We start from the raw sequence: 41,582 nt of genomic DNA, 5'->3' as shown, positions 1-41,582 counted from the left end.
GCCCGATCGCGGCTGGCTCGGCGTCCTGCCTCGCCACCCCCATAACAGCACCTGCGTTCAGCCTCCTGTGAGGGGCCCCAGTGTCGCTACCACTGTTTCGGTGGCAGCAGTGACATCGTTCTAAAAGCTAAAAGCTAAAAGCTAAAAGCTTTTAGCTCGCTGCTACGTTCGTCTCATTCAACCAGTGGAGCCTTCATGGATCGATTCAACGCGATGTTGGTGTTCGCCCGTATCGTGGAGTTGGGCGGCTTTGCCAAAGCCGCCGACAGCCTGCAAATACCCCGTGCATCAGCCACCGTGCTAATTAAACAACTGGAAGCGCATTTAGGCGTGCAATTACTGCACCGCACCACGCGCCAAGTGAGTCCTACACTGGATGGCACAGCCTACTACCAACGGTGTGTCCTCCTGCTGGCCGATCTGGAAGAAGCCGAAGGACTGTTCCGCAGCCACCAGCCCAAGGGCACCTTACGAGTCGAAATGCCCGCGGCAATTGGGCGGCTGGTGGTGTTCCCGGCTTTGCCCGAATTTACCGGGCGCTACCCGTTGATCGAGCTCGAAATCGGCCTCAACGACCGCCCCGTGGACCTGATCCGCGAAGGGATTGATTGCGTCATTCGCGCTGGGTTAACGGTGGATGACTCGCTGGTGGCACGGCCATTGGTGCAGATGGATCAGCTGACCTGTGCCAGCCCGGCTTATCTGCGCGCTCACGGCGTACCCCAATCCCCTGACGAGTTGAGCGGTCATCAAGTCGTGGAGTACTTTTCCAGCGTATCGGGAAAACGCTACGGGCTTGAATTTCAAATCGGCAATGAGGTGCGTTTGATCGATCTGCCCAAGCAGGTCTCGGTCAATAGCGCGGAAGGCTACTTGGCGGCCTGCGTGGCGGGTTATGGGCTGGTGCAAACACCGCATTATCATGCGGCTCAACTGGTGCGTGAAGGGCGTTTGCAAGAAGTCTTGAGCGAGCACACTCCGCCGCGTCTGGCGTTGACCGCCTTGTACCCCGCGCATCGACAGTTGTCACCGCGCGTTCGGGTGTTTGTGGACTGGTTGGTGGACCTCTGTTCACGTCCCGCCAGCGGCTTTCGTCGAGCGAAACCCAGCTAGAGGTGTAACATGGCCCACGGATTCAAAGCGGGCCATCCCGCGATCACGAAATGTTTGCTACATTTTTCAGCCTATTTTCAGCCTTACTTTCAGGAACAGGTAATGACCCCTTCGCAGCGTTTGAAATACTCGATTCTGATCTCACTGGTGGTTCTGGGGATCATGTTTGGTCTTTCGTATATGCAAAACCACGGCATGATCTCCGAGAAAATGTTCCAGTACATCGCCATCGGTGTGGCCGTTGTGGTTGTCGTGATCAACGGCGTGATGCGCCGTAAAACCAAGATTTAAGCCTCGATTTTACCCATGAGCACAGCCTCGGCCTGCGGATGCAGGCTGTAGCTTTTATCGCTGTTGAGCACCACCACACCCTCGCTGCACAAGCGCTTCAACACTTCGCGCACACTCAGAAAAGACAGCGGAATATCCAGCGCCTGCAAGTGGCTGTGCATCCCCCTGACCCCCAAACGTCGATCGTTGCCAGCGGCTGTCAGCAGTGCATCAATGACCTTGAGCCGCACCAGACTGGTACGTAGCCCGAAATATTTGAGCAGGTGACGTATGCGTTCGTTGCCCTGCAAAGGTGTGAGCGTTTTCAGCAACCCGGTGTTCGGCTGAAACACGGTTTCACGATGCGGTTGACTACCATCCGTTGGTATTTGCGAGTTGTGCATGCAAAAAACTCCTTTTCAGAGCCTGATCAGGAAAATAAAAACTGCTCTCAGTTAACTAGACGTATGAGCGATGAAAATCATCAACGCTTACCAGCAGAAACTCTGTTATGGAGAACGCAATATCCGTCACCGGCCCTGTCTGAGCGGGCGTTTGTGCCTCGATTAAATTTTTTTCACCGGCTTCGTCTTAAGGGTGCCGGGGGGTGGGTTTCAATTCGATCACGCTGCCTGGCTTATTTCTCGATCTACAGGAGCGCGCGTGATTATTTCCCGGCCATTAAGCAAAGTGTGTCTTGGCGCCGTGTGTCTGGCGCTGAGTGTTTCAGCCCTGGCTCACACGCCTGCCAGCGATGTGAGTGCAGAGATTCGGCGCACCACCTTTGGCGTGCCGCATATTCGCGCCGCCGATGAACGCGGTCTGGGTTACGGCATAGGGTATGCCTATGCGCAGGACAACCTGTGCCTGCTGGCCAATGAAGTGGTCACGGTCAATGGTGAACGTTCAAAATACTTTGGCCCTCAGGCGTTAACCCTTGAGCAGCGAGACAATCTGGCCAGCGATGTGTTTTTCAATTGGCTGAACACGCCCGAGGCGGTCGCAGCTTTTTGGCAGGCGCAAACCCCTGAAGTGCGTGATCTGATCGAAGGTTATGTGGCCGGGTATAACCGCCAGCTCAGTGAGCGTAAACACCCGCCCGCAGAGTGCGATAACGCTTCCGTGCGGTCTATCACGCCAGAGGATCTGGTCAAGCTGACCCGTCGTCTGCTGGTCGAAGGTGGCGTCGGGCAGTTTGCCGAAGCCTTGGTTGCTGCTGCGCCACCCCAAACCACCGCACAGGTCGAGACCCGGGCTGGGCAATTCAAAATCGCCGCCGAACGCATGCAGCGCTTTGCACTGGACCGGGGCAGTAACGCGGTGGCCATTGGCAGCGAACGCTCGCAAACAGGTCGCGCAATGCTACTGGCCAACCCGCATTTTCCGTGGGTGGGCGGTATGCGTTTCTATGAAATGCAGCTCACCATACCCGGCAAGCTGAATGTGATGGGGGCGGCGCTGCCGGGGTTGCCGGTGATCAACATCGGGTTCAACCAGCACATGGCCTGGACCCACACGGTCGATACGTCGAAGCATTTCACCCTGTATCGCCTGCAACTCGACCCCAAGGACTCGACGCGTTACCTGCTGGACGGCCAGTCAAAACCCCTGACCAAGCAGACGGTCACGGTTAACGTGAAACAAGCAGACGGCAGCGTTCAGCCTGTGTCGCGGGTGATTTACAGCTCTGTATTCGGGCCGATTGTGCAATGGCCGGGCAAACTCGACTGGAACGACCATACAGCCTTCAGCCTGCGTGATGCCAATGTGCAAAACGACCGCGTGCTGCAGCAGTGGTATTCGATGAATCAGGCGAACAGCCTCGATGCTTTGCAAGCTTCGGTGAGCCAGATTCAAGGTATCCCGTGGGTCAATACGCTGGCTGTGGATGATAAGGGGCAAGCGCTGTACATGAATGCGTCGGTGGTGCCGTATGTGGACGCGGCCAAGCTGGCGGCGTGTAGCGATCCGCGTGCAGGGCTTGAGATGATTTTGCTGGATGGCAGTCGCAGCGCGTGCGCGTGGACGATCGACCCGAGCGCGGCACAAGCGGGCATCTACCCGGCCAGCAAGCTGCCGCACATGCGCCGCAATGATTACGTGCAGCATGCCAATGACTCGGCCTGGATGGCCAATCCCGCCGCACCGCAGACCGGGTTTTCGCCGTTGATCAGTCAGGACAGCCAGCCCTTGGGACTGCGTGCCCGCTTCGCCCTGCAACGGCTCGGACAGCCGGGGCGGCTCAGTGTTGAGGACTTACAAGGCATGGTGATGGATAACCAGGTGTATCTGGCCGGGCAAGTTATGCCTGACCTGTTCAAGGTCTGCGAGGGCGCCTCTGCGGCCGATAAGGCCACGCTGACTCAAGTGTGCACGAGCCTTAAGGCCTGGGACCAGCAGGCCAACCTGAACAGTGGCATCGGTCTGGTGCATTTCCAGAACATCATGCTGCCATTGCTTGAGGTCGAGAATGTGTGGCGTGTGCCGTTTGATCCGGCCGACCCGCAGCACACGCCGCGTGGTTTGGATCTGGAGCAACCCGCCGTGCTTGAAGCTGTGCGTACAGCATTGCTGGCTTCGGCAGCAGCGGTGACCGAAGCAGGCTTGAGCGCGGATGTCACGTGGGGTGATATTCAGCAAGTCAGCAGTGGGACACAGCACACTCCAATACATGGTGGTCCGGCGACGCTGGGCGTGTACAACGCGATGCAAAGCGTTGCGGGTGAGGGCGCGAAACGCGAAGTAGTCAGCGGCACCAGCTATTTGCAAACAGTCACGTTCGATGAGCACGGGCCGCAGGCGCAGGGCGTGTTGGCGTTTTCGATTTCCAGTGATCCGGCGTCCTCGCATTCACAGGATCAAACCCGGGCCTTTTCGAACAAGCAGTGGCAAACACTGCCGTTCACCGAGGCGCAAATCAAGGCGGACCCGAACTACCAGCGGGTGCAGATAACGTCCCAACATCCGTAGCAGCTGCCGCAGGCTGCGTCCGGCGACGCAGTCGTCGTAAACCCTTTACGATCGCTTCGCAATCGGACGTCGCCTTCGGCAACAGCTACGAAATGGGGGGCTTAACCCTGCGGGCGGCCGTTGATCACCGGGTTGCCGTTCTGGCTAACGCTCAGGTAGACCGGCAAGACTTTGGGCAATGAAGTCACCAGGCGATCAATGTCCTGAGTGTTAAACACGCCGCCAATGCGCAGCTTGCCGGTTGCACTGTCGGCTAGCACCAGCGGTGTATCCAGGTAACGATTGATCAAGGGCAGTGCGTCGCTCAGGGACAGATTGTCCAGCACCAGCTTGCCGTTGCGCCAGGCAAGGTCCTGGGCGTTGGCGTAGGTCTGGTTGATTTGCGGGGCATAGTCCCCCGCTTTATAGCGTGCCTGCATCCCCGGTTCGAGGCGCAAGCCTTCGCCACTCAGGCGTTTGTTACTGGTGACCAGTACTGAGCCTTCCAGCAGTGTCACTTTGACCTGATCTTCGTACGTCCAGACATTGAACTGGGTACCGGTGACGCGTACCTGACCTTCCCCCGCCCTGACGACAAAGGGGTGAGTGACATCGTGACTCACCTTGAAAAAGGCTTCACCCTTGTTCAGGGTCACTCGACGCTGGTCTTTGTAGTTGGCAAATGATAATTGCGTGCCAAGGTTGAGCTCGACTTCGCTGCCATCTGGAAGGGTTACAGTTTTCAGCTGATTGTCGGCTTGCAGGCGCTCATACGAGCTGGGCACCCAACCCAATTGCCAGCCGCTGTAAGCGCCCACAGGGACGGCGAGCAGAGTGATGGCTGCCGCCACCGCCCATTTTTGCCAGCCGCTGCGGCGAGCCGCCTGATGCAGTTGAATGACAGGTGCCCCAGCAGGCACGGAAGGCGGCAAGTGTTCGCTGACATCCCAGATGTCCAGCATGGCCTCATATTCAAACGCATGCAGCGGGTCGGCGTTCAACCACACAGCAAACGCTTCACGTTCCCGGTCGGTGCAATCAGGCTCGTGCACGCGCATGCACCACTGAGCCGCAGCTTCAGTGATGGCATCGTATTGGGCTTCGGTGAGGCGTGTTTCGCTCATTGGTTCTCCTTGGTGCGGTGCATTCTAACCTTGCGCTTGGGGATACGAGAACATGAGCCATGTCAAAAGCATGTCATTTAGCCTTCTGAGGTGATTTTTCTCTGCTAGGGTTATCTCGGCATTCAAGTACCAGACGCAACATCAATTAATGGAGTTAAGAACATGTTGAAGAAAACTTTTGCTGCTGTGATCACCGCTGCTGTTGTGCTGGCTTCCGGGGCTGCGATGGCTCAAGCCCCACAAGACCCGAACTGGGCGTTTTCCAAGGAGGCGATCGAAGTCTTCAAAAACAAGGCTGGCTATACAACCATCAAGAGCATCGAGCTGGAAAACCCGGCGACCGGTATCTGGAAAGCTGAAGGTGTGAAGAAAATCGACGGTGTGGAAGTTCAGGTAGAAACCACAATCGACCACACTGGCAAAGTGCTTTCCGAGAAGAAAGACTAATACGCGGCACCTGAAGCGCTCGTTGAGCGCTTCAAGCCCGACCTTGCCGGCGCAGGGTCGGGCTTTCTTTTAGTGGTTTTGCTGCGCCAGCCATTGCTCACGGGTGATCTCCCAAATCTCGCTGGTGAATGTGCCGCTGACAAACTCCCCCTCTGAACAGCTGATCATCGTCATCCCGCCCCGCTGCGATACCCTGCGTGAAGCCTCATTTGTTGCAGCCTTGGGCACCCGCATGCATTCGCGCTTCAGTGTCTGAAACCAGTACCCATCGACCACCTCACAGGCTTCCCCCATGAAGCCTTGGCCTTGCCATGGCGGCGATAGCCAGAAACCCCGATTGTCGTTGTCTTTGTCCATCAGGCTGATGCAGCCAATCAGGTTATCCGGGTCTGTGCGCAAACGAATGGTCCAGTGCCACTCCTTGCCGAGTGCCATGGCCGGTAATGCGTGATCTTGCAGGTAAGTCAGTGCGCCGTTGTCCGGGTACGGCCAAGGTACGAATACATTTAGATAGCGCACGACCTCCCAATGGGGGAAGCGCTGCTGAATAGCATTCGCGTCGCTAAGGCAGAGCGGCTCCAGCACGAGCCGTGACGTTTCGAGTGTCGGAGGAAGTTGCATGGACGCTGGCTCCTTGCCGTGAATGTGGCTTGAGCGTAACCCTTTCCAACCGCCATAAAAAAGCCCCCGTAAAAACGGAGGCTTGGAATTTTGCCTGCAAGGCTGCGCGGCCATTAGCCGTTCGAGCAGCCGTTACCCATGATGCGGTACTCCAGAATATGACGCTGACCTTGATGATCTTCGTAGGTCATTTGTGCCGGAACGACTTCACACACATCCTGGTTGGGCGACACGCTAATTACTTTAGCGATGTCGAGGTCAGTGGCGTAAGTGTAATGTTCGACAACAGGTTGTGCCTGTGCAACTTGAGCTTCTTCAGCCACTGCCAAGGTAGAAAAGCCTAATAAAGCAAAAGCGATCAAACGGTTCATTGTTCACACCTTAAAACAATCACGTATCACTGACTTCAGTTGCCCGGTGGGCGGTCGAAGTTGCGGCATTACTCTGGGGGTTATGCCGCACGAAGTACCGTGCCCTGTTTCAATGTTTCGGTAAGGGATGTCGCTATCATACGGTTTTAATATATTGATTGAAGTCAAAAGACTGACAAAAAGTCTTTCCGTATCGGTAACAATTAAGCGGTTTCAGCGCCCACTAAAAAAGCCCCCTCCGAAGAGAGGGCCTGGGGTCGCATCCTTGCGGGCAACCCGATGCTCAAAGCATGGCGTTAGTGAGTGCTGCAGCCGTCGCCCATTACTTGATACTCAACGGTGTGGCGCTGACCCTGATGGTCTTCATAGGTCATTTGCGCCGGTACGACTTTGCACACTTTGGGGATGTTGGACAGGCTGATAACTTTGGCAATGTCCAGCGTCGACCCATAAGCGTATTGTTCTACAGCCGGTTGTGGAGTGGCCGTAGTGGTTTCGCCGGCAAGGGCAATTGATGCACTGCCAGCCAGTAATAAAGCAATTAAAGTTTTCATGGTAGTGGCCTCTAAAGTAATCAAGCGTTAACACTGACTGACTTCATTTGCCAACGGCGGGAATAAGTTGCGGTGCCGGTTTGGAAGTTCAACTGACCGTATGAAGTTCCGAGTCAAGTGTTCGGTAAACCTTTGTTACATGCTGCCAAGTATACGCCTATGCCTAGATCGAAAAAGACCTGATGGCAAAATGCTCTGTTACTGTCCGGGTAACAATGTGGTGGCGGCAGCGAATTTTTCAAGGGTGCTGGCCGATTGCCTTGCTGGCATACTGCCAAAACCTTTCAGGAGTCAGTCAACAGCATGAATGTCGAGTCACCCCTCCATGCCTGGAAAGAGGCTATCGAACAGCGCGGCTTTGTCCAGGATCCGGCTCAGGGGCGAGCGGTGCAGGCGTTGCAGCGTTGTCATGAGCAGCTGCATCAAGGCCACAAGGCGGTCGATGGCGTGTATTTGTGGGGGCCGGTAGGGCGTGGCAAAACCTGGTTGATGGACCAGTTCTACAAGACCCTGCGGGTGCCCGCTAGGCGTCAGCATTTTCATCATTTTATGCAATGGGTTCACCAGCGACTTTTTCAACTGACCGGCACGTCTGACCCGCTTAAAACGGTGGCCAAGGAGCTGGGCAAAGAGGTGAGGGTGGTGTGTTTTGACGAGCTGTTCGTCAATGACATTGGAGACGCGATCATTCTCGGCCGATTGTTCAAGGTGATGTTTGACGAAGGGGTGGTGCTGGTGTGTACCTCGAACCAACCTCCTGAGCAGTTATACAGCCAAGGCCATAACAAGGAGCGTTTTGCGCCTGCGATCACCGCCATTGTGAAACATATGCAGGTGGTGTCGGTGGATGGGGTTGAAGATCACCGTCTGCACCCGGGCATTGCGCAGCAGCGTTTTTGGGTGACGCCGCCGGGACAGTCCAGTGTGTTCGGGGGTGTATTCGCGCAGATGACTCAAGGGCAGCTAGCTTCTCATGAGCCGATTGCGGTCGCGCACCGTTCATTGAGCGTGGCGCAGGCCAGTGAAACAGTGCTGTGGTGCACGTTTCATGAGCTATGCGAGCAGCCGTTGGGCGCCATCGAGTTTATGGACCTCTGTGGGCGCTATCAGTCGATATTACTCAGTGACGTGCCCTGTATGAGCGCTGAGCAACGTGAAGGCAAGATTGCGCGGGGGACTGAAGATGGTCCTGTGAAAGTCGACGCAGGGGATCGTGAATTGCCACAGCTGTCGCGTTTCGACGACAGCGTGCGGCGGTTTATTGCCCTGATCGATGAGTGTTACGACCGCAAGGTGCCCGTCTTGATTGAAGCGCATGTTCCGTTGGAACAGCTCTACACCCAAGGCTATCTGGAATTTCCCTTTCGCCGCACCCTGAGCCGCCTGCAAGAAATGCAGCTGCAGCGATTCGGGGGCTGACAGGCTCATTGAATGGTTTAACGACGGCTCTGCCGCCGATCGCAGCCTCGCGGAGCTCGTCAGCTGCTACGGGAATTTTGCGCACCCGCAACCATCAATCCCACTGAGGTGCAAGGCCTTTGGGGCTGGTCAGGCGATGGCCACGATCCAGGGCTGCGATCTGCGCCATGTCGTCTTCGCTCAACGTCAGTTCGCACGCCTTAAGGTTGCTTTCAAGGTTGGCGCGCTTGGTGGACGACGGAATCACCGAATAACCCAACTGCATGGCCCACGCCAATGTCACTTGTGCCGCTGTGGCGTTATGCCGATCAGCAATCTGATTGATCACCGGATCTTTCAACACTTCGCCGTAGGCTAACGTCATGTACGAAGTGATATGAATACCTTGGCTCTTGGCGAACTCCACCACTTTGCGGTTTTGCAGGTAGGGGTGCAGCTCAATCTGGTTGGTGGCGATGTTCTCGGCACCGACCGCAGCAATCGCTTCTTTCATCAGTGCGATGGTGAAATTCGACACGCCAATGGCACGGGTCAGGCCCTGCTTTTTTGCTTCCAGCAGTTGCTTCATGAACACCGCAACCGGCACCGCGTTGTCGGGCGATGGCCAGTGAATCAGTGTCAGGTCAAGATGGTCAGTGCGCAACTTGGCCAAGCTGTCCTTGAGGCTTGGAATCAATTGGCCTTCGGCAAAATGGTCGACCCAGATCTTGCTGGTGATATACAGCGCTTCACGGTCGACGCCACTTTCGGCAATCGCCTGCCCGACCTCTGCTTCATTCTGATAGATCTGCGCGGTGTCGATGACCCGGTAGCCCACGTCCAGCGCATTTTTTACCGAATCGATGACGACTTGGCCCTGTAAGCGAAATGTACCGAGACCGAATGCTGGAACTGTCATGGATAACTCCTGAAGTGCTGTAAGAATGAGGTCGAGTATCCTCGCCTTGAGCCGTACGAAACACCGTAGCTCACGCAAAGCAGTCTTGACTGCATGTCATGAATTCAACTGAGGCCGTCAGGCTAAATTTGCGCCCGCAACATACGTTCTAGCTTGGATAACGCCTGCATTCAGGCTGGGACAGGTAGGGCAATGACGATTTCTCGACGATGGTTCATCGCTGGTTTAGCGATCACCGGCGCAGCAGCGCCAGCAGCGTTCTATGGGCATCGCGAGTTGACGCGGGTGGCCGAGCCGATCACGCCGGGTGAGGCAACGGTCGAGCTGGCAGACACGGCGGGGCAACAACTGGCCGATCAATTGCGCGGGCTGTGGAGCATTCGATTCTCGGGTACGGATGGCGGGTTGGAGGGGTTGCCACAGGAGGATCTTGAGGTGTGGCTCGACATTGCCCCGCGTGGCCGGGGTGTGCGCGGTTATCTGGACAGTGCCGCGGTATTGAACAGCCCGCAAACGCCGCGTTACCGCATTCTGGGTGATCTGGTCGAGCCAGACCCTAAAAGCATGCATTGGCGAATCACCCGCAGTGATTCGTCCAGCGGTCAGGCGGATTACGAGTTCAGTTTTAGTCTGGACGAAGTCTGGGGCATGTACGGCAATGCTGGCAGTGGCACCCTCAGCGGTACAGTGCAGCGACTTGACCGGCCCCTTGCACTGCCTGAGCAGGACAACCGATTTGTCGCAATCAAACGCACGTTTCCGGAAGCGCGGGAGCGTGTCGGTTTAAATCCAGTGTTACTGGCATGGCTGGTGGCGCCGGAGCATCGTTTGTTCCATCAGTTGTGGCACGCTTCACGCGACACCTGGCATGAACTCTCTGATGACAAGCGCAACGCCTTGCGTGGACTCGGCTGGCAACCTGGCCAGAGAGACAGGGAGCGAGATGCGCGGGGCCCACGCAAGGACCGCAATGGTTCCGGGGTCGATTTTTTCTATATGCACCGTCATATGTTGCGAGCCGCCCGTTCGATGCAGGATCTGCCCTCATGGACGGCGTTCCCTTCGCCTCAGCCTGAACTTGAGCGCGACCGCGCAGGGTTTGCCCGCTACTTTGACAATCACGACGGCAGTGCTTTGCCGCCGACATGGCTGGCAGAAGGCGATGAGGTGTACACCCAGTGGCTGAGTGATATCAAACAGCCCGAAACCTTTCATTCCAACTTCGAGGTGTGGGAATCGCGCTATCGCGACCCGCGTTACCTGTCGACGCTGACGTTGGGCCAGTTCGGCTCCGAGGTAGAGCTGGGCCTGCATGACTGGTTGCATATGCGCTGGGCCTCGGTGCCGCGTGACCCTTCCAACGGCGCACCCGTGCCGATGGCGCGTGATCCAGCAGATTTCGCGGCGCGTTGGTACGCGGCGGACAATGATTTTTTGGGCGATCCGTTCTCCTCTCATGTCAATCCGGTGTTCTGGAGCTTTCATGGCTGGATCGATGATCGTTTGGAAGATTGGTTTCGTGCCCATGAGCGTTTTCATCCCGGCCAGCTCAAGCGCGAAGAGCTCAATGGTGTCCCCTGGTTTGCGGCGGGCCGTTGGGTGGAAGTGGATGATCCGTGGCTCGGCCCCGTCACCCACGGGTGTAGCACAACGCCGGGACTTGCGTCGGGGAAAACCGTTGAGATGGATCCCGAAACGATGAAACTCGCGCTGCGTATCACCTTTGGCGACGAGAAGAAGTTGGGCAACCTGTTTCAGCGTATCCCGCGCCGCCCGTGGTATGCGCGGCATCTGGTCCTGTAGTCGCTGACGAGGTACGAAGGCTGCGATCGAGGGCGCAGCCGTCGTAAAACCATTCAATCCGATACAACAGATAAAACTTTATTGCCGGGTTTAATCGCAGCCTTCGTACCTCGACAGCGACTACAGGGATTGAATATTCCAACCACCGCCCAGCGCTTTGTACAGCGCGATGCTGGCCTGCAAGCGCGCCATGCGCAGTTGTACATGCTGGTCTTGCGCCGCATACAACACCCTTTGGGTTTCCAATACGGTCAGCAACATCTCGGCCCCGGCCTTGTAGCGGCTCTCGGCAATGTCGAACGCTCGCTGTGCTTGCTCGAGTTCTTGGTCTTGCCATTGCCGTTGTTGATCCAGCCCTGAGGCGCTGTTCAGGGCTTTTTCGACGTCGCCAAAGGCACTGATGATGCTGGCACGGTAGGTTTGTAGCAGTTCCTGTTGCCGTGCCGTAGCTTTGTCACGCTCGGCACTGAGGCGGCCGTTGTTGAAGATCGGCCCGGCCAGTCCCGCTGTCAGGTTGTAAAACGGGCTGCGCAACACATCGCTGAGCCGGTCGGCTCCCGAGCCCAGGCTGGCGCTTAACGTCAGACTGGGCAACATGGCCGCCCGGGCGACGCTCACGTCCGCACGGGCCGCCGCCAGTTTGGCTTCGGCGCTGGCGATGTCAGGACGCCGGGTGAGCAGTTCGCTGGGCACGCCGCTGCCAATATCTGGCCAGCTCAACCGGGAGAAGGGCGTGTCACTCGCAGCGAGGGTGCTTACCGGCTTACCCAATAGCACAGCGAGGGTAATACGGGCGTCTTGTGCCTGTTGTGCCATAAGCGGCAATTGGCGTTGCTGTGCCGCCACCAGACTTTTCTGTTGGGCCAGTTCCAGCGCTGTGGCAGAACCTGCGTCATGACGGGTTTGCACGACATTTAACACGCGCTGTGCATTGTTCAGGTTGAGTCGGGCAATACGCAGCTGTTCGTTAAGTGCGAGGGTTTGCACATAGCTGTTGGCGACGCTACTGAGTAAGGTCAATTCAACCGTGTCGCGATCATACTCACTGGCTTTGAGCGCTTGTTCGGCGCTGTCCCGTGCGGCGGCTTTGCCTCCCCAAAAATCCACTTCATAGCTGGCGGTCAAGTTGGCCTCAACGTAATCCACCGCCTTGTCATCATCCGTCGCATCCAGTTGGCTATAGCCTTTGCCACGCAGCAGCTTCTGGCGGTTGCCGCTAGCGTCCCACTTGATTTCGGGCATCAATGGCGCCCCGGCAATCACGGCGCTGGCGTGTGCTTGTTGCACGCGTGCCACCGCTGCTGCCAGGTCGTAACTGCCGGTTTGGGCTTGGGCGATCAGTTGATCCAGCTCAGGGCTGCCAAATTGCTGCCACCATTGTTGGTTGCTTAGCGGGCGGCTGATCCCGTGAGCCGATTGCCAGGCGGGCGGTACGATCACCGGGTTGTTGTCATTGGGGACCCCGGTGCTGCAAGCGCCCAGCAGCATGCACAGAGACAACAGACTCAAAGACGGCTTCATCAATCGTTTATTCACTGGTTAGGGCCGTGACCGGATCAAGCCGGGCAGCTTTGCGGGCCGGCATAAAGCCGAAAATGACGCCGGTCACCAGAGCACAGGCAAAAGCGCCCAGCACGGCAACCAAGGAAAAGGCGACGGCTACATCACACAGATAGAGCACTGCGCCAACCACAAAGGCCAGGGCGATGCCGGCTGCGCCGCCCACCACAGAGAGCATCAGGGCTTCGGTCAGAAACTGGCGCAGGATGTCGCGCTGGCGGGCGCCAGTGGCCATGCGAATACCAATTTCTCGGGTACGCTCGCGTACGGTCATGAGCATGATATTCATCACGCCGATGCCGCCCACCAATAACGAGATCGCAGCAATTGAGCCCAGCATCATTGACAGGGTGTTGCGGGTTTTAGCTTCGGCTTGAATCATCGCGGCGTTGTTGGTGATTTCAAAATCGCGATTGCCGTGGTGCAGCTTAAGCATCAACTGCTCAATGGCTTTTTCGGTCTGATTGACCTTGCTGGCATCTGCTGCGGCAATCACCACGTATTCCGGGTTGTGGGTGCCGAACAGGCGCACGCTGGCGGCGGAGTAGGGCACCACGATGCGGGTGTCGCTGTCCGAGTCGCCGGAGCTGGCGCCTTTCTCGGCCAGAACCCCGACGACGCGAAACGGTACGTTCTCCAGCAGGATGTATTGGCCTATTGGGTCAGACACATCCTTGAGGACTTTGTCCCGCACCTTTTTACCAATGACCGCTACAGCCGCGGCAGCATTCTCGTCGGCCTGAGTAAAAAAGCTGCCTTGCACCACCGGCCAGTTGAAGATGGCCGAAAAATCGATGCCATTGCCGCCGGTGTACATCGTGTGATCGACATTGCCGTAGCGCACGCCAATTTCTGCGCCGTTGATGGGCATGATCATCTTCACTTGAGGCAGGGTGGACAAGGCGGCCACATCGTTCAGGGTGACGATGCCCAGCGGCGCCCGAGGTCGGGGCGACATGCCGCTGAGGTAAATGATATTTGAACCAAAGGCACCCATTTCGGCCATGACCTGGCGCTTGCTGCCTTCGCCCACGGCCAGCATCACTACTACCGAGGCGACGCCGATGACGATACCGAGCAACGTCAAAGCGGTGCGAAAGCGGTTGATCCACATGACTCGCCAGGCGGCATGCACGGCGTCCACCAATTCGCCTTTCCACGCGCCGCGGGCTTCGCTGCCCTCTTCGAGACGCGTGCGCAGGTCGATGGCTTGCAACGCCTGTGGGTTGTCAGTGGGGGCTGGGTCGCCATTGGCGCTGTCACTGATGACCTCGCCGTCGCGTACTTCGATGATACGTTTGGCCCGCGCTGCGACTTCACGGTCATGGGTAATCAGAATCACCACGTGGCCCTGGCTGGCCAGCTCATCCAACAGGGTCATGACCTCGGCGCCGCTGTGGCTGTCGAGGGCACCGGTGGGCTCGTCGGCGAGAATGATATGCCCACCGTTCATCAAGGCCCGGGCGATAGACACCCGTTGTTGCTGGCCTCCGGACAGCTGATGCGGACGGTTGGCTGTGCGTTCGGCCAGACCGAGCCGGTCAAGCAGGGCGGCGGCGCGGGCATGACGCTCGGCGGCGGGCATCCCGGCATAAATGGCGGGCATTTCGACGTTTTCCTGAGCAGAGGCCGAGGGGATCAGGTGATAACCCTGAAACACAAAGCCGAACGCCTCACGGCGTAACCAGGCCAACGCGTCGGAGTCGAGGTGCGCGACATCTTCGCCTGCGAACAAATAGCGGCCCGAAGTAGGCCGGTCCAGGCAGCCAAGAATATTCATCAACGTCGATTTGCCCGACCCCGAGGCGCCGACAATGGCCACAAACTCGCCGGCATGGATCGACAGGCTGACGCCTTTGAGTACATGAACTTCAGGCGTGTCGTGGCCGCCATAGATCTTGCGAATGTCCTGCAGGTCGATCAAGGGAGTACGCATTCAGCCTCCGTTGCCGGTGGCCGGGGCGATCAACAAGTGATCACCTTCATTCAAGCCTTCGAGTATTTGCACGCGCAGGCGATCACTGATGCCCGTGCGGATTTCCCGTGGTTCGATCTTGCCGTTTTTGCCGACGATATGTGTGGTCTGGCGATCCCCTGTGGCAGCGCCTTGCAGCGCCACGATGGGGGCCAACAGCACGTCTTTGGCCTGATCGGCGACGAAGAAGACTTGGGTGGTCATTTCGGCCATCAGTGCCTGATCGGTGTTGTCCACGTCCAGCAGTACGGTATACAGCACCACGCGGGCGCTGCCGCTTTTGCCTGAGCTGGCCGGGCTGCCACCGCCCTGACTGGCCTCGTTGAGCGGCTTGGGTGGCACGGGCAGGATTTGCCGTACGGTGCTGTTCCAGCGGCGGTTGCCGCCACTCAAGGTGGTGAAGTAAGCCGGCATGCCGGGTTTGACGTGGCCGATATCGGCTTCAGACACTTCAGCCCAGACGGTCATGGGTGAGAGTTTGGCAATACGCAAAATGAGTGGCGTTTGTTGTTGAGCGTTGAGGGTCTGACCTTCGCGGGCATCAATGGCCACAACGGTGCCTGACATCGGGGCAAAAATGCGGGTGTAGCCCAGCTCGGCTTCATCGCTGCGCAAACTGGCCTGTGCTTGACGGATCTGCGCCTGAAACATGTCGGTTCTGGCCTGTGTGGTGCGGACTTCGGCCAAGGCTATTTGCACATCTTCATCACGCGTGGCACCGCCTTTAACAAGATTTTGCTGGCGCTGATATTTCTGTTGGGCCAAATCGTGGAGGGCGCGTTGTTCCTGCAACTGTGCCTTGAGGTTATCGATGGCATTGCGGCTCGCATCGAGTTTGGCCGTTTGCGTTGAAGGGTCGATCTCTACCAGCAACTGGCCTTCCTTGACCTCGCTGCCGACCTCGACATGAATTTTATGGATTTGTCCCGACGCCTGTGCGCCCACGTCAACGTATTGCCGAGGTTGCAAGGTGCCAAGGGCCGTTACGCTGTTTTCAATGTCGCCACGGGTCACGGGAACCGTGTCGTACGCTTCGCGGCCGGGTGTAAGGAACAGCCATGCCACCAGGCTGGCAACCAACAGTAAAAACAGGCAAATCAGCAGCGCGCGGCGGGTCTGTCGGGGGCGTTTCATGCAGGGTTCCGGCCAAAAGGGATCGGCCCGTCGTTTAGCAGTTGGGCACTTATAGCCCAAGAGACAACGTTGTCGACGCAGCGACAGACACGGGGAGCTGCTGAGTAAACGAAGGTATGCGCGCGGAATTTACTGACAATCAGGTCGTGTTGTTACTTAAGAATTCGTAAGCTTTTTCTGATGAATTACGCTAGAAAGTTAAATCTATATGAGAATTACTATAAATTACATCGTCAAAAGTGCCATCATCATGCCGCTATGCCAATTGGCCATGTTTCAGCGCTCATGGAAAGTTGCCGCAGTTATTGCGGCCAGGAGTCATGTTGGAAAACTACTATCGCGAACTGGTCAGCGTGTTAAGCGCCAGGATGGGCAATGCTCATGCAGCCGAAGATGTGGTGCATGACGCGTATGTGCGAGTGCTTGAGCGCTGCGCCGATGACCCGATTGAGCAGCCTCGTGCTTTTCTGTACCGCACGGCCTTGAACCTGGTGATCGACGGGCACCGGCGCAATACGTTGCGCCAAGTGGAGCCTCTGGAGGTGCTGGATTCGGATGAGCGTTTTTTCAGCCCTTCGCCGCACGCTTCGATGGATCATGGTCAACGCCTTGAAATGGTTCAGCGGGCACTGGCTGAGCTGCCTGTGGTGTGTCGCGAAAGTTTTTTGCTGCGCAAGCTGGAAGGCTTATCCCATCCCGAAATTGCTGAGCGCCTTGGGGTTTCGCGCAGTGTGGTTGAGAAGCACATCGTTAATGCCATGAAGCATTGCCGAAATCGTATTCGGCTGTGGGACAACGCCTAAATTTCATTTCTGTAGCCTCGTTCCTACTCAACAGGTGATCGGCTGCTCTGCTATAGCGCGGTCGTGTCATGGGCTTTTTCTTCCCTCTGTTGAGGGGCAATCCAGAGGACACTGAAAATGACACAGGCAATCGCGTCGGGCGTCGTCCATGATCTGATCGGCATTGGTTTTGGGCCTTCCAATCTGGCTTTGGCCATCGCCCTGGAAGAGCGCGGACAAATCGAAGGGCCGTTGGATGTGCTGTTTTTGGACAAGCAGGCTGACTACCGCTGGCACGGCAATACATTGGTCACGCAAAGTGAATTACAGATCTCCTTTCTCAAGGATCTGGTCACGCTGCGCAATCCGACCAGTCCGTATTCATTCGTCAATTACCTGAAAGCCCACGGGCGTCTGGTTGATTTCATCAACTTGGGGACGTTTTATCCGTGCCGTATGGAGTTCAACGACTACCTGCGCTGGGTGGCCTCGCACTTTGAAGCGCAGAGCCGTTACGGCGAAGAAGTGCTGGCCATTGAACCGGTGCTGCATCAGCAACAGGTTGAAGCTCTGCGGGTGATTTCCCGCGACACCCAAGGGGTGCAGCACGTTCGTACTACACGCTCCGTGGTCGTCAGTGCCGGTGGCACGCCGCGTATTCCTGCGCCGTTCAAAGCGTTCAAAGATGACAGCCGAGTGTTCCATCACTCGCAATACCTGGAGCGCATGGCCCAGCAACCGTGTGTGAGCGGTAAGCCCATGCGTATCGCTATCATTGGCGGCGGGCAGAGTGCTGCGGAAGCGTTCATTGATTTGAATGACAGCTTTCCATCCGCTCAGGTGGATTTGATCCTGCGTGGCTCGGCGCTTAAACCCGCTGATGACAGCCCGTTTGTGAATGAAGTGTTCTCACCGGAGTTCACCGACCTGGTCTTCGCACAGGACACGCTAGAACGTGAACGTCTGATCAATGAGTATCAGAGCACCAACTATTCGGTGGTCGACATTGATCTGATTGAGCGTATTTACGGCATTCTCTACCGTCAGAAAGTGTCGGGAATAGCCCGCCATACGTTCCGTAGCCTGACCCGCATTGACAATGCAGTGGCAGACGGGCAGGGCATCAAGTTGATGTTGCGCAATACCGCTAATGGCGAGCTGGCCGAGCAGCACTATGACGCGGTGATTCTGGCTACGGGCTACGAACGGCAAATGCACCGTCATCTGTTGGCCCCGCTGGCTGAATACCTGGGTGACTTTGAGGTGGATCGCGATTACCGCGTTGTGACCGATCCGCGCTGCAAGGCCGGTATTTACATGCAAGGTTTCAGTCAGGCAAGCCATGGCCTGAGTGACACACTGCTGTCCGTGTTGCCGATTCGTGCCGAGGAAATTTCTGCATCGTTGTATGCCTGTGAGAAAAGTCGCAGCAAGCTTCTGGAAATGGCTGATCGTGCCCTGGCCAATGTTGGCTGAACCAGCCCGCGCCCCCATGAATGCCGCGTTTCTTGGTATTCATGGGGTGAAACTGAACCTTTCCTGAAGCCATTTCTGAATCCTCAAGCCTGCGTCATTCTACGGTTTACTCCCTGTAATCCCGGGCGTAAGCTGCTGACGTTTTCATCAATAGCGGAGTCCCTCAGTGGGTACCAGTTCGAGTGACAGTAGTGGGCCGGTTCTGACAACCGGCATCATCTCGGCAAGCTAACGCGCAGATTCCCCTGTCGTTTTCTTGCTGAACAGCGAGAAGCGGCATCCTGATCGGGTCACTGATGGCCCGACCTACGAAGTCCTCTCATCAATACTCAGACTGTGTGATTGCACCTTTTAAAGGGCGTGATCGCAACAGAGCGCAGACCTGTGCCTTGCCTCAATGGCATTTGGGCCAGTGCTCGACTGTACCTGCCGTGGAACATCGCTGACGCAAATCGTCAGGGGAATGACTATGGTCCACACTTTTAAGCTGATTCGCCGCCGCCTACATCGGCCTGCCTTGCCGGGTTGCGTGCGATTGCCCCATTGACCGCGGCCTGCCGGCTCGCACACGAGACTGATCACCATGAATGACGGCACAAGATTAAGGCCGCCTGCGTAGCTCCCGCAAGGGTGAGCGCGGGCGGCGCAGGAGAAGCATCATGAAACTCACCCTGAAAGAATTTTTCGCAGGCTTTCTGCGTAACCGCCATATCGCCCGGCACTTCCGACGCCTCGCCTTGCTGGACAGCCTGACGGATACCACCGTCAGCCGAGAAGTACCGCCTTCCTTGGCCCACACGCTGGTGGCCGCCGCCAACAGCGACAGTGCGGTGTTGATCGACACACTGGGCACTCATACCGATGGTTTGAGTGAGGCCGAAGCGGATGCATTGCGCCAACAGCATGGGTTTAACGAGGTGGAGCACGAACAGCCCCTCAGCCGTTGGGTCCATCTGTGGCACTGCTATAAAAACCCGTTCAACTTGTTGCTGACGTTGCTGGCCGCCGTATCACTGGCCACCGATGATGTTCAGGCAGCGGTCGTTATCGGCACGATGGTGGTGTTGTCCACCGTGTTGCGATTCTGGCAAGAGGCCAAGTCAAACAAGGCCGCCGATGCGCTCAAGGCGATGGTGAGCAACACTGCGACGGCGATGCGACGAGACTTCAGTGCCGATGCAGCACCCATTTTTGGCAAATTTTATGGGGCTTCGCTGAGCATCAAAGGTGCGCAGCGCATTGAACTGCCAATCAAGCAACTGGTGCCGGGCGATCTTATCGTGCTGTCGGCGGGGGATATGATTCCTGCCGATTGCAGAGTGCTGAGCGCAAAAGACCTGTTTGTCAGCCAGGCCGCCATGACCGGTGAGTCAATGCCGGTAGAGAAGTTTGCGCACCAGAGCAACGCTCAAGCCACCAGCGCGCTGGAGTTGGACAATATTCTTTTTATGGGCACCAACGTGGTGTCCGGTGCCGCAACAGCGGTGGTGCTGACCACCGGCAACAGCACCTATTTCGGCGCGTTGGCACAGCGGGTGGGGGCGACAGACCGTGGGCCTACCTCGTTCCAGACCGGGGTCAATAAAGTCAGCTGGCTGCTGATTCGCTTCATGTTTGTAATGGCGCCGCTGGTGTTGTTTATCAATGGTTTTACCAAGGGTGACTGGACTGAAGCACTGCTGTTTGCCTTGTCGGTGGCGGTGGGCCTGACCCCGGAAATGCTGCCGATGATTGTGACCTCGACCCTGGCCAAGGGGGCGGTGTTTCTGTCGCGTAAAAAAGTCATTGTCAAACGCCTGGATGCCATTCAGAACTTCGGTGCGATGGATGTGTTGTGCACGGATAAGACCGGCACGCTGACGCAGGACAAGATTTTTCTCGCCCGTCATGTGGACGTTTGGGGGCAAGAGTCTGATGACGTGCTGGAAATGGCCTATCTCAATAGTTACTACCAGACCGGCTTGAAGAATTTGCTGGACGTAGCCGTGCTGGAGCACGTTGAAGTCCATCGCGAATTGAAGGTGGGGACGGCGTTCCAGAAGGTGGATGAAATCCCGTTCGACTTCACTCGTCGGCGGATGTCGGTGGTAGTGGCCCAGAACGATCAGCCGCACCTGTTGATCTGCAAAGGCGCAGTCGAAGAAGTGTTGTCAGTGTGCCAACACGTTCGTCATGGTGAGTCGCAAGAAGTCCTGACCGACGAATTGCTCGCCCGTATTCGCCAGGTCACAGCGGCTTTCAACGAAGAAGGTTTGCGCGTGGTCGGCGTCGCTGCACGGACGATGGCGGCCGGGCGTGATACCTACAGCCTGGCGGATGAGCAGGAGCTGACATTGATTGGCTATGTGGCGTTTCTGGACCCGCCAAAGGAAAGTACTGCCCCGGCGTTAAAGGCATTAGCGGAGCACGGTGTGGCGGTCAAGGTATTGACGGGCGATAACGAGCTGGTCACTGCAAAAATCTGCCGCGAGGTGGGGCTGGCGCAACAGGGTTTGTTAATGGGTAACGACATTGAGCGCATGAGCGATGGCGAATTGGCGCTGGCGGTGGAAACCACCAACGTGTTTGCCAAACTCACGCCGACCCATAAGGAACGCATTGTGCGGCTGCTCAAAGCCAATGGTCATGTAGTCGGGTTTATGGGCGACGGTATTAACGATGCGCCAGCGTTACGTACCGCAGATATCGGAATTTCAGTCGACAGTGCGGTGGATATTGCCAAAGAGGCTGCTGATATTATCCTCCTGGAAAAAAGCTTGATGGTGCTGGAGGAGGGCGTGCTGGAGGGGCGGCGTACCTTTGCCAACATGCTCAAGTACATCAAAATGACCGCCAGTTCGAACTTCGGTAACGTGTTCTCGGTGTTGGTAGCCAGTGCGTTTATTCCATTTTTGCCGATGCTGCCGATGCACCTGTTGGTGCAGAACCTGCTGTATGACGTGTCTCAAATCGCCATTCCGTTTGATAACGTCGATGAGGAAATGCTGAAAAAGCCGCAGCGCTGGCAGCCTGCGGAAGTGGGACGGTTTATGTTGTTTTTTGGACCAATCAGTTCGATCTTCGATATTTTGACCTTTGGCCTGATGTGGTACGTATTTCACGCTAACACACCGGAACACCAAACCTTGTTCCAGTCAGGCTGGTTCGTTGTGGGTTTGCTCACTCAGACGCTGATCGTACATATGATCAGGACCCCCAAAGTTCCATTCCTGCAAAGTCGCGCTGCCATGCCGCTGATGATCATGACAGGCGTGATCATGGCTGTCGGTATCTTTCTGCCGATGGGGCCGTTGGCTTCCTACTTCAAATTGCAGGCACTACCGCCGTTGTACTTTGTGTTTTTACCAATGATTTTGTTGGCCTACATGGCGCTGACCCAAGCCGTAAAAGGATTCTATATCCGCAGGTTTGGCTGGCAATGATGAGTCTCCATGTATCGGCCGTAGAAGCCTGAGAGTGGTTCTTTGTTCCTAAATAAACAGGCGTTGATGCTGGCGTCTGTTTATTTAGGAATTTCCCTACATCCTCTGTAGATAATTCCCTACTTGCGTGCAGCAGTCATATGGCGATTATTCGCGGCTAAATTTCAGCGGGACTTCAGCAGGCTGCCATTGGTCGGTAGGGAGTGTAAAAGGGCTGAGTGTAGGAAATATCCTATAATTATGTTGGCACTCCTGAGATATCTATTTGCAGTTTTTTGTTGGAAAAACCTATTCAAAAAGATATGTCTACGCCTGGCGCGCACTGTGGTTCAGGTTTATTGCAGAGGCTCAAATGTTTAACGTACTGATTGCTGATGACCATTCCCTTATCCGGTCTGCTGTGAAATTGCTTCTGCAAAATCAGGGCTACAGGGTCGTGGCTGAAGCGGTTAACGGCATTGATACCATTCAATTGGCACGACAGCATGCACCTGATCTGATTGTGCTGGACATCACCATGCCCGGACTGGACGGACTTCAAGTTATCGGTCGGCTCAAAGCGAGCGGGATCACCAGTCGTGTGTTGGTACTGACTTCTCAATCGCCGTTGTTTTATTCACAACGATGCATGAAAGCCGGGGCCGCCGGGTTTGTCACCAAGGGGCAGGATCTCAGCGAGTTGATCAGAGCCGTGAAATTGATCATGGATGGCTATACCTTCTTCCCCAATCTGGCTATCAGTTCAGTGCGTAACAGCGACATCACCTTGACCGACATGGAAATGATTGAGGGGTTATCCGCTCGCGAGCTGAGTATTCTGCAACAGTTGGCCCGAGGCTCAAGCAATAAACAGATTGCGCAGGACATGACGTTGAGCAGCAAAACCATTAGCACCTACAAAGCCAGGTTGATCGAAAAGCTGAATATGAAGTCTGTGGTTTATTTGGCAGATTTTGCCAAACGCAACGACTTGATTTAATTGAACACCCTCGCACGACAAGCAGTACTCGGGCTGTTGTTCTTGTTGGGGCAGCAAAACGCATTCGCTGAGACATGGGTGCAGAACCTGCAACTGTTGGGGCGTTCCACTGTTGAAGCCTATGGTGTGGTACTTGAACCGGCGGACAAGCAGTGGCTGAGGCAAAAGGGTGTGTTGTATCTGGGGATATCCGCACCCGACTACGCACCCTTCGACATGACTGCGAACGGGCACGATTTTGAAGGATTGACCGCTGATTACGCCCGGCTTTTATCTGAGTTGCTACAGGTCAAAATCGAGGTCAGACGCTACGGTTCCAGACCACTGGCAATGGACGCGCTTAAGCGTGGCGAGCTTGATTTGCTCAGTAGCGCCAATGCGTTTGAGGCGCAAGACCCCAAATTGATACTGTCGCTCGCCTATGCGGATGATTCGCCCACGTTGGTGACACGCAGTAATAATCGGGAGATGTTGCCGATTGATCTGGCAGGTAAGCGATTGGCAATGCTTGACCACTATTTACCGCCTAAAACGGTCAGGGCTTTTTACCCAAAAGCCACTTTGAAACTGTATTCCTCAACATTAAGTGCAATTGGCGCGGTAGCGTTCGGTCAGGCTGATGCCTATTTAGGGGATTTTTTCAGCGCCAATTATCTGATTACCAAGAACTACCTCAATAACGTGCAATTGGCTGACTTTTCACGCATTGAGGTCAGTCACTTCTCCTTTGCCTTGACCCGCACCAACAAGCAGTTGTTGCGCATAGTCAATGACGCTCTGGCGGCGATCCCCGCCAGTGAACGGATGACGATTGTGCGTCGCTGGAGCTCAGAAGGACCGCCCATCAGTACTCATGCACAACTGAACCTTAGCGCCGATGAACGCCGCTGGATCGAAGCGCACCCGCGTTTGAACGTGGTAATTAATGATCAGTATTTGCCGTTATCGTTTTTTGACGAGCAAGGTACTTATAAGGGGCTCAGTGCCGATGTGCTGGAAAAAGTCAGCGTCCTGACAGGTATCACATTTGATGCGGTGAAAGCTGGCACCGTTGAGGACTTGATTGAACAGGTAGGCAGCACCGAAGCCGATCTGGTAGGTGCCTTTACCCCCAGTAGTCATCGCGAAATCCGTCTGCACTTTACCCGGCCCTATCTCACCACCCCTTTTGTCCTGGTCACGCGCCAACACCCGGGCAGTCCAGCGACCCTGGACGACATGCCCGGTCAGCGACTGGTAGTGGTCAAAGGTAATGTGTTGCAGGAATTTATCCGCCAGCACTATCCGAATATTCAAGTGCTGGAGGCGGATAATGCGGCCCAAGCCATGAGTATGGTGGCGCAGGGTGAGGCTGACGCCGCAGTCAATGCGCTGATCAGCGCGCGGTACATGATTTCTCGTCGCTTTAACGGGCAATTGCACATCACCAGTACCGTGGGTACACAGCCCGCGCAGATTGGTTTTGCCACCTCGCGCGATGCCCCGCAGTTGAACTCGATTCTGGACAAGGCATTGCTCAGTATTACGCCAGAAGAAATGAGCTTGCTGACCAACCGATGGCGCGATGACACACAAGAGCAGAGTTATTGGCTGCGTAACCGTAGCGCCATTCTTCAGGGCTTCGCCATTGCCGCAGCGCTGCTGCTATTGGCCTTGGGATGGATCGCCTACTTGCGGCAAACGATTGCAAAGCGTCAGCAATTGCTGGATCAATTACAAGTCGCCAAACAAAGCGCCGATGAGGCCAATCGGGCTAAAACAACCTTCCTGGCGACCATGAGCCATGAGATCCGTACGCCGATGAATGCGGTGATTGGCATGCTTGAGTTGGCCATGAAAAAAGCCGAGGAAGGCGTTGTTGATCGTTTTGCAATTGAAGTGGCATCAAGCTCAGCCCGCGAGCTGCTGGATTTGATTGGCGATATTTTAGACATTGCGCGCATTGAATCCGGGCATTTGTCATTAAGTCCCAAGCGCGCCAATGTTCAAACGCTTGTTGAGTCTGTGGTACGGATGTTTGATGGGCTGGCACGTCAAAAGCGTCTGAGTCTGGAGTGTGATCTGCGTTCGACATTGACAGCGCCTGATGTGTTGATTGATCCCATGCGCTTCAAGCAAATCGTTTCAAACTTATTGAGCAATGCCATCAAGTTCACAGACACGGGTGAAGTGCGCCTCAGCGTAGACATGGCGTGCGCCCCCGATGAGCCGAATGTGTCGATCTGTTTGCGCGTTGAAGACACCGGCATGGGCATTTCTCAAGACGATCAACAGCGGTTGTTCAGCCCGTTTGTTCAGGCCAGTAACAATACACAGTCGGCGCGCAGTGGTTCGGGGTTGGGGTTGGTCATCAGTCGCACTCTCTGCGAAATGATGGGCGGCCGGTTGAGCCTTGGCAGCACGCTGGGCGTTGGTACTCAGGTCGAGGTCATGCTTGAGGTACCACGGCTGGCGCCTGAAGAGTCCGACGATGTTGATGAACAAAACTCATTGGGAAGCCCGCGGGCGTTGTCGATTTTGGTCGTGGACGATTATCCGGCCAATCGGCTCTTATTGGCCCAGCAGTTAAGTTATCTGGGCCACCGTGTGACAGACGCCGAAAATGGTGCGGTTGGTTTGAGTAGATGGCGCGCGGATGAATTCGATGTGGTTATCACCGATTGCAACATGCCGGTCATGAACGGTTATGAGCTGGCACGGAAAATACGCACCGAAGAGCGCACGTTCGGCCTTAAACCGGCGCTTATTTTTGGTTTTACGGCTAATGCCCAACCTGAAGAAGTCGAACGCTGTCGCGACGCAGGCATGGATCAGTGCTTGTTCAAGCCCATCAGCCTTAAGGATTTAGGCGTTTCTCTGGCGTGCGCGATACCTGAGTATTCAACCGACGAAGTTGATGAAGCGTCAATACCAGACCCTGCCGGTGAAATAGACCTGAGTTACCTAAAGCAACTGAGCCTAGGAAGTGATGCCGTCGTGAAAAAACTGCTGGCTGAATTGACTGCCAGTAATCGACGGGACTTAACCCGACTGATTGAACTTTACGTAAGCGACGACTTTGAGGGGTTGATGACGTTAGCCCACAGCGTCAAAGGGATGGCCGGGATGATTCGATCCAAGACGCTGTCCGCCTGTTGTGAACAGCTTGAAGCCGCTTGCAGGCTGGGAGATCCATCCCTTATTACAGCGTGCGTCGACTCATTGCATCGCGCGATGGAACAATTGGGGGAAATATTGGAGCGCTACGCTGACGAAAGTGGTCTGAGTGATTGATCTCGGGTGCGTGTCAAAACGGCTACTTGTTTCTGCAGCTTTGCTCGCGCTAATGTCTGGCGTTGTCAGAAAGGGACTCTAATGACCCGTGTGGTTGAGGAATACGTGCAATGTCCAATGTCGTGGTAGTGCAAGCAGACTATACAAATCCAACGCATGCCCAAGCCCTGAGAGAGGTTCTGAATCACTACGCCACAGATCCGATGGGTGGTGGGCAAGCCTTGTCCCTGGAGGTACTGGAGCATTTGCCGGAGGAGTTGGCCAAGCGTCCGCATGCATTCAGCGTATTGGCGTTTGTCGATGGCAAAGCCGCGGGACTAGTGAATTGTTTTGAAGGCTTCTCGACCTTTGCCGGCAAGCCTTTGGTCAACGTGCACGATGTGTCGGTTGTGAACACGTATCGTGGCTTGGGGTTGAGTCAGAACATGCTGCGCAAGGTTGAAGAAATTGCACGACAGCGCGGATGTTGCAAGATCACCCTTGAAGTGCTGGAAGGCAATCCGGTGGCTCAGGGCTCTTATCGTAAATTCGGCTTTAGTGAGGGGCAGCTCGATCCCGCACACGGGCGCATGTTGTTCTGGAACAAGTATTTGTAAGTTTGCCTCTGCTTCTTGCTGAACTGAGCGTGCGGGTGCTGTGTTTACAGCATCCACTTAACAGCCACGCTCAGTCTTCGCGGATCGCCCCAGATCACCCCCTTATAAAATCCCACTTCTTCGTAGTACTTCTGATCCATTGCGGATAGTGGGCACTGACATGGCTGCCGACTCCCGGGTCATTGTTATGAAGTTATAGTTTCTTCACATGAATGACAAAGGAGCCGGTCAAGCTAAACAGGACTAATTCCTGTTACTGAGCGGACACAGCGGTACCGCCTTACTGCTTGGCCACGTCCGTGGGAGCCGGGTGCTTGGGTTTGATCAGGCTGAAGTCTATCAAGGCCTTTTGCGGACGCTGGTAAGGGTTGCCAATCAATTGCGGGCGGGCGACAAATTGATCGCTGACCAGACTCCTTTTGTCGTCCAGCTCATCAGCCGTCAGGCCCGCCAGATCAGCCCAGGTGTGAATGAACTGCGAGCTGCTGTAAGGGCGGCCAAGATCGCTGGCGAAGTTCCACGCGTGATCCTCACGCCATTTTGGCGAGGCCCAAACCATAAAGGGAATGGTGTACATCGGTGCTGTCGGCTTGGCCTCATTACGGCCCAGCGTTTTGTGGCCCACTGAGTCAAATACGTCTTCGCCGTGGTCGGACAGGTACAACAAAAAGCCATTTGGATCAGTTTTGGCAAAGTCATTGATCAAGCTAGAGACCACAAAGTCGTTATACAAAACGGCATTGTCGTAACTGTTATAGGTCGGAACCTGATCATCGGTCAGCCCGGCAGGGACGCCCTTGCGATCAGTGAATGTGTCAAAGGTCGGCGGGTAGCGGTACTGGTAGCTCATGTGAGTTCCCAGCAAGTGGATCACGATCAATTTGCGTGGGGCGGAGTCGGCCAGAATCTTGTTGAACGGGGCAATCACATCACCGTCATATTGACGTGCGTTCTGGTTACGGTTGTTGTTCAGGTAAACCTGTTCATCAGCCTGCTCCGAGAACGTGGTGAGCATGGTGTTGCGCTTGGTCATGGTTTGTTGGTTGGTCACCCAGAAGGTTTTGTAACCCGCTTGCTTCATGACGCTGACCAGTGACGGCGTGCTGAGGTAAAGGTCAGGGTTATCTTCGTCTGCAAAGGTGAGCACTTGTTGCAGCGCTTCGATGGTGTAGGGGCGGGGCGTTACTACGTTATCGAAAATAGCCAGCTGGTCTCGCAATTTGTCTAGGTTGGGCGTGGTTTTTCGAGGGTAGCCGTAGAGGCTCATACGCTGGCGATTAGTGGATTCGCCAATCACCAGCACCAGTGTGGCGGGCTTGCCGGCTTCGTTGTCCTTGAGGTTGGTCAGGGGCGGGATCTTGCTGGCCTTGGTCAGCATGCCTTGCATGTTGTCCAGTTGCTCAAGATAACGGCGATAGGCGACAACCATTTGCCAGGGAACGGCCGGCTCGACGCGGCTTTCGAAGCTTTCCATGGCCGCGGCCATCGTGTCGTGCTTGATCGTCTGTTTGATGATCGGGTAACCCACAACCGCGACCAGTAGGGCGATGGCTGCGGCCCAGGCTTGCGGGCGGGGCATATAAACCGGGCGCAGGCGGGTCCACAAGAAGATTGCAAAAGCGGTATGCGCAAGAAATGCCAGAACCATCCACCACGCGAAGTACTGCGTCATGTACTCGCCCGCTTCAGAGATGTTCGATTCGAACATGATGAAGATGACGCTCTGCGAGAACTCTTGCTGATAAATGAAGAAGTAACCGAGGCTGGCCATGGAGCATGCCCACAGCACGACGCCAATAACGGCGGCCATTATGCGGGTGTACTTGGGGAACATCAGCATCGGAGCCAGCCAGACGGCACTTATGACGAACGCTTGGCGAAAGCCGGAAAACCCTGAAGTGCCTGTCAGCTGGATAAGCAGTTGGGTGATGCCTGAAAAATACCAGAAGAACAGAAACAGCCAGCCTAACCCGGCCCAATCGAAACCTTTCGCAGAGGTGTGACTGCGTTTGAACATCCCCATACAGCGCTCCAGCTGATAACAACTTGAATTGTTAATGCCGAATAGCCCGGCACAACACATGAGGGCTGCTTCGATAGTGAGCAGCCGCAAAGTGTTTCAGTATTGCCAAAATGATGTGAAAACTTTGTAGAGGGCGACGGCAAATGCGGCGAAGGGCGCGCGCAGTGCCGTTCAGGCGGCTTTAGCGCAGAGGGGTTAACCCGCTCTGGGCGATATGTAGCTGTTGGCGTAGCTGTTCGACCTGGTGTTGTAACTGTGCACGCTCATCCTTGAGTTGGCGCAGTTCGTCGCGGCGGATCGACACATAAAGTGTTTGGGCAGGTCGAGCAGACATTACGGTGTTCATGATGGGTGTGGCCTCTGGCATCTATCATCGAGTACCCGAACGCCCCATTCAGGAGCGTGGATCACTGTCAGCGCCAATTCTGATTTCTTTTTCGTCGGAAGGGAACTTTTATATTTTTTGCTGTCTGTGCACGTTCGTTCGTCTTTTGGACGCATTGAATCGCGAATCTGAGTGGCTGCTTGTGCGAAACTACGCACCATGCGCTAGGACTAATCCAAGCCGGGCACCTTAACCACTGCTGCAGACTGCTGCAGTAAGGTGCTGCACACCTATTTATTTGTCGTTGGGAGCAACAGTACATGCAGTTGGGAATTATTGGATTGGGCCGTATGGGCGGTAACATCGCGCGGCGTCTGATGCTCAATGGGCATACAACCGTGGTTTTTGACCGCAATACCGACTTCGTCAACACGCTGGAAAAGGAAGGCGCAACCGCTGTTGCCGACCTGCAGGCGATGGTCGACGGCCTGTCCAAGCCGCGTGCAGTGTGGGTGATGCTACCTTCAGGTGCACCGACCGAAGACACCATTGAGGCGTTGAGCAATATGCTCGACGCGGATGACATCATCATCGATGGCGGTAACACGTTTTACAAAGACGACATTCGTCGTGCGCAGGCGTTGTCTGCAAAAGGTATCCAGTACGTCGACGTTGGAACATCCGGTGGCGTGTGGGGGCTGGAGCGCGGCTATTGCATGATGATCGGCGGTGACACCGAGGTGGTTAAGCACCTGGATCCGTTGTTCGCAGCGCTGGCGCCGGGCATGGGCGATATTCCTCGCACCAAGGACCGCAAGTCCGATGACGACCGTGCTGAACGTGGCTACATCCATGCGGGGCCTGCAGGCGCTGGGCACTTCGTAAAAATGGTTCACAACGGTATTGAATACGGCTTGATGCAAGCGTATGCCGAAGGCTTCAACCTGATGAAAATGAAAGGCGGTGAAAACCTGCCTGAAGATCAGCGTTTTGACCTCAACCTGGGTGATATCGCTGAGGTATGGCGTCGCGGCAGCGTTGTGTCGTCCTGGTTGCTCGATTTGACCGCCGATGCTCTGGCCACTGACGAAGCATTGGATGGCTACTCGGGTGCTGTAGCAGACAGCGGTGAAGGCCGTTGGACTATTGAAGCTGCGATGGAACAATCGACACCAGTGCCTGTGCTGTCGCAAGCCTTGTTTGCCCGCTACAGTTCACGTCAGCAAAGCCTCTATGGCGACAAAATGCTGTCAGCCATGCGCTTTGGTTTCGGTGGCCACGTGGAGACGTCTAAAAAATGATTGATCAGTCCAGTAAATCCGATTCCCACCCTGCGCCGCCCACCACACTGTTTCTGTTTGGTGCCCACGGCGATCTGGTAAAGCGCCTGCTGATGCCGGCGCTGTACAACTTGAGTAGGGACGGTTTGCTGGACGACGGTCTGCGCATTGTCGGCGTTGACCACAATGCAATCAGTGATGAAGGCTTCGCCAAAAAACTGGAGGATTTCATTCGCAATGAAGCCTCCAGTAAAGTGGATCATCCTGACGGCCAAGGGTTGAACCCCGAGTTATGGGCTTCGCTGGCGAAAAACATCAGCTATGTGCAGGGCGATTTTCTGGATGACAGCACCTACGCGGCGCTGGAACAGAAAATCAACGCCAGTGGCACCGGCAATGCGGTGTTTTATCTGGCCACTGCACCACGTTTTTTTAGCGAGGTGATACAGCGGCTGGGCGCCAGCGGTTTGCTCAAGGAAACCCCGGAAGCGTTTCGCCGGGTAGTCATTGAAAAACCTTTTGGCTCGGATCTTGAGTCGGCGCAAGCTTTGAATGCTTGCTTGCTGACCGTGATGAGCGAGAAGCAGATTTATCGAATTGACCACTATCTGGGCAAGGAAACCGTTCAGAACATTCTGGTCAGTCGTTTTTCCAACGGGCTTTTCGAAGCTTTCTGGAATAATCATTACATTGACCATGTGCAGATCACGGCGGCAGAAACCGTCGGGGTCGAGACGCGTGGTAGTTTTTACGAACATACCGGCGCTTTGCGCGACATGCTGCCCAACCATCTATTTCAGTTACTGGCGATGGTGGCGATGGAGCCGCCAGCCGCCTTTGGCGCGGATGCAGTGCGCGGTGAAAAAGCCAAAGTGATTGGCGCGATTCGTCCGTGGTCAAAAGAAGACGCACTGAAAAATTCGGTGCGTGGGCAGTACACTGCGGGTGAGTTGGGTGGCAAGCCGGTTGCGGGTTATCGCGAAGAAAATAACGTGGCTCCCGACAGTACGACCGAGACCTATGTTGCACTCAAGGTGATGATCGATAACTGGCGCTGGGTTGGCGTGCCGTTTTACCTGCGCACCGGCAAACGCATGAGTGCCCGCGATACCGAAATCGCGATCTGCTTTAAACCTGCGCCTTATGCCCAGTTCCGTGACACCGAAGTCGAGCGAATAAAGCCCAACTATTTGCGTATCCAGATTCAACCCAACGAAGGGATGTGGTTTGACCTGCAAGCCAAACGTCCGGGGCCAGGTCTGAAGATGGCCGATATCGAACTGGGTTTTGCTTACAAAGACTTCTTTGAAGCACAGCCGTCCACAGGTTACGAGACATTGATTTACGACTGCCTGACTGGCGATCAGACCTTGTTCCAGCGCGCCGACAATATCGAAAATGGCTGGCGCGGCGTTCAGCCTTTTCTGGATGCCTGGCGTGAACACACCGAGGTACACCCGTACAAGGCGGGTGAGGATGGCCCGCAGGCGGCCAAGGATCTGCTTGCCCGTGATGGCCGGGTGTGGCTGAAAATAGGATGAATGACGTGAACAAAGACGCTATCGAGTTGGTGTTGTGTGACATGGATGGCACGCTGCTTATGCCAGACCACACGCTCAGCCCGCGAAATATTGAGGCGGTCAAATCACTTCAAGCCGCCGGTATTTACTTCACGCTGGCGTCGGGACGACCTCCCAGGGCGATGCGCGAAATCATCAGGCAGTTGGACATTAAACTGCCCGTCGCGGGGTTCAATGGTGGTTTGTTGGTCAGCCCGCAAGGCGAGTATTTGCAATCCCATCATGTCCACCCGGATGCCGTCCGTATAACCCTGGATTTTCTGGCTGAGTTCAAGGTTGAAGTCTGGCTGTTTGTGGATGACCAGTGGCTGTTGCGTGACCCACACGGCGAAATGGTCGCGCATGAGCAACAGGGGTTGGGCTACGCGCCGCAAGTGGTAGAGAGCTTCGAACCTTATCTGGATCAGGTGCACAAAATTGTTGCGACCTGCAGTGACGCCCCTTTATTGATGGACCTTGATCAGCGCTTGCAGCCTTTGTTGAATGGATTGGCAGTGGCTAGCCGCTCTCAAGCGCGCTATCTCGATATCACCGCACTTGAGGCCAACAAGGGCAACGCCCTCGTGACGCTTGCCAAGTTTTTGGATGTGCCGTTGTCGCGTACGGCGGCGATTGGTGATGGCGGCAATGATCCTGCCATGTTTCATCGTGCCGGACTCTCGATAGCTATGGGTCAGGCGCCTGAGGAGGTTCGGGCGCAAGCGCAAGTGGTGACCGGCACTAATCTGGAGGATGGTGTAGCGCAGGCCATTGACCGATTTATTCTCTAGTTTTGGCGTAATCACGGCCTGCTTGAGCCCGGCTGTGCTTGTTATAGTCCGCGTCTAATTGACCGGCAGCAGCACTCCATAAAGGATTCAGGTTATGTCCGACTACCAGGCTTTTCAGGTTGAGTTAAAAGGTAATATCGCCCACGTGCAGATCAACCGTCCTGAAAAAATCAATGCGATGAATGCGGCGTTCTGGACCGAGATCATTGAGATTTTCCAGTGGATCGATGAGACAGATGCAGTACGTGTAGTAGTGCTAAGCGGCGCGGGCAAGCACTTTTCGGCCGGTATAGACCTGATGTTGCTGGCTTCTGTTGCCAATGAAATGGGCAAGGACGTGGGGCGTAACGCGCGCCTGCTGCGCCGCAAGATTTTGCACATGCAAGCCTCATTCAATGCTGTCGATCACTGCCAAAAGCCGGTGCTGGCGGCTATTCAAGGGTACTGTCTGGGCGGTGCCATCGATTTGATCGCTGCGTGCGATATGCGCTATGCCGCAGAAGATGCGCAGTTCTCGATCAAGGAAATTGATATGGGCATGGCGGCGGATGTCGGCACGCTGCAACGCCTTCCGCGAATTATCGGTGATGGTATGTTGCGTGAGCTGGCGTATACCGGGCGCATGGTCGCTGCGGATGAAGCGCGTGCCATAGGCTTGGTCAACCGGGTTTTCGAGGATCATCAGACCTTGATCGACGGGGTTATGGCAATTGCGCAAGATATTGCCGCAAAATCACCGATTGCCATTGCCGGGACCAAGCAGATGATCAGCTATATGCGCGATCACCGGGTTGACGATGGTCTGGACTATGTGGCGACGTGGAACGCGGCCATGCTCCAGTCCAGCGACCTGCGTTTGGCAATGACGGCGCACATGACTAAGCAAAAGCCTGAATTTCTGGATTGATGTTTTTTCACCCTGACCAAGGATCCTTTAATGACACCGCGTTGGACCACAGCAGTATTGGATACACAACAACCTGGCGGCCTGGCAGTGGTGCGCGGCCCCGATGGGTTTTTGCTGGACGATAACGGGCCGCTGTTTGCGCGCGAGTGGATCAAGGGTCAGGCGTTGCCCGTGTTGGCTGAGCACGGCATCGGGTATCTGGATGGCGAACCGGTGTACCTGTTGGAGCTTGAGAGTCACACGCACATACAAGGGTGTCGCTGGCAGGGTTTGCGGGCCTTTATGCTCGAAGGTGATCACACCCTTTACAAGGTACTGGGCTACGCGGCGCAGATTGGCACATGGTCGCGCGAACACCGGTTTTGTGGCAGTTGCGGCCTGGCCATGACTCAAGTTCCGCTGGAACGAGCCATGTACTGTGCGGCTTGCGACTTACGCAGTTATCCGCGCATTTCGCCGAGCATGATTGTGTTGATCACACGGGGTGATGAGGTGTTACTGGCGCGCTCGCCACGCTTTGTACCGGGCGTGTACAGCACGCTGGCAGGGTTCGCCGAGCCGGGGGAATCTGCCGAAGAATGTCTTGTTCGCGAAGTTCGCGAGGAAGTGCAGTTGGAGGTCAAAAATATCCAGTATGTCGGCAGTCAGTGCTGGCCATTCCCGCACTCAATGATGCTGGGGTTTCATGCTGAATATGCAGGCGGTGAAATCGTGCCTCAAGCCGACGAGATAGAAGATGCGCAGTGGTTCAATGTGCACAACTTGCCACCGTTGCCCGCGTCGCGCTCAATCGCGCGCTACCTCATCGACTTGTACGTGGCGCGCCGTTTAGGCCATGCCGAACCAGTGCTGCCAAGCTAGACGTACAGTCAAACCCAGAACGACGGTGATAAACACCGGCCGAATGAATTTGGCGCCGCCGCTGATCGCGCTGCGGGCGCCAAAAAAAGCACCGACCATGACCGCAAATCCCATGGTCAGGCCGATTACCCAGTCCACATGCCCGGCGATGACAAACACCGTCAGCGCTGCAATGTTACTGACGAAGTTCATGCTGCGGGCGACACCGCTGGCCTTCACCAGATCAATCGGGTACATCAGCATGCTGCTGACGGTCCAGAATGCACCGGTGCCCGGGCCTGCCACGCCATCATAAAATCCCAGGGTCAAGCCTTGCGGTAATTGCCATTTCTTTTTGATTGGCGCGTCGTTGTCGATCGGGGTTTTAGGTGTGCCCCCAAACAGCAGATACAATCCGCAGCCAAAGACAATGACTGGCAGCATTTTGTTGAGCCACTCGGCCGGCATGTAGTGGGCGACAACGGCTCCGATCAATGCGCCTGCCAAGGTTCCAAAAATAGCCAGTTTCCATTCTCTGGGGTGGAATAATTTGCGTCGGTAAAATGTCAGGCTGGCGGTGGCGGCACCGAATGTCGAGCTGAGCTTGTTCGTACCCAGTACCAGATGGGGCGGCAGGCCGGCAGTGAGCAGGGCAGGCGTGGTGAGTAAGCCCCCACCCCCGGCAATGGCATCGATAAAGCCGGCTACGAAAGCAACGGCGGCCAGAATGGCGAGGGTGGTCACATCTACGCTGAGTTCAAATGGCATGGGGTCGACTTAATTCGGCGGGACGTACAGCGCTGACGCGCAGGAAGGACGTCATCTTACCGATAACTCAGAGCAGCGGCGATAGACCTATGGCTCGTTTTACTATCTGGCGCTGTGAATGTTATCCAGCTAAACCGCCGTGCATGCTTGCGCCTCGCCCCGGCGCGTGTTGACTGAAAGAGCACCAAGCTTGATCAGGCGTGTGCGTGTGACGTTCCGGCTCAAGCCCAGCAGTTTTGCCGTGTGTACTTGATTGAAATGGCAGAACTCATAGGCGGCCCTCAGCAGGCTGTCTTCAACGGTCTCATGCAGGGCCCCGGGCTCCTCTTCAAAGAGCTTGTGGAAGGCGCGTTGCAGTAAGTGCTGAGTGGTATCCGGGCTATGTTGCGGCACTAGTGCAGGCTCTGATCGTCTGCCGCGTGACTGCGACAAACGCAGATCCTGCGCGGTGATGGTCTGATTGCGGCACAGAAGCAAGCTGTGGTGTATAACGTTTTCCAGCTCACGGATGTTGCCTTGCCAAGGGTGTTCCATGAGCACATCTTCAGCGCATCGGCTCAGCGTCCTGGGGCCATGTTGTAAACGCTGCCGATAAGTCTGCAGAAAGTGCTTGGCTAGCGGCAGGATATCCCCGGGCCGTTCACGCAATGGCCGTAATACCAGGCTGACCACATTCAATCGGTAATACAGGTCTTCACGAAAGTGCCCCGCATCAATGGCCTGCTCCAGATTGACGTTGGTAGCGGCCAGTACGCGAACATTGATCGGGGTGCTTTTACGTGAACCCAATCTCACCACTTCCTGTTCTTGCAGGACGCGCAACAGTTTCACTTGGATGGGCAGGGGTAAGTCGCCAATTTCATCCAGAAACAGCGTTCCGCCATTGGCCTCTTCAAACCATCCGGCTTTGGCTGCCAACGCCCCAGTAAAAGCGCCTTTTTCATGGCCAAACAGCTCGGCTTCGACGAGCGATTCAGAAAAGGCGCCGCAGTTGACGGCCACAAATGGTTGTTGATGCCTGTTGCTGAGCTGATGGATGTGCCGTGCAACCAACTCTTTGCCCGTGCCTGTTTCACCAATGATCAACACGCTCGCATCACTGGGGGCTATTTGCTGCAAATGGGTGAGTAATGCTTTCGAAGACGGATCTTCAAACACTTGGGCGGTGGCCCTGATGGACGTTGCGAGGGCTGGCGTTGCAGGTAAAGTCAAAAGCTGCATTGACAGCTCCTTTTTGCAGGGGCTCTGCCCACAAAAGGAAAGCCGGAGACAGCTTTATAAAGTTATTTGGATATTCCGTAAACTAACCTAATTCCATATTTATATATCCTTATGTTATATCCGACTTGCACACGAAGCGCTAAAGGCGCTTTATAAGGGAAGATTTTAAGGCCTGGAGTTTTGGGAATGCTCTTGCAGCTTTTCTCAAGTCAGTCTCTTTATTCCTCTCGCTCAATCGGTTATTCCTAATGGCCGCTTCAAAAGCGGCTTCATTTTTCTGATATCAAGCACTGCCTGATTCCGGAACGCGCTCAGTAGGTTTGTAAAATGAACAAACGACCTCTTTATTTCGATTACGCCGCCACCACACCTGTGGACGCCCGTGTCATTCAGGTGATGGTTGATTGTCTGGGTTTTGAAGGCAATTTCGGTAATCCAGCCTCAGGCTCCCATGTGTTTGGCCAGCAGGCCCGCCACACGGTAGAGCGCGCTCGAGAGCAGGTAGCTGAGCTGCTTAACGCGCAGCCTGAGCACATTGTCTGGACCTCGGGTGCCACAGAATCCAACAACCTGGCATTGAAAGGTGTTGCGCATGCGAGCGGTAAAGTGCGCGGCCACATCATTACCAGTCAAATTGAGCACAAGGCCGTACTGGATACCGCGCGTTTCCTTGAGCAATCCGGCTTTGAAGTGACGTACCTGGCGCCGGACTGCAATGGCCTTATCAGTGCCCAACAGGTCAGTGATGCCTTGCGCGAAGATACGTTGCTGGTGTCTCTAATGCTGGTCAATAACGAGTTGGGTACTGTTAATGACATCCCGGCCATCGGCCTGCGTGTGCGTGAGCACGGTGCGTTATTCCATGTGGATGCCGCCCAGGGTGCGGGCAAGACCGTTATCGATCTGGGGAACTGGGCCGTGGACTTGATGTCGTTTTCCGGCCACAAGGTATATGGGCCCAAAGGTATTGGGGCTTTATATGTGGGGCCGCGAGCGCAGGCTCGTTTGCAGGCGCAAATACATGGAGGAGGGCACGAGTTCGGCCTTCGCTCCGGTACGTTGGCAACCCACCAGATTGCCGGCATGGGGGCCGCCTTTGCGCTGGCCCGTGAGTCATTTTCTGAAGAACTGTCTCATATTGGTAGCTTGCGTGAGCGTTTGCTGGAGCAGTTAGCTGATGTTCCGGGAGTGCGGTGTAACGGTTGTCCGACACATAGAATCCCGCACACCTTGAGCCTGACGTTCAGTGAAGGGCATTTCAATAGTTCGGCATTGAGTACGGTTTTGGCCTACTCGGCGACTTCTGCGTGTAACTCGGCCAGTAAAGCACCGTCCCACGTCTTGCTTGCTCTAGGACTTGATGCTGAAAGTGCGGCTCGAACCATTCGCTTGAGCTTGGGGCGCTTTACTCGCGAGCAAGACATTGATGTCGCTGTTCAGGCCATCAAGTCGGCAGTGGCCACGCCTGTACCTTTTTGGGCGGTTGCTCAGTCATGACGGCTGATCCATTATCCGAAACGAATAATAAATAGCCGTGTTGAGCAGGAGACAGTATGAGTTCCCAGTCGTTGAATTCGGGATTGGTGTTGGAGCGTTTGGCTCGCACTCGTGAGTTGATGAGCCGCAATGCAATTCAGGCGCTCCTGGTGCCGTCGGCCGACCCCCATCTTTCGGAGTACTTGCCTGCTTATTGGCAGGGCCGCCAATGGTTATCAGGTTTTTTCGGTTCAGTGGGTACATTAATTGTAACCCCGACCTTTGCAGGGCTCTGGACAGACAGTCGTTACTGGGAGCAAGCGACCAAAGAACTTGCCGGTAGCACCATTGAGCTGGTCAAGCTACAACCGGGCCAGCCGGGCCCCCTGGAATGGCTCGCCGAGCAAGCGTCTGAAGGCTCGGTCGTTGCGGTTGATGGTGCAGTACTTGCTCTAGCCTCGGCACGGATCCTGGAAACCAAGCTTAAGGACCGTGGTGCTTTACTGCGAACTGACTTGGATCTGCTGAATGAGCTTTGGGAAGACCGTCCTGCGCTGCCAGTTAAACCGATCTATGAGCACTTGCCACCGCAGGCGACTGTAGGTCGTGAAGATAAACTGGCACAGCTACGCAAAACACTTGTTGAGCGCGAAGCTGACGCGCACTTTATCGCCACACTAGATGACATCGCATGGTTATTTAACCTGCGCGGATCAGATGTTTCATTCAATCCGGTATTTGTGTCGTTTGCATTAATTGAGGCTGAACAAGCCACGATCTTTGTAGATGGACGAAAAGTCAGCACTGCTTTGCAACAGCTGCTTGAGGCGCAGGGTGTATTGCTGCGCGAATACAGTGAAGTAGGTGCAGCGTTGGCAGCACTACACCCGTCTACTCGCCTGTTGATAGACCCCGCGCGCGTTACCTGCGGGTTGCTGAGTCATTTGCACAGTGATGTGAGGCTGGTAGAAGGTTTGAATCCGACAACCTTGGCCAAATCCCGTAAAAGTCTGGACGATGCGCAGCACATCCGTCGGGCCATGGAGCAAGACGGCGCCGCGCTTTGTGAGTTTTTTACCTGGTTGGAAAGCGCCCTTGGCCGTGAACGCATTACCGAGCTGACTATCGATGAGCGCTTAACCGCAGCTCGTGCGAAACGACCGGGTTTTGTGTCTTTGAGTTTCAACACAATCGCTGCATTTAATGCTAATGGCGCGATGCCGCATTATCACGCTACCGAGCAAGAGCATGCGGTGATCGAGGGAGATGGGCTGCTGCTTATCGACTCCGGTGGTCAATACCTGGGCGGTACAACCGATATCACCCGTATGGTACCTGTCGGTCTGCCGACTGATGAGCAAAAACGTGATTGCACGCGGGTGCTTAAAGGTGTGATTGCCTTGTCCAGAGCTCAATTTCCAAAAGGAATTCTGTCGCCTTTGCTGGACTCAATTGCAAGAGCGCCAATCTGGGCAGATAGCGTCGATTACGGTCACGGTACAGGGCATGGTGTCGGCTACTTTTTGAATGTGCATGAGGGACCACAGGTCATTGCCTATCAAGCTGCCCCTGCTCCGCAAACAGCCATGCAAGTGGGGATGATCACTTCAATCGAACCGGGAACCTATCGTCCTGGGCGTTGGGGGGTACGTATAGAAAATCTGGTGTTGAACCGTGAGGCGGATACTTCAGAATTTGGGGCTTTCCTGCGGTTTGAAACGTTAACGCTGTGTCCGATTGATACGCGCTGTCTCGAGCCGTCGCAGCTGTCAATTGAAGAGTTGAAGTGGCTGGATGCTTACCACGCCCAAGTGCGTGAGCGTTTGAGTCCTTTGCTTGAGGGTATTGCTCTTCAATGGCTACAAGCCAGAACCGAACCCCTGACAATCAGTGCGTGAGCTGTACTGCCGCGCATACATTTCAGTCAATGGCGCGGCAGTGCATTCGGGTCCTCTACTTGCAAAGAACGATCATGCTCCGGCTGGTATATCCGGCCGGATTCAAACCGAATGGATAGTCCCCCGGTTCTTCAGAGCTGTCGCCAGATTTGGCAATGACCCGGTAACCTTTTTTACCGCATGACTTTTCGGCTTCGGCGTAGCATTTGTTCCACGATGAGGACAATCCAGAGCAATTGATATGCATGCCTCGTTTGCCGTGCTTAACGGAAGTTTCAGAGGTTGCAGCACAGCCGGCCAAAACAAGCACGGCTAAAGCTATCAAAATTTGTTTCATTTCTGTCCTTAAGCGTATGCGTCGGTTTCATGGGGGGATCGACCAACCATCTATCCATGTTTTTTTGGTGAATATCCTTATCCAGATCCAGAGTTCTCCCTTGAGCAACTCCTATAACGCATCAACATCGCCTAAATGAGAGTCAATTACCAGAACTGTGTCAAATTGATGGTGAGCTTTCGGTAACGACAGGTTTTGAATGATTGCGCATCGACAAGGTAGCGCCGACCGAAGCCATGATGATGCAAGAAATAGCTATCCATTGCGTGAACGTTAAAATTTCATGCAGAAACAGAAGGCCAGAAAGTGCGCCAAATGCCGGTTCAATACTCATTAGGGTGCCGAACGTACGTGTAGGCATGCGCGTAAGAGCGATCATTTCGAGCGTATAAGGTAAAGCGGTGGACAATACTGCTACAGCAATGGCTATGGGGATCAAGGCTGGGGTCAATAGAGCCGCGCCCGCGTGGGCAATTCCGATAGGCGCGATAAAAAGGGCGGCAATCATTACGCCTAAGGCAGCGGTTTGAACTCCGTTATCAGCGCCTGCTTTTTGTCCATAGAGGATGTAAAAAGCCCAACAGACTCCTGCCCCTAAAGCATATCCCGCACCTATTAGATCAATACCGTGATTGCTGGCACCCATTGGGATAAGCAGTAACAGTCCGGTAATCGCTAAGCCTATCCAGAGAAAATCGATAGGTCTGCGGGATGCGTAAATAGCCACTGCCAAAGGGCCGGTAAACTCCAAGGCTACGGCAATGCCCAGCGGCACGCTGCGCAAGGACATATAGAAGAGAAAATTCATCCCGCCCAAAGCGATCCCGTAAACAATTACGGTTTTAAGTGATTTTGCTGTGAGCTGGGCTCTCCAGGGGCGCAGTATCATCAGCATGATGATGCTGGCAAAAATCAGGCGCAGCGCAGTTGTGCCTTGGGCCCCGATGATGGGGAACATGCTTTTTGCAAGGGATGCACCTGATTGTATGGAAGCCATGGCAATGAGAAGCAAGCCAACAGGCAGTAGGGAAGAGGCAAGGCTTTGTGGTTGCTTTGTCATTACGCGGGGTGCCTAAGCGATAGGGTGCATGAAGCCGAACATCATGCTTAACTTGTCAGTTGTGTGCAATATACTGCGCACTAATTGCAATCCCTCTATATATAGTAGGCTTTCTGGTAATAGGCTCACTTAACACTTGACCCGGAATTTCAACGGCCTATAATTCGCCCCACTTCCGGCGTAGCCGAAACGGGAAACTCCTTGAAATTCAATGAGTTGTACGGTTTTTGGCAGTGTCAGCTTCAAGTCATCGGAGCAGGAAATGAGGTGTTGACAGCAGCGTGTAACGCTGTAGAATTCGCCTCCCGCTAACGAGAGATCGAAAGCGCAA

The 41,582-nt window shown here is 55.2% G+C and carries 34 protein-coding genes; 19 read left to right on the top strand and 15 right to left on the bottom strand.

The features are described from left to right. Positions 1-195 precede the first annotated feature (195 nt). Together GHN86_RS20160 and GHN86_RS20155 are read left to right on the top strand one after the other, a co-directional pair. Positions 196-1,113: a LysR family transcriptional regulator gene (locus GHN86_RS20160; protein ID WP_153382947.1), complete on the top strand. Its 918-nt coding sequence runs from the start codon at positions 196-198 to the stop codon at positions 1,111-1,113. A 102-nt stretch (positions 1,114-1,215) separates the two neighbouring features. Continuing rightward, on the top strand, positions 1,216-1,404 hold the full coding sequence (locus tag GHN86_RS20155; RefSeq protein ID WP_122784910.1) for a hypothetical protein: 189 nt from the start codon (positions 1,216-1,218) through the stop codon (positions 1,402-1,404). Here the strand turns inward: GHN86_RS20155 and GHN86_RS20150 are convergent. After that, positions 1,401-1,787, bottom strand: coding sequence for a fe2+ zn2+ uptake regulation protein (locus GHN86_RS20150; RefSeq protein ID WP_153382945.1), 387 nt, complete (start codon positions 1,785-1,787; stop codon positions 1,401-1,403). The two genes, GHN86_RS20155 and GHN86_RS20150, sit on opposite strands and share 4 nt — an antisense overlap. A gap of 259 nt (positions 1,788-2,046) precedes the next feature. Here GHN86_RS20150 and GHN86_RS20145 point away from each other — a divergent pair, with 259 nt between their 5' ends. Next, positions 2,047-4,353 (top strand): acylase, encoded by a 2,307-nt coding sequence (locus GHN86_RS20145; protein WP_323369592.1) that lies wholly within the window; start codon positions 2,047-2,049, stop codon positions 4,351-4,353. A gap of 101 nt (positions 4,354-4,454) precedes the next feature. On the opposite strand, the gene GHN86_RS20140 is transcribed toward GHN86_RS20145, so the two are convergent. Beyond that, positions 4,455-5,456: a FecR family protein gene (locus tag GHN86_RS20140; protein WP_153382943.1), complete on the bottom strand. Its 1,002-nt coding sequence runs from the start codon at positions 5,454-5,456 to the stop codon at positions 4,455-4,457. A gap of 162 nt (positions 5,457-5,618) precedes the next feature. Between GHN86_RS20140 and GHN86_RS20135 the strand changes: the two genes are divergently transcribed. Further along, the gene (locus GHN86_RS20135) at positions 5,619-5,903 is read left to right on the top strand and encodes a PepSY domain-containing protein (protein WP_153382941.1); all 285 of its coding nucleotides are present in this window, start codon (positions 5,619-5,621) and stop codon (positions 5,901-5,903) included. A gap of 69 nt (positions 5,904-5,972) precedes the next feature. Here the strand turns inward: GHN86_RS20135 and GHN86_RS20130 are convergent, their stop codons facing one another. The 3 genes from GHN86_RS20130 to GHN86_RS20120 form a co-directional block, all read right to left on the bottom strand. Continuing rightward, a complete protein-coding gene (locus tag GHN86_RS20130; RefSeq protein WP_153382939.1) occupies positions 5,973-6,524 on the bottom strand; it encodes a GNAT family N-acetyltransferase in 552 nt (183 codons plus the stop codon). 113 nt (positions 6,525-6,637) lie between these two features. Beyond that, positions 6,638-6,895: a DUF2790 domain-containing protein gene (locus GHN86_RS20125; protein ID WP_153382937.1), complete on the bottom strand. Its 258-nt coding sequence runs from the start codon at positions 6,893-6,895 to the stop codon at positions 6,638-6,640. Positions 6,896-7,191: 296 nt separating this feature from the next. Then, a complete protein-coding gene (locus tag GHN86_RS20120; protein WP_153382935.1) occupies positions 7,192-7,449 on the bottom strand; it encodes a DUF2790 domain-containing protein in 258 nt (85 codons plus the stop codon). Positions 7,450-7,752: 303 nt separating this feature from the next. On the opposite strand from GHN86_RS20120, the gene zapE reads away from it, so the two are divergent. Then, a complete protein-coding gene (gene zapE / locus GHN86_RS20115) occupies positions 7,753-8,868 on the top strand; it encodes a cell division protein ZapE (RefSeq protein ID WP_153382933.1) in 1,116 nt (371 codons plus the stop codon). A gap of 94 nt (positions 8,869-8,962) precedes the next feature. Here the strand turns inward: zapE and dkgB are convergent, their stop codons facing one another. Further along, positions 8,963-9,766 carry a 2,5-didehydrogluconate reductase DkgB gene (gene dkgB, locus GHN86_RS20110; protein ID WP_153387194.1) on the bottom strand — a complete coding sequence of 268 codons (804 nt, stop codon included), beginning with the start codon at positions 9,764-9,766 and terminating at the stop codon, positions 8,963-8,965. A 192-nt stretch (positions 9,767-9,958) separates the two neighbouring features. On the opposite strand from dkgB, the gene GHN86_RS20105 reads away from it, so the two are divergent. Next, positions 9,959-11,569 carry a PvdJ/PvdD/PvdP-like protein gene (locus GHN86_RS20105; protein WP_153382929.1) on the top strand — a complete coding sequence of 537 codons (1,611 nt, stop codon included), beginning with the start codon at positions 9,959-9,961 and terminating at the stop codon, positions 11,567-11,569. Positions 11,570-11,689: 120 nt separating this feature from the next. On the opposite strand, the gene GHN86_RS20100 is transcribed toward GHN86_RS20105, so the two are convergent. Genes GHN86_RS20100 through GHN86_RS20090 form a run of 3 tightly spaced genes read right to left on the bottom strand, consistent with a single transcriptional unit; the run spans position 11,690 to position 16,238 of the window. Beyond that, complete coding sequence (locus GHN86_RS20100; protein WP_153387192.1) at positions 11,690-13,090, bottom strand: efflux transporter outer membrane subunit; 1,401 nt, start codon at positions 13,088-13,090, stop codon at positions 11,690-11,692. 7 nt (positions 13,091-13,097) lie between these two features. Beyond that, a complete protein-coding gene (locus GHN86_RS20095; protein WP_153387190.1) occupies positions 13,098-15,065 on the bottom strand; it encodes a MacB family efflux pump subunit in 1,968 nt (655 codons plus the stop codon). Further along, the gene (locus GHN86_RS20090) at positions 15,066-16,238 is read right to left on the bottom strand and encodes an efflux RND transporter periplasmic adaptor subunit (protein ID WP_153382233.1); all 1,173 of its coding nucleotides are present in this window, start codon (positions 16,236-16,238) and stop codon (positions 15,066-15,068) included. Positions 16,239-16,558: 320 nt separating this feature from the next. Between GHN86_RS20090 and GHN86_RS20085 the strand changes: the two genes are divergently transcribed. From GHN86_RS20085 to GHN86_RS20060, 6 genes are all read left to right on the top strand, one after another. After that, a complete protein-coding gene (locus GHN86_RS20085; protein WP_323369537.1) occupies positions 16,559-17,041 on the top strand; it encodes a sigma-70 family RNA polymerase sigma factor in 483 nt (160 codons plus the stop codon). 117 nt (positions 17,042-17,158) lie between these two features. Next, the gene (locus tag GHN86_RS20080) at positions 17,159-18,496 is read left to right on the top strand and encodes a lysine N(6)-hydroxylase/L-ornithine N(5)-oxygenase family protein (protein ID WP_153382231.1); all 1,338 of its coding nucleotides are present in this window, start codon (positions 17,159-17,161) and stop codon (positions 18,494-18,496) included. 659 nt (positions 18,497-19,155) lie between these two features. Beyond that, positions 19,156-21,918, top strand: coding sequence for a magnesium-translocating P-type ATPase (gene mgtA, locus GHN86_RS20075; RefSeq protein WP_153387188.1), 2,763 nt, complete (start codon positions 19,156-19,158; stop codon positions 21,916-21,918). A gap of 352 nt (positions 21,919-22,270) precedes the next feature. Continuing rightward, positions 22,271-22,897: a response regulator transcription factor gene (locus GHN86_RS20070; protein ID WP_153382227.1), complete on the top strand. Its 627-nt coding sequence runs from the start codon at positions 22,271-22,273 to the stop codon at positions 22,895-22,897. Continuing rightward, positions 22,898-26,170 (top strand): transporter substrate-binding domain-containing protein, encoded by a 3,273-nt coding sequence (locus GHN86_RS20065; RefSeq protein WP_153387186.1) that lies wholly within the window; start codon positions 22,898-22,900, stop codon positions 26,168-26,170. 110 nt (positions 26,171-26,280) lie between these two features. After that, on the top strand, positions 26,281-26,766 hold the full coding sequence (locus GHN86_RS20060) for a GNAT family N-acetyltransferase (RefSeq protein ID WP_153382223.1): 486 nt from the start codon (positions 26,281-26,283) through the stop codon (positions 26,764-26,766). Positions 26,767-27,046: 280 nt separating this feature from the next. Here the strand turns inward: GHN86_RS20060 and GHN86_RS20055 are convergent, their stop codons facing one another. Then, positions 27,047-28,789, bottom strand: coding sequence for a phosphoethanolamine transferase CptA (locus tag GHN86_RS20055; protein ID WP_153382221.1), 1,743 nt, complete (start codon positions 28,787-28,789; stop codon positions 27,047-27,049). Between the two features lie 181 nt (positions 28,790-28,970). After that, positions 28,971-29,135, bottom strand: a complete 165-nt coding sequence (locus tag GHN86_RS23465) for a DUF6026 family protein (protein ID WP_228384983.1) — start codon at positions 29,133-29,135, stop codon at positions 28,971-28,973. 299 nt (positions 29,136-29,434) lie between these two features. Here GHN86_RS23465 and gnd point away from each other — a divergent pair, with 299 nt between their 5' ends. The 5 genes from gnd to nudC all read left to right on the top strand — a co-directional run bounded on the left by gnd (position 29,435) and on the right by nudC (position 34,512). Beyond that, the gene (gnd, locus tag GHN86_RS20050; RefSeq protein WP_153382219.1) at positions 29,435-30,415 is read left to right on the top strand and encodes a phosphogluconate dehydrogenase (NAD(+)-dependent, decarboxylating); all 981 of its coding nucleotides are present in this window, start codon (positions 29,435-29,437) and stop codon (positions 30,413-30,415) included. After that, positions 30,412-31,935: a glucose-6-phosphate dehydrogenase gene (zwf, locus tag GHN86_RS20045; RefSeq protein ID WP_153382217.1), complete on the top strand. Its 1,524-nt coding sequence runs from the start codon at positions 30,412-30,414 to the stop codon at positions 31,933-31,935. Before gnd ends, zwf begins: the two co-directional genes overlap by 4 nt. Then, complete coding sequence (locus GHN86_RS20040; protein ID WP_153382215.1) at positions 31,932-32,744, top strand: HAD family hydrolase; 813 nt, start codon at positions 31,932-31,934, stop codon at positions 32,742-32,744. Before zwf ends, GHN86_RS20040 begins: the two co-directional genes overlap by 4 nt. 94 nt (positions 32,745-32,838) lie before the next feature. Further along, a complete protein-coding gene (locus GHN86_RS20035) occupies positions 32,839-33,651 on the top strand; it encodes a crotonase/enoyl-CoA hydratase family protein (RefSeq protein WP_153382213.1) in 813 nt (270 codons plus the stop codon). Between the two features lie 30 nt (positions 33,652-33,681). After that, positions 33,682-34,512: an NAD(+) diphosphatase gene (nudC, locus tag GHN86_RS20030; protein ID WP_153382211.1), complete on the top strand. Its 831-nt coding sequence runs from the start codon at positions 33,682-33,684 to the stop codon at positions 34,510-34,512. On the opposite strand, the gene GHN86_RS20025 is transcribed toward nudC, so the two are convergent. Both GHN86_RS20025 and GHN86_RS20020 read right to left on the bottom strand, forming a co-directional pair. Continuing rightward, positions 34,480-35,259 (bottom strand): TSUP family transporter, encoded by a 780-nt coding sequence (locus GHN86_RS20025; RefSeq protein WP_153382209.1) that lies wholly within the window; start codon positions 35,257-35,259, stop codon positions 34,480-34,482. The two genes, nudC and GHN86_RS20025, sit on opposite strands and share 33 nt — an antisense overlap. 129 nt (positions 35,260-35,388) lie before the next feature. Then, positions 35,389-36,480: a sigma-54 interaction domain-containing protein gene (locus GHN86_RS20020; protein WP_153382207.1), complete on the bottom strand. Its 1,092-nt coding sequence runs from the start codon at positions 36,478-36,480 to the stop codon at positions 35,389-35,391. Positions 36,481-36,807: 327 nt separating this feature from the next. Here GHN86_RS20020 and GHN86_RS20015 point away from each other — a divergent pair, with 327 nt between their 5' ends. Next, positions 36,808-37,977, top strand: a complete 1,170-nt coding sequence (locus GHN86_RS20015; protein WP_153382205.1) for a cysteine desulfurase family protein — start codon at positions 36,808-36,810, stop codon at positions 37,975-37,977. A 56-nt stretch (positions 37,978-38,033) separates the two neighbouring features. Next, positions 38,034-39,854 carry an aminopeptidase P family protein gene (locus GHN86_RS20010; protein ID WP_153387184.1) on the top strand — a complete coding sequence of 607 codons (1,821 nt, stop codon included), beginning with the start codon at positions 38,034-38,036 and terminating at the stop codon, positions 39,852-39,854. Positions 39,855-39,909: 55 nt separating this feature from the next. Here GHN86_RS20010 and GHN86_RS20005 read toward each other — a convergent pair whose 3' ends face one another. After that, the gene (locus GHN86_RS20005; protein ID WP_153382201.1) at positions 39,910-40,191 is read right to left on the bottom strand and encodes a hypothetical protein; all 282 of its coding nucleotides are present in this window, start codon (positions 40,189-40,191) and stop codon (positions 39,910-39,912) included. 160 nt (positions 40,192-40,351) lie between these two features. Further along, positions 40,352-41,251, bottom strand: coding sequence for a threonine/homoserine exporter RhtA (gene rhtA / locus GHN86_RS20000; protein WP_153382199.1), 900 nt, complete (start codon positions 41,249-41,251; stop codon positions 40,352-40,354). Positions 41,252-41,582 lie beyond the last annotated feature (331 nt).

Source organism: Pseudomonas helleri (genome assembly GCF_009600315.1).
GTDB classification, from domain to species: Bacteria; Pseudomonadota; Gammaproteobacteria; order Pseudomonadales; family Pseudomonadaceae; genus Aquipseudomonas; species Aquipseudomonas helleri_A.
The sequence above is the reverse complement of the archived record's forward strand: the minus strand, read 5'-3'. Positions and strand labels throughout refer to the sequence as shown.

Coding starts and splice junctions, on each gene's coding strand:
- GHN86_RS20160 (WP_153382947.1), top strand. CDS start 196: ATGGATCGATTCAACGCGATGTTGGTGTTCGCCCGTATCGTGGAGTTG.
- GHN86_RS20155 (WP_122784910.1), top strand. CDS start 1,216: ATGACCCCTTCGCAGCGTTTGAAATACTCGATTCTGATCTCACTGGTG.
- GHN86_RS20150 (WP_153382945.1), bottom strand. CDS start 1,787: ATGCACAACTCGCAAATACCAACGGATGGTAGTCAACCGCATCGTGAA.
- GHN86_RS20140 (WP_153382943.1), bottom strand. CDS start 5,456: ATGAGCGAAACACGCCTCACCGAAGCCCAATACGATGCCATCACTGAA.
- GHN86_RS20135 (WP_153382941.1), top strand. CDS start 5,619: ATGTTGAAGAAAACTTTTGCTGCTGTGATCACCGCTGCTGTTGTGCTG.
- GHN86_RS20130 (WP_153382939.1), bottom strand. CDS start 6,524: ATGCAACTTCCTCCGACACTCGAAACGTCACGGCTCGTGCTGGAGCCG.
- GHN86_RS20125 (WP_153382937.1), bottom strand. CDS start 6,895: ATGAACCGTTTGATCGCTTTTGCTTTATTAGGCTTTTCTACCTTGGCA.
- GHN86_RS20120 (WP_153382935.1), bottom strand. CDS start 7,449: ATGAAAACTTTAATTGCTTTATTACTGGCTGGCAGTGCATCAATTGCC.
- zapE (WP_153382933.1), top strand. CDS start 7,753: ATGAATGTCGAGTCACCCCTCCATGCCTGGAAAGAGGCTATCGAACAG.
- dkgB (WP_153387194.1), bottom strand. CDS start 9,766: ATGACAGTTCCAGCATTCGGTCTCGGTACATTTCGCTTACAGGGCCAA.
- GHN86_RS20105 (WP_153382929.1), top strand. CDS start 9,959: ATGACGATTTCTCGACGATGGTTCATCGCTGGTTTAGCGATCACCGGC.
- GHN86_RS20100 (WP_153387192.1), bottom strand. CDS start 13,090: ATGAAGCCGTCTTTGAGTCTGTTGTCTCTGTGCATGCTGCTGGGCGCT.
- GHN86_RS20095 (WP_153387190.1), bottom strand. CDS start 15,065: ATGCGTACTCCCTTGATCGACCTGCAGGACATTCGCAAGATCTATGGC.
- GHN86_RS20090 (WP_153382233.1), bottom strand. CDS start 16,238: ATGAAACGCCCCCGACAGACCCGCCGCGCGCTGCTGATTTGCCTGTTT.
- GHN86_RS20085 (WP_323369537.1), top strand. CDS start 16,559: ATGTTGGAAAACTACTATCGCGAACTGGTCAGCGTGTTAAGCGCCAGG.
- GHN86_RS20080 (WP_153382231.1), top strand. CDS start 17,159: ATGACACAGGCAATCGCGTCGGGCGTCGTCCATGATCTGATCGGCATT.
- mgtA (WP_153387188.1), top strand. CDS start 19,156: ATGAAACTCACCCTGAAAGAATTTTTCGCAGGCTTTCTGCGTAACCGC.
- GHN86_RS20070 (WP_153382227.1), top strand. CDS start 22,271: ATGTTTAACGTACTGATTGCTGATGACCATTCCCTTATCCGGTCTGCT.
- GHN86_RS20060 (WP_153382223.1), top strand. CDS start 26,281: ATGTCCAATGTCGTGGTAGTGCAAGCAGACTATACAAATCCAACGCAT.
- GHN86_RS20055 (WP_153382221.1), bottom strand. CDS start 28,789: ATGGGGATGTTCAAACGCAGTCACACCTCTGCGAAAGGTTTCGATTGG.
- GHN86_RS23465 (WP_228384983.1), bottom strand. CDS start 29,135: ATGAACACCGTAATGTCTGCTCGACCTGCCCAAACACTTTATGTGTCG.
- gnd (WP_153382219.1), top strand. CDS start 29,435: ATGCAGTTGGGAATTATTGGATTGGGCCGTATGGGCGGTAACATCGCG.
- zwf (WP_153382217.1), top strand. CDS start 30,412: ATGATTGATCAGTCCAGTAAATCCGATTCCCACCCTGCGCCGCCCACC.
- GHN86_RS20040 (WP_153382215.1), top strand. CDS start 31,932: ATGAATGACGTGAACAAAGACGCTATCGAGTTGGTGTTGTGTGACATG.
- GHN86_RS20035 (WP_153382213.1), top strand. CDS start 32,839: ATGTCCGACTACCAGGCTTTTCAGGTTGAGTTAAAAGGTAATATCGCC.
- nudC (WP_153382211.1), top strand. CDS start 33,682: ATGACACCGCGTTGGACCACAGCAGTATTGGATACACAACAACCTGGC.
- GHN86_RS20025 (WP_153382209.1), bottom strand. CDS start 35,259: ATGCCATTTGAACTCAGCGTAGATGTGACCACCCTCGCCATTCTGGCC.
- GHN86_RS20020 (WP_153382207.1), bottom strand. CDS start 36,480: ATGCAGCTTTTGACTTTACCTGCAACGCCAGCCCTCGCAACGTCCATC.
- GHN86_RS20015 (WP_153382205.1), top strand. CDS start 36,808: ATGAACAAACGACCTCTTTATTTCGATTACGCCGCCACCACACCTGTG.
- GHN86_RS20010 (WP_153387184.1), top strand. CDS start 38,034: ATGAGTTCCCAGTCGTTGAATTCGGGATTGGTGTTGGAGCGTTTGGCT.
- GHN86_RS20005 (WP_153382201.1), bottom strand. CDS start 40,191: ATGAAACAAATTTTGATAGCTTTAGCCGTGCTTGTTTTGGCCGGCTGT.
- rhtA (WP_153382199.1), bottom strand. CDS start 41,251: ATGACAAAGCAACCACAAAGCCTTGCCTCTTCCCTACTGCCTGTTGGC.